The sequence below is a fragment of the Nitrosospira multiformis genome, from assembly GCF_900111585.1.
Taxonomy (GTDB): Bacteria; Pseudomonadota; Gammaproteobacteria; order Burkholderiales; family Nitrosomonadaceae; genus Nitrosospira; species Nitrosospira multiformis_B.
The window spans coordinates 1-56,877 of record NZ_FOHI01000003.1 but is presented as its reverse complement, the minus strand read 5'-3'; the positions used below and the strand labels follow the sequence as shown (position 1 = coordinate 56,877).

Sequence of the window (56,877 nt, the reverse complement as noted above, 5' to 3'; positions counted from 1 at the left end):
GTAGCTCTCGGCGAGGAACAGGGCAACAAACGATAGCTCGATGGTAAGCCGGTTCAGCGGCTGGATCAGCAGGAACGCCACGAGGCTCAAACCCGCTGCAAGCAGGAGCGCCTCCCTGGTGCTCACCGCTCCAACCGCTAGGGGACGATTTCGGGTGCGCTCGACATGTCCATCGAGATCGCGATCGGCATAGTCGTTGACGACACAACCGGCGGAGCGCATCAGCACCGTGCCCAGCACGAATATCAACAGGATATCCAGCCGTGGCACACCTTCCGCTGCCAGCCACAAGCCCCACAACGTGGGCCACAGCAACAGCAGAATGCCGATGGGCTTGTCCAGCCGCATCAGCTTTTCGTAATGCACGAGACGTTGAGTGAGTGTCACGCAAGCTCCAGGATGGAAGGAAGGAATACTTCGGTAACCAATATGGACTGGCCATGCAGCGTGAATAGAGAGCGACGCGCCCACAGATTCCCCGGCTGTCCCCGCAATTTGCGGCAGGCGCGGATGAAAAGCGGGTGAGCCGCAGTCAACTTCTTGAAGCGGAGCGGTGTACGCTTGACGATAGGATTGGTAAATAATACTGTCCCCAGCGACTTGTTGCCAAGTCCAATCAGACTGCGCCATGCACCGCGCAAATCTTTCCGTGCCACCACGGAATGGGCAAAGACGACCGGCGTCTCGCCGCAATATAAATACACTTCCCGCACCAGGGCCAGTTCATCCCGCCGTAAATTCATTACGCCCAGTTCATCGTCGCAGACCGTTGCCAACGACTGGAACACTGGCTTGACGCTGAACTCACCGCAGCAGCGGCGTTGAATAAGCTGGGTAAGAGAGCCACGATTTTGCAACCAGCCCCGGACGCGGGGCGACATGGAGGAGGGTGCAGGATGCCAGTCCGATAGCTGGGCAGGATTCATTCCAGAAGAGCTGAAAAGGGTGAATTATGCCGCATAATCCAGCCCGGCTGAATCCTTAGCCCGGATATTTCACCAAACCGGCCTGAGAATTGTAGAAAGCGGTATGAACACGGGTATTTGATCAACCAAGGCTGAATCCGGTTTATACCATTGGCCTTAACAGCACTGATGGGTTTTGCGGGCATCTTTGCGCCCCTGGTTGATGCAATCCGCTTTCACTCGGACACGAATGCGCCAATAAGGGAACGTAGCGTGCCCATCAATGTCAGCGCCCATATCAGCAATGCGAACCAACCCCAATAGTGCGGAATAACCGCCAGGGATTCATCCTCCGCCGCTTTCGCCAGGGCAAGCGTGCAGGCTGTGTACATTCCCATCGGAAAAACTCTGCTCCATGCCGGAGGATCATAAACCTGATATTGCCGGCCCAATGCCAGCCGGGACCAGGGAAAAACTTTAACGCACAGCGGTACGGGGCCAGTGATTCCGACACGCGTGAATTTACGGATATCCATGATTACCTGATAGGGAATCCACAATGTGCCGACAACCCAGGCGAACAGGGTCATCCATAATGCACACTCCCGTATACCGTTCCATTCGGGGAGGAGGGGCAAATGCGTGACAAAGTCCGCACCTGCCAATGTAGTGATTGCGGCGGCCCCCATGCAGATCCAGTAAGGAGCGTCCCAGTCCGCGAGTTCGAACCGTCTGAAAAACAGGCAATAGGTTACCAGCGACATAATCACCAGGTACAGGAGGAATCCGAAAGTCCAGAACGCACCCACTGCAAAGTAAACGTAACCAGGCGGTGTTGCCATTGCCTCGAGCAGATGAGTCGCAAGCAGGGCAACTGAGACCGTACCCACTGCAACCAGCAGCGTCGCACCGCTCACGATTTCTTGGATGGGTTTCGAGCGCGCGGAGACGAGATTGACGACAACGGAGTAAATACATATGAACCAGCCCATCAACGCCACTAGCCAAAGTGACGCTGCCAGCACAGTGGCATGCTCGAAGACAAACAGTTGCATGCCCACCGTATTGGTTCCCACCACGAACGTCAGAAACAGCCAGGCGCGTCGCAGCGTCAGAAAATCCGCCTTCAGATCCGGCAGGAAAAATGCCATCCTCGCGACGAGGACGATGCACAAGGCCAGATATAAAATCAGATTCAGCACGAAGAGCGCCTTTGCTATGGGGGAAAAACCCATCGCTTCAAAGGCAAGAGATACGATGCCGGTTGCCATCACCATGGCGAAGTAGGCAGGATGAAAATTCCTTACGCCGTTAGTGATGATGGCCCGGTATCGGCTCATGATGGTGCCTGTTCATGAGGCGGGAATGATCAAGGTTTTCGTGAAAGCAGCAGCAATAACATCGGTACGCCCAGCAAAGCGGTCAATACGCCCACAGGCAACTGTTGGGGCGCCCATAGCGTGCGCGCCAGGGTATCCGCCAGCGTGAGAAAGCTTCCCCCCAATAATACCGCCAGAGGCAATAACCAGCGAAAATTACTGACCCCCAGCAGGCGGACCGCATGCGGCACGATCAGGCCCACGAAACCGATGACCCCCGCGAGCATCAGCGCCGCCACGGTGGCGAGCGATGCGCAAAAATAAATTCCTATTTGCAACGGTAGCACAGCTACGCCCAAAGTTCTTGCCTTCATTTGACCCAGTGTCAAAACGTTCAAGCTCCCGGAAAAAAGCAGGCTCACCGCGGATACGAGAATGAGCGTTATCCAGGCAGGCAACGGTTCTTCGGCACGCGAAACATCGCCCATCAACCAGAACAGCATGCCTTTGACATCGCTCGCCGGCGCAAGGGTAAGAATCAACGTGGTGAGCGCCCCGCAACCAGCGGACAACACCACACCGGTCAGAAGCAGCCGGTAAAGATTCCAGTTGCCTGCGCGAAAACTCAGGCCGAATACAATGGCAACGGCCGCCAAAGCTCCCGCCAGGGACGTCAGATTCGTCAGCAAAGTTCCCCACCCGAGGAGCATGGCAAGGAGTGCGCCTACGGCTGCGCCCCCCGAAACCCCCAGGATATACGGATCGGCGAGAGGATTGCGCAATAAAACCTGCAACAGTGCGCCCGCCAGTGCCAGAAGACCGCCGCAGGCAAAGGCGGCCAGTACCCGTGGCAAGCGAAGCTGCCAGATAATCTGATGGGAGATGCTTTCGCTTGAAGACAGCAGCGCCTGAACGACGCCCGAAACCGGAATATGGACGCTGCCGAACAGCAAGCCGGTGAAAAGACTGCCCATGGCCAGCAGACCGAAGAGAACCAGCAGCAAAGGGTATGGATATCTGACGAAGGCTGCGCTTAATGTCATGTTAATGCGCAGACATTCAATGGCCGCGACTGGGAGGAAGCAGCAGCGGACAGCGGAACAACTGTCGCTTTCCGTCGGGTCGTTTCAGCGTAGGCAGCATGGACTGCTCTTTGCCGTCCTCTCGCCCGCCTTAGGCACCCACCTCTGCGCTATCGCAGGCTGATGACGGGCCACCCGTTTTTTTCCGCATGTGCCCTGAGTGTTGCGTCAGGATCAACCGCTACCGGGCGGGTCACTTTTTTAAGCAGCGGCAGATCATTTAAAGAGTCACTGTAAAACCAGCTTTCCAAGAAAGATAACCAGGTCAGGTTATGATGGTCCAGCCAGCTTTCCAGGCGCATGATCTTGCCCTCGCGGAAACAGGGGGGGCCGGAAACCCTGCCCGTGAACTCCCCATCCCTCTGCTCCGGTTCGGTAGCAATGAGATGATTTATGCCGAATGCCCTTGCAATCGGGCCTGTTACAAAACTGTTGGTTGCCGTAATGATGACGCACAAATCACCTCCAAGCATGTGCCGATTGACGAGCTTGCGCGCCTGCAGGGTGATCAGGGGCAGAATCCTTTTTTCCATGAAATCCCTGTGCCAGGCATCCAACTGACTGCGAGGATGACGCGACAGGGGCTTCAACTGAAAATCCAGGAATTCCTGGATATCCAGAGTGCCGGCCTTGTACTGCTCGTAGAATTCGATATTGCGGGCTTCATGGACTTCGCGGTCGAGCACCCCCTGCTCGATGAGGTGCTGTCCCCACTGGAAGTCGCTATCGCCTGCAAGCAGCGTATTATCGAGGTCAAACAAAGCAAGATTCATGAGGTGGTCTGCAATAGCTCGCGTACCAGCGGAATGGTTATTTTCCGGTGGCTCGCCAGCGAATATTTATCCAGGGCGTCAAGCTTCGCCATCAGGGAAGTCAAATCGCGCCGCTCGTGCCGCAGCAGGTAGTCACATACCTCCTGTGGCAAAGCAAGGCCGCGGCTGCTGGCGTGGTTTTTCATGGCTTCCATTTTTTCCTCATCAGTCAATTCGTGAACCTCGTACACCAGACCCCATGCAAGGCGCGTAAGCAGGTCTTCGCGCAGCTTCAGCTGCGCGGGAGCGACAGAACCGCTTACCAGCAGGAACGCTTGCCCTTCGTCACGGATACGATTATAAAGATGAAACAGTCCGATCTGGGCATCGGCGCCAAGGCGATCCACGTCGTCCACCATCACGCAATCGGCCTCGCTGCCATTCGCGAAAGACGTTCTCTCGCCACACGCGAAATAAAGCGTGTTCATGTCATTGCGCTTGCACGCACTGGCTGCACCTTGCAGCAGATGACTTTTTCCGCAACCCGTTCCGCCCCATAGATAAACAAAACGCTCGTGCTCCCGCGCCATTAGAATGTTATCCAGGGTTTGCAACAACTCGGCATTGCGGCCCGACACGAAATTGGACAAGGTCGGTGGCGGAGGGACTATGTCCAGCGGCAATTGCTTCATCAACGAGGGAGCTGTTACTGGATATCAGGATAAGAAACAGGCGATACGGACGCAGACGCAGATCGGGAGTATTGTCCGAAAAACCTATCAAACTCGAACGGTGTTAGGGCTCCGTGTTAGGGTTCCTTAGGCGCCATTTGCGGTAAAATTGCAGCTTCAAACGCCACTCTATCTGTAACAGGACGAGAATTCAACTTGACCACATCCAAGCCCCGCGAAGAAAACCTCGCTCCGCTCTCTTACCATGCTGCCGGCGTCGATATCGACGCGGGCGAACGCCTGGTGGAAAACATCAAGCCCTACGCAAAACGTACCCTGCGAGCCGAAGTGCTGGCTGGCATCGGCGGCTTTGGTGCGCTTTTCGAAATTTCCCGAAAATTCAACAACCCGGTACTGGTAGCGGGTACGGACGGGGTAGGTACCAAGCTGAAGCTCGCGTTCGAATCTGGCAAACACGACACGGTCGGCATCGACCTGGTTGCGATGAGCGTGAACGATATTCTGGTACAGGGAGCAGAACCCCTGTTTTTCCTGGACTATTTCGCGTGTGGAAAGTTGGACGTGGATACCGCCACCCGGGTAGTGAAAGGCATTGCCGCGGGGTGCGAGCAGGCCGGATGTGCCTTGATCGGTGGAGAAACCGCTGAAATGCCAGGCATGTATCCGGAGGGCGAGTATGATCTTGCGGGTTTCGCTGTCGGGGCGGTCGAGAAGGATCGAATCATCACGGGCACAACCATCGAGGCGGGCGATGGAGTGCTGGGGCTTGCTTCCAGCGGCGCCCATTCAAATGGCTACTCCCTGATCCGCAAGATCATCGAAAAAAATAATGCGGATTTGTCTGTCGATTTCCATGGCAAGGCGTTAATAGATGTAATCATGGCGCCTACCCGGATTTATGTGAAGCCTCTGCTCGAACTCATCAAGCATGTACCGGTTAAAGGCATGGCGCATATCACGGGCGGTGGTCTGCTGGAAAATATTCCACGCATCCTGCCTGAAGGCCTTACGGCAATACTGAAAAAAGAAACCTGGGAGATGCCTCCGCTTTTTGACTGGCTGCAGCGGGGAGGCAATGTGGCCGATAGCGAAATGCATCGCGTTTTCAATTGTGGCATAGGCATGGCCGTCATCGTGGCGCCGGAGTATATCGACGCCGCCACGCAGTTGCTGCAATCCATGGGGGAAATCGCATGGCGCATTGGCACCATCCGCGAGCAGCGCGCGAACGAATCCCAGACAATCGTCGAGTGAGCGACGTGAAGCACCGAAGCACAGGCTTGGCCTGAATCCTGCTGCTGACCCATGAAGTCACTCGTAATCCTTATCTCCGGCCGCGGCAGCAATATGCAGGCACTGCTGGAAGCGAATCTTCCCGCCCGGATAGCCGCAGTCATCAGCAACAAGCCGGGGACGCCAGGACTCGAAATCGCACGCAGCCGCGGCTATGAAACCATTGTGCTGGACCAAAGGTCATACCCGGATCGCGAAGCGTTTGACCAGAAACTGGCGGGAGTCATCGATGCCTACGCACCCGACCTCATCGCCCTAGCCGGTTTCATGCGCCTGCTCGGGGGCAGTTTTGTCAGCCGCTATGAAGGCAGGCTGATAAACATTCATCCCTCGCTGCTGCCCGCTTTTCCCGGCCTGCACCCCCACAGGCAGGCGTTGAAGGAAGGTGTGAAGGTGCATGGATGCACAGTGCATTTTGTCACCGCCGAAACAGATCGGGGTCCGATCATTATCCAGGCGGCTGTTCAGGTCATGCCAAGTGATACCGAGGAAACGCTGGCCGCGCGCGTGCTGCAACAGGAACATCGTATTTATCCTGAAGCCGTGCGCTGGTTTATGAAAGACCGGTTGAAGCTCTCAGATAACGGTGTGGAAGTGAGCGATGCCGATTTCGACGATTCTGTTTTATATTCACCGGGACTATCCAAATGAGATTTTTATTTCTAGCCCTGTTGTCAGGAGCAGTTTTTTTTGCTTTTCCCGCTTTTTCCGCTTGCGCTGCCTGCGGCACAGAAGTGCCATCGCGGGTCGATATCAGTTATTCGGTCACATCCGGAAGCCTTGAAGCGGACATGAATGACACACTGAAAATCACTCAGGAAAACGGCGAGCGCCGCTACAGCCTGTACAGCGAGGGCAAGGCCAAAGGTCTGTTGGCCCTGACCCAACCGGACACCCTGGTGCGTGACAGTGAAGGCATCATCACGACGCAGGGGACGTTGCGGCCGGAGCGATTTTCGGATCAGCACGGAAACAAGGTGCCCAAAGTGGCAATTTTCGACTGGGGCAAAAAACTGATCACCCTTCAGCATAAACGCGGGGAAGAGCAAAAAGCGCTGCCTGCCGATGCCCAGGACAAGCTGAGCCTGCTCTACAGCTTCATGTTTACTTCCGCCCCCGGCAAAATGGTAAACCTGCATGAAACCGATGGAAAGCACCTGGATCCGGTGCGCTATGCAGTCAGCAAGGAAACACTGGATACTCCCATGGGCAAGCTCGAAACGATCGTGCTGACGAAGCAGCTGGAAAAAGAAGGGGATCGGGATAAAAAAATCTGGCTTGCCGTCGCTCACCATATGCTGCCGGTCCGCGTCGTGGCTACCGAAAAAATCGGCATCGTGACGGATCAGATGGTGACAAAAATAAGTTATGGAGGGCCGATGAACGGCCTAAAACAGGGCCGACTGCAATAGGCTCGGCTGCGGCAAACCTGTAAAATCACCGGGGACGCCAGAGCGGTTGTGCCGGGCAGCGCGTGCCGCCTGCCCAAATACTCCCTTTGTGCCTGCCTGTCCCACTATAGGGCTGCTTTGTGCCCGCTTCTCCCGAGCAGTATCGATAATTGATGACAATGCGTCTTACCCCTGCTCATCTCGACATGGCAACCGCTGCATTGCGCGCCGTAATTCCACTGCAACATCCGGCTGATTCGTTGCTGCGGCATTTTTTCCAGGACAATCGGAAACTCGGCGTGCACGATCGCGCATTCATCGCTGAAACCGTATTCGGTATTTTGCGCCACCGTTTTTTTCTGGAACGCGTTGTGGAAATTGCCACACCTCGCTCGCTCCTGCTGGCTTATCTGGCCAAATTCTCGGGAATGAACTTGCGCGAGTTGGCGCCCTTGGTGAGTGAAACAGAAGCAAAACGGCTTGCGGAAATGAAAACGGTGTCACTGGAATCGCAGCCACTTGGCGTCCAGGCTGAATTTCCGGAGTGGCTGTTGGAAAAACTGCGGGAATTCATGGACGATGGCGCTATCCTTGACCTGGGCCGCTCGCTGCAAGCACCCGCACCCCTCGATCTGCGTGTGAATACGCAGCTTGCGAGGCGCGAAGAGGTCATCGAGTTGTTGGGAAAAGATGGAATCGAAGGCACGCCGACGCCCTACTCGCCGATCGGCATCCGCCTCCCAGGGAAGCCGGCGATCAACCGCCATGAAGTGTTCATGAGCGGCAAGGTCGAAGTCCAGGATGAAAGCAGCCAGCTGCTGGGTTATCTGCTTGCGCCCAGGCGCCGGGACATGGTAGTGGATTTCTGCGCGGGAGCGGGAGGAAAGTCGCTGATGCTGGGGGCGCTGATGTGTTCGCAAGGGCGCATCTATGCTTTCGATAATTCGGAAAAGCGGCTGAACAATCTCAAGCCCCGCCTCAAACGCTCCGGCTTATCGAACCTCCATCCTCAGCTTATCGCCAATGAAAACGACATAAAGGTGAAACGGCTGGCGGGAAAAATCGATCGGGTGCTGGTGGATGCACCTTGCAGCGGGCTCGGAACCCTGCGGCGAAACCCGGATCTGAAATGGCGCCAGTCGCCGCAAAGCATCGAGGAACTCAAGCGCAAGCAAGCCGCCATTCTGTCATCTGCGGCCAACCTGCTTAAACCGGGTGGCAGACTGGTTTATGCCACTTGCAGCTTTTTACCGGAAGAAAACCAGGAAATCGTTGAGAATTTTATTGCGAATAACCCCCGCTTCAGCCTGCTGAATTGCGCCGAGTTGTTGCACCAGCAAAAAGTCCCGCTCGACACCGGTGTGTTTATGCAACTCCAGCCCAGGCTGTACGGGACGGACGGCTTTTTTGCCGCCGCACTGGAATCAGGAAAGGCTCAAACATGATGTCACCAGGCCGTAGTCCCTCCGTGAAGCAGTATATGGCTGGCTGCCTTGCCGTACTTCTGACAACCTCTGTGGCAGCGTTTGAACCCCCTTCCTATCGCAAGCCACCTCCAGTCCTGTCCGCTTCCGGTACTGTGCAGGTTGCTTTCACGCCGGGCCAGGATGTGGGGAAACTGATCGCGGATGCCATCGATGGTGCCCGTACCCAGGTTCTGGTCCAGGCTTTCAGTTTTACCCATCGCAGAATCGCCGATGCTTTAATCGCAGCCAGGCATCGCGGAGTAGATGTGAAAGTCATTGCGGACAGGGAGCAGACCGAAAAAATTCCGACCAGCCTGATTGCAAGAATGGTGTCACAAGGTGTGCCGGTATTCATGGACTCGAATCATAGCAGTGCCCACAACAAGGTGATGGTGATCGATGCAGGCAGCGCCCAGGCTACGCTGATTACCGGCAGCTTCAATTTCACCCATGCGGCACAGCACAAGAATGCGGAGAACGTGCTCGTGATGCGCGGGAATTCCGCCCTGGTGGACCTTTACCTGGAAAACTGGCTGGATCATTTCAACCATGCGCGGCCTTACCGCTGATTCAAGTGATTCAGGCGTGTAAGCATATGCTTCCCCGAGCCGAAATGGCATGAGGGGAAAGTAATCCACGCGTGCTAGAATCTGGCACCCGCCCATTCATTTGCCCATCCATTTCCGGCGCCGTTCCTCTTCCTGTTTCAACGGATGCACTTCGACATTGAATTCCAGAGCCTGCTGAACAAACTGCTTGTCCATGCGCAGCAAGTCCCCGTCCTGTGGCAGCTTGCTGTGTTGACTGCAAGCATGGGAATGGCATGGTTGTTGCAAAGACAGTTCATGCGGCGCGCTCCGGCGCGCGTGAACGCCGGCGGGAAGTTAACCATCAGCGCACGCAGCCTGAGCCGGCTCCTGTTTCCATTTTTTGCGCTGGTCTTTACTGTCGTCGGCAAGTGGGCGCTGGACTATTGGTATCCGACGCACCTGCTCAATATCATTATCCCGATTCTGTTCGCGCTCGTCCTGATCCGGGCGGGGGTCTACATGCTGCGCAAGGTATTTCGCCGCCAGGAGTGGCTGCGCCCGTGGGAACGATTCATCGGCTGGACGGTGTGGATAGGATTCGCGCTTTATATCACAGGGCTTTTGCCCGAAATTCTGGCCCTTCTCGATGACATTTCACTGCATGTCGGCAAGCAGCGCATTTCGATATTGCTGATCGCGCAGGGTCTCATCGCGTTCACCGTCAGCATGCTCGTGGCTGCATCGCTTGCCAGTTCGGTTGAAACGCGCATCATGATGGCGAGGGCGCTGAATATCAACCAGCGTGTCATCTTGTCGAAGATCAGCCGCACCATTCTGATCGTCATCGGCGTGTTGGTTGCGTTGCCCATGGTCGGCGTGGATATCACGTTTCTATCCGTGTTTGGCGGCGCACTTGGCGTCGGGCTCGGACTGGGGCTGCAAAAAATCGCGAGCAACTACATCAGCGGGTTTATCATCCTGCTGGACCACTCCCTCCATCTCGGCGATATAGTCACGGTGGATAACCGCAAAGGCGAGGTGACCTCGCTCACCACGCGGTATGTGATACTCAAGAGCGAGGAAGGCACCAATATTCTCATCCCCAATGATGTTTTCATTACTTCGGCGGTTATCAACCATCCCTTCTCCGATCGCCGATTGCGCCTTGTCTTTCCGATGCGGATCAGCTACGACAGTCCGATCGAGGCCGCGATGATAATCATGTCGGAAGCGGCAAAGAGGCGGCAGCAGATACTGGCCGAGCCTGTGCCTGTAGTGTATCTCAAGGAATTCATCGATGGCGGGATCGTTCTGGAACTCGTCGCGTGGGTGGAAGAAGCGGAGAAGAATCTGCCTGCACTGCGGTCCGATATCAACCTCGATATCTGGCGAACATTCGGAGAGAACGGAATCAAGCGTTGACTGGAGGACTTTTCAGCCATGTCAGCCACAGCGTTCCGTTTATAGCTTCTGCCTCCTCCTGCCGCCAAATTAGGGAATTGTCCGGAATCCTGACGCGGATGGTAATATTGTTCCGGAAGAAAATCAGTGATATCTGAACTGTTATGGGCGCCTTGATTTTTTATACCGTCATCTATTTCCTTGGCTATTACGCAGCCCACATGTTGAACGAACTGTCGGGCCGGAAGCTGATCGCAAACCGCCGCATGGGGGGTCTGGTTCTCGCTCTCCTGGTTGGAACAGCACATGGTTACAAGATCATCAGCAGCCCACCCCCTCATCATGGAGACGGAGCAGGTTTTGCGCTCGGCCTGTACGTACTCCTGCCTCTGGCCATCATTACGATAGCTGTCCTCTATTTCAACTGGCAGGATCGTCAGGATAACGAACGTTGATTTATTGAGGCGTATGACGATGCTAGCAGATGATGTTATCTACAGGGTGTCTTAGCGTTGAATTCGCTTAGACTCTTCTTGCCCCGCTAAAGGCAAGCTTTTCACTGCTGCTCCTTCAAATCTGCTGATCACGTCTGTAACAAAATGCTCGGAAAAGCCTGCCATAAAAGACCAGAATATCAGTTTTGCATATTCTTTGTGTCCTTCTCCATGTTGCTCGAAGATCGACAGGAAACTTTCGGAGGATGAATTGCTATCAGGCAGAAAAACGGGAAACAGGTCGCCGGATAGCAAACCGGAAAGAAAAAGTATAAAAAGCAAAAAAGCCAACACACCCCCAACCAGGGGAGAAAGAGCAGTGTAAACCCAGGACTCCGCTATCAACTCCAGATCGAACAAAGTCAAATCCTTCAGACGGCGTTGAAGACCGACAAATCCGCCAATCACCCCACTGGCGAATACGAGCAGCGGCACTATATAGATGGACTCCCTCAATAGAGCAGCAGCGGTCAATGAGAGGCCATAAAGAATCACCAGTGCGATGAAAAGACGCCGCGTAACAGAAATCAGCAGTCGAGCAGGAATATTATTTGATTTAACGGCTTCCTTGATAGAGTTATCTGGCTCATCCATATGGTTGGAGTGACCTGCTCCTTGAAATTGATCCTTATTAACTTGATCAAGGAAACAAGTTCGAAAGATTATCGACGTCTGGACCTAGTATCCTGCGGGTTATCCATCAAGACTTCTATAAACAAAAGAGCGCCGGATGTCACGAGATGATGCTCCGACTCCTCCGGGTTTGAATAGACCTTGGCAGCAAGCTTTGGCAGCCGTGAGCCGTCCAGGCGAGGAGGTGTAGAGGCATAACATTTGCGATGTATATGCCCCTGATTGCCCGGGCTTTACGCGGTTTTTTTCTGGATGAACTCGATCTTGTAGCCGTCAGGATCTTCCACGAACGCGATCACGGTGACACCATGTTTCATCGGGCCTGCCTCGCGTGTAACCTTGCCGCCCCGTTTCTTCACTTCCTCACACGCCTGGTAGGCGTTATCGACTTCGATCGCAATATGTCCGTAACCGGCGCCCAGGTCGTATTTGCCAGTATCCCAGTTGTGGGTGAGTTCCAATACCGTTCCCTCAGCCTCATCCTGATAACCGACAAATGCGAGGGTAAACCTGCCCTCCGGATAATCTTTTCGGCGCAACACTTTCATTCCCAGCACGTCCGTATAAAAGGCAATCGACTTTTCCAGATCACCCACGCGCAGCATGGTATGAAGTATGCGCATTCAGATTTCCACCATCTCAAAATCTTCCTTACGCGCTGAACATTCGGGACAGGTCCAGTTCATCGGTACGTCCTCCCACCTTGTTCCGGGCGGAATACCTTCCTGCGGAGACCCTTCGGCCTCGTCATATACATAGCCGCAAATCAGGCACATATAGCAACGGTAGACACGCACTTCGGTCGTTTCGGTGGTAGTCATGATGAGTAAGGGTATTTGGGTTAAAATATCATTTTACGGTATTAGTTCATGTCTCAGCCACCCCCCATCGTACTTTCTTTTGCTGCCAGCGACTCTACCGGGGGCGCCGGTATTCAGGCTGATATCCTCACTCTGGCCAGCATGGGATGCCATCCCCTTTCGGTCGTCACCGCCGTGACGGTGCAGGATACGGCCGGTGTAGATGATGTAATGGCACTGGATGCAGAATGGGTGACGGATCAGGCACGCGCAGTTCTTGAGGACATGCCCGTGCATGTGTTTAAAATGGGTTTGCTGGGCAGTGTGGAAATTATTGCGGCGATTGCCGAAGTGGTTTCGGATTATCCCAACATTCCGGTCGTGCTAGACCCTGTGCTTGCCTCGGGCCGTGGCGATGAACTCGCCAATGAGGAAATGGTCGCTGCCATGCGGGAATTGCTGCTGCCGCAGGCAACCATCATCACGCCCAACAGCCTGGAAGCGCGCCGGCTGGCGCAGGATTATGAGGATGAATCCGATATGCCGGATTTGCACCAGTGCGCAGGGCGATTGCTGCGTCTGGGATGTGAATATGTATTCGTTACCGGCACCCATGAAAATACTTCGCAGGTGGTGAACACCCTATATGGAACGACCGGCATCGTGCGCACGGATGCATGGAATCGCCTGGCTGGCTCGTATCATGGATCAGGTTGCACACTCGCCTCTGCTATCGCCGCCACGCTTGCCAATGGATTGCCTATTGCAGAGGGTGTATATGAAGCGCAGGAATACACCTGGCAATCCCTGAAAGCCGGGTTCAGGCCTGGAATGGGGCAACATCTGCCAGACAGGCTATTCTGGGCGCGTGATGAGAACAGTGTCGAGGAACGAAATCAGGCGATGTAGCGCTGCTCCGCGGCGAGAAATAACCGGTCTATATGCGATCACGCCAGATACAGGAGATACAGCGAGTCTGGTCGCGATGACACGGAGCGCGCTTGCCGGAGGTGCGCGACTGGTTCAATACCGCAGCAAAACGATGAACGAGGAGCTGCGCCGGGAACAGGCGCGCGCGCTCGCTCATCTCTGCCGCCGGTTTGACGTTCCCCTCCTCATCAACGATCATATCGATCTTGCTCTCGAGGTCGGGGCGGATGGAGTACATCTGGGACGGGAAGATGCACCCATTTCTCAAGCCCGGCTTAAACTGGGTCATGAAAAGATCATCGGAATTTCCTGCTACAACGAACTCGAATCTGCCATCGAAGCCGAGTGCAATGGCGCGGATTACGTTGCTTTCGGGGCTTTTTTCAGTTCCGTCACAAAGCCCGATACCGTGCCTGCTTCCGTTGACCTGCTACAGCAGGGAAATCTTGAGATCAGGATTCCCATTGTCGCCATAGGCGGCATCAATAGCGATAATGCCCTGGTACTGATCAGCGCCGGTGCGGATGCTGTAGCGGTCAGCAACGCTCTGTTTGGCGCACGAGATATCCGTTCCGAAGCCGCCAAGTTCTCCGGATTATTCAAGCGTCAGTCGTTTCATCCCTCATTGTCAAGGACCCGTCAATAATGTCACGCAACCAGCAATTGTTCGAGCAGTCGCAAAAATTCATTCCCGGGGGGGTCAACTCGCCGGTTCGCGCCTTCAAATCGGTAGGCGGCACGCCGGTTTTTTTCAGAAAGGGTGAGGGTGCCTATGCATGGGATGCGGATGACAAGTCCTACATAGATTATGTCGGTTCCTGGGGCCCTCTGATTCTCGGGCATGCCCATCCTGAAGTGATTGCTGCGGTCTATGCCGCAGCAAAAAACGGCTTGACTTTTGGAGCGCCCACCGAGGCGGAACTGGAGATCGCGGCACTGCTGTGCCGACTGGTGCCGTCGATCGAGCAGGTCAGGCTGGTAAGCTCCGGGACCGAAGCAACCATGAGCGCCATCCGGCTGGCGCGCGGTTATACCGGTCGGAATCGCATCATCAAGTTTGAAGGCTGTTATCACGGCCATGACGACGCCCTGCTGGTGAAGGCAGGCTCCGGCGCCCTGACTTTCGGCCATCCAAGTTCTGCCGGCGTCCCCGCGGAAACGGCTTCCAGCACGGTTGTGCTCGATTACAATGATCTCGCCGGTGTTGAACAGGCTTTCAATCAGTTCGGCGCCGAAATCGCGGCGGTCATTGTCGAGCCTGTTGCGGGCAACATGAATCTTATCGCGCCTCAGCCGGGCTTCCTGCCGGGTTTACGCGAATTATGCACGCGCCACGGCAGCGTGTTGATCTTCGATGAGGTGATGACAGGCTTTCGCGTTGGACTGGAGTGTGCCCAGGGGCTTTACGGAATAAAACCCGATCTCACCACACTGGGCAAAGTGATCGGCGGCGGTATGCCGATGGCTGCGTTTGGAGGCCTGCGAGAAATCATGCAATGCCTTGCGCCGGTGGGAGCCGTCTACCAGGCGGGTACGCTTTCGGGAAATCCGGTTGCGGTTGCTGCCGGTCTCGCCACATTGAAGCGGGTGCAGGTACCGGGGTTCTACGACAAACTCGCCGCGCGTACCCGTGAACTTACCGAAGGTCTTGCCGCGGCCGCAACAAAACACGGCGTGGTTTTTTGTGCGCAGGCTGTAGGGGGCATGTTCGGGCTCTATTTCCGGGAGAGCGCGCCGAAAAGTTACGCGGAAGTGATGAGCTGTGACCGCGAGGCTTTCAATGGGTTTTTCCACGCCATGCTCGACGAGGGTATTTATTTCGCCCCATCAGCATTTGAAGCCGGATTTGTTTCCGCGGCACACGGTGATGCTGAAATCAGCAAAACGCTAGCCGCCGCTGAAAAAATCTTCGCGCGGGAATAAAAACAGCGGGCAGTTGCCGCTGATAGCGAGGCAGTATCTTCCTCTGAAGATACTGCGCTGCGAACGCAGGCTTAGACCTGACTACTGGAACTGGACCGCATTCCACCCCGATTCCCTTTCCGTGGCCTTGCCGGACTACAGATCGCGCGAACGGACTGCTTCCGCTGACCGTATCTGCGCCCTGTAGCCATCCCGGTCACCCCGATTTTACCAGCAGCGCCCCTCTGCGATAACTTCGGAATCCCCGACTTTTATTACTTGCGAAGACCCGAAATGAACTCGGACACCGCCTCCATTTCTTTTTCGCTCATCCGCGTTGCGATCACGTGCATAACCTTGTTCGCATCGTTTGCCCGCTGCTCGGTCCGGAATGCGCGCAACTGCCCAGCAGAATACTCTGCATGCTGCCCGGCGAGCTGGGGATAAACGGGAGGAATACCGGCACCGTTGGGAGAATGGCAACTGGAGCAGGCGGGAACATTGGTTTCAAGATTTCCGCCCCGATATATTTTTTCCCCCAGCTCGGCGAGTTCCTTGTTGTTGGCCACCCCCGGCTTGGGCTTCTGCTGGGCGTAATAAGCTGAGACATTCCTTACATCCTCGTCGGAAAGCGGCGCAACCATGGCTGACATCACCGCGCTATCGCGCTCTGCCGGCTTGCCGTCCTGCGATTTGAAATTATTGAGCTGCTTGATGATATACTCGGCATGCTGTCCAGCCAGATTCGGATTTGCAGGAATCATACTGTTGCCATCCGCACCATGACAGGCGGCACAAACCTGGGTGGCGATTTGCTGACCTTTAGCCGCATCTCCTGCCGTTTTGACAGCCTGGGGAGGCGTTTCCGCAAAAACATGGCTGGACAGGGCCAATGCAGCCGATGCGGTAATCATCGAAATTAGCTTGATGCCTTGCATTCCTGAGACTCCGAAGAAAGTAATGGGTATTTTGATTTGACTGCGCATTTTAAGGCAAAGGCCGTATAACAACAATATAACAACAATAACCTTATCCGTAATGAAAGCATTATTTTTTCTATTGTTGTTTATCAACCTCGCTTTCGCGCTATATATCCAGCTTGAACCGGATGAAAGCAACAGAGCCTCCCTGCCAACGGAGCTTCAAGCGAAAACCGGACCTTCATCGGAGGCTGCCCCGCCACCCCCATCTGTCTGCCTGGAATGGGAAGCCTTTGCCCAACCGGATATAGCCCATGTCGAAGCAGCCATTTCCCGGCATAATCTCGATGGCAAATTGAAATCCCGAACCATGGGCATGGTGCCCTATTACTGGGTGCACATTCCCCCGCTCATGAACAAGCAACACGCCGAACGGAAGATAGGAGAGCTCAAGCGGCGCGATATTACCACTTACCAGATCGTGGAAGGCGACAGCAAGTGGAACAATGCGATTTCGCTGGGATTTTTTGAAAAAATCGAGGACGCTCGCGCCTCTCTGGCGTCCCTGAGGACGAAACGGGTCGTATCCGCCATTATCGGGGCAAGGAATGTCGAGCAGGTCAAGTTCGTCGCGGAGAACTCCTCCCCGGACCTGGAGGGGCGGCTGGAAAAGTTAAAGGCGGAATTTCCGAATAGCCGTATCACCAGGACCACTTGCGAGCCAAGTGCAGGAACGCATGGCAAGACGAACACAGCAGCGCAATAAAGAATCTGAAAAACCTTGAATGCAGAATATTCCTTTCCCTCTCCGCCTGCTTCTCCCTCCTGCCATGCTCATGGATGTGTGATTTTCAGGGAATTATTCTTCCGCCGCGGTTTTTCTGACCTTGCTGCGGGTCAGCAAGTCTTGCAATAAGATATTTCCATCCTCATCATATAAGCTTTTCATTCACATTATCGGCTCATGGCTCTGGAATCTGTATGACGGTGCATCTCAAATCCCCTGATGAAATAGAGAAAATGCGGGTAGCGGGCAGACTTGCATCGGAAGTGCTGGATTACATCACGCCATTCGTCAAGCCTGGAGTGACGACCGACGAGCTTGACAAGCTGTGTCACGATTACATGGTGAATGTGCAGGATACCATTCCTGCGCCGCTCAATTATGCTCCTCCCGGCTATTCGCCTTATCCGAAATCGATCTGCACCTCGGTCAACCATCAGGTTTGTCATGGTGTACCAGGGCATAAGAGACTCAAATCCGGAGATATCGTCAATATCGATGTAACCGTCATCAAAGACGGGTATCACGGTGATACCAGCCGGATGTATCTCATCGGCGAACCCGGCATCCAGGCGAAACGCCTGTGCAAGGTAACCTATGAAGCAATGTGGCAGGGTATTGAAATCATCAAACCCGGAAAACGCTTGGGGGATATCGGCCACGCGATTCAGCAGTATGCGGAAGACCATGGATACAGCGTGGTGCGGGAATTCTGCGGTCATGGAATCGGAGCAAAATTCCATGAGGAACCCCAGGTGCTTCACTACGGTCGCGCCGGCACAGGGCTCGAACTCAAAGCCGGAATGATCTTCACCGTCGAACCCATGATCAACGCCGGCAAGCCGCAGATTCGCCAGCTGGCCGATGGCTGGACCGTTGTCACAAAGGATCACAGTCTGTCGGCGCAATGGGAGCATACCGTGCTCGTCACGGAAACAGGATACGAAGTGTTGACACAGTCGGGCGGGACTCCGCCGCAGCCCACCCTCCGTTCTTGACGGCAATGAAGGGGCTGAATGCAAAACCTTTCAGCCACGAAGCGGTCCGGCAGAAGCTGCTGAGCGGTCGCGAGTCGTTGCAGCGCCGCTACCACGAGAACAGAAACGGCACAGCCCTGCTGCGGGATCACAGTCGCCTGGTAGACGGTATTCTCCGCCAGGTATGGCATGAAATGAACATACCTGGCTCCATTGCCCTGCTGGCCGTAGGCGGATATGGCCGAAGACAGCTTTTTCCCTATTCCGATATCGATCTGGTGGTATTGCTTCCAGACAAGGGGAATGCTGCCGAGGCGGTGAATAATGGGCTCGAGACCCGCCTCGAGTACTGGGTAGGATTGCTGTGGGACATCGGCCTGGATATCGGTCATAGCGTGCGCACGGTAGCGGAATGTGGCGAAGAGGCAGCCAATGACATTACCGTGCAGACCAGCCTGCTAGAAGCCCGCCTCCTTGTCGGCAGCCCCAATCTGTTCGATCGGTTCCTGCAAGTAATGGAAGCCATGCTTGCACCCCGGAAATTCTTCGTCGACAAACAGTTCGAACAGCAGCAGCGTCATAAGCGATACCAGGACGCCCCCTACAAGCTCGAGCCGAACATAAAGGAGAGTCCCGGCGGCCTGCGCGATCTGCAGAACGTGTTGTGGATCAGCCGTGCTGCCGGATTCGGAAAGACCTGGTCGGAACTGGCGAAAAAAGGCTTCATCACCCGCCGCGAGGCCAGGCTCATCCAGCGTCAGCAGGCGGTGTTGCAAGACCTCCGCATCCGGTTGCACTACCTTGGTGGCAGACGCGAAGACCGCCTGTTATTCGATTACCAGAATCCCCTGGCCGAAGAACTTGGCATCGCTGGGAAGCCACCGCGTCGTCCCGGAGAGATGCTGATGCAACGGTACTACCGTGCCGCGAGATCGGTGACGCAGGTCAATACCATTTTGCTGCTTACCCTGCATGCGGAAATTTTTCCGGATGAGGAGGCGGTAACAACGATCATCAATGAGCGGTTTCAGAAGCGCGGCGACCTGCTGGAGATACGCGACGAGGATATTTTTGAGCGAGATCCGGGCACGATACTGGAAAGTGTTCTGCTACTGCAACAGAACCCCGACCTGAAAGGCCGAAGCTTCGCCACGCTGAGAGCGATGTGGCGCTCGGCGCCGCTCATTACGGCCTCATTTCGCCGCGAGCCACGTCATTGCGCCATGTTCATGGAAATACTGCATCAACCTCGGGGACTGACACGCGAGCTCCGGTTGATGAACCGTTATGGCATTCTGGGGCGCTACATTCCTGCTTTTGGCCGGATTGTCGGCCAGATGCAACATGATCTCTTCCATGTATATACAGTGGATGAGCACATCCTGATGGTCGTGCGAAATCTGCGCCGCTTCATGGCACCGGCATTCGCCTATGAATATCCGCTCTGCAGCAGACTCATCAATGAATTCGAACGGCCTGAATTACTCTATCTTGCCGGACTGTTCCACGACATTGCCAAAGGTCGGCAAGGGGATCATTCCTTGCTCGGCAAGGTCGAGGCGAGGCGCTTCTGTGAACGGCACCGAATACCCGCAGAAGATGCCGAATTGGTCGTCTGGCTAGTGGAAAATCATTTGCGCATGTCCGCCACCGCACAAAAAAAAGACATAGCGGATATGGACGTCATTGCGGACTTCGCCACAAGTATGCGGGATGAGCGCCATCTCATCGCGCTTTATCTGCTCACGGTTGCGGATATCCGGGGCACCAGTCCCAAGGTATGGAACGCATGGAAAGGTAAGCTGCTTGAGGATCTGTTCCATCGCACCCGGCAGTATCTTTGCGGCGAAACGGCGCTCACCGACATTTCGCTGGAAAATCGCAAAAACAAGGTGCTGCAACTGCTGCATCCGGACGATGCAGCAATGCGCGCCTATGAGCGGTTCTGGTCTGGGCTCGATTCCAGCTATCTGATGATGCACGACCCCCGGGAAATTGCCTGGCACACCCAGCACCTGAGCCAGAGGATGAAATCACCGACACCGATAGTCAAAACACGCGCCGCCGAAACCGGGGCAGGGGTAGAGGTACTGGTTTATACGGCCGACCAGAAGGACTTGTTTGCCCGTATCTGCAGCTTTTTCGACCGTATCGATTACAATATTGTCCAGGCAAAAATCCACACGACCTGCGAGGGGTATGCGCTCGACAGTTTTCTGGTACTGGACCCCTTCAATGTTGCAAACCATGATCCGCGGGAGTTTCAGTTCATCGAGCAGGAGCTGACACAGCAATTGGAGCAGCAGGCTTTACTGGCAGCCCCTGTGAAAGGGCGCCTGAGCCGCCACCTCAGGCATTTTCCGATCACGCCGCAAGTCAGCATCGAGCCAGACGACAGTGGCGCCTATTATGTACTGTCCATCACGGCGGGCGACCAGCCCGGATTACTCTCGCGCATTGCGCAAGTGCTTGTGCGGTTTGGGTTGAACGTCCACAGCGCCAGGATAAACACATTGGGCGAGCGTGCCGAGGATACTTTTCTGATTACAGGAAGTATTTTGAGCGACTCCAGATCAGTGATCCAGCTCGAAGCAAACCTGATACAAGTGCTGCACACGTCGCCACAATCGGAGGCCTCCGAAAAAGCCCTCGGAAAACCTTCTGCCGAACACCGGATTACCCCGCGCTGACTCGCGCGGGTTCCTTATCGGATGCGGATGTCTTAGGTTGCAACTCGGCTTCCGAATATCCGAGATGGGCCCGTAACAGGTGTGCAGCTTCCACCATTTGCTTCAAAGCGGTCATGACTTCCCCCCATCCCCGCGTCTTCAACCCGCAATCCGGGTTGACCCATAATTGGTCAGGGTCAATCACCCCGCAGGCTTTCTCCAGCAACTCCAGCATCTCCCGCGAACGGGGAATCCGCGGGGAGTGGATGTCATAAACGCCCGGTCCAATCTCGTTGGGATATTTGAAATGGCCGAACCCGTCCAGTAGCTCCATGCGTGAACGTGACGTTTCGATCGTGATTACATCTGCATCCATATCGGCAATGGCCGGGAGAATGTCATTGAATTCCGAGTAGCACATATGAGTATGTATCTGGCTGTCATCCCTTACGCCCGAGCTGGCGACACGGAAGGCATGCACCGCCCATTCCAGGTATGCATTCCAATCGCGCTTTTTCAAGGGCAGGCCCTCGCGAAAAGCGGGCTCGTCGATCTGGATAATCGCAATGCCCGCCCCCTCCAGATCCACGACCTCGTCCCGAATGGCAAGGGCGAGCTGTAGCGCGGTGACGGAGCGTGGCTGGTCATCACGCACGAACGACCACATCAGCATTGTAACGGGACCCGTCAGCATTCCCTTGACCGGCTTCCCAGTCTGGCTTTGCGCATATCGAATCCAGTCAGTCGTCATGGGTTCGGGACGGTAAATATCCCCGTAGAGAATCGGCGGTTTCACGCAGCGCGAGCCATAGCTTTGCACCCATCCATTCTCCGTGAAGACATAACCCCATAGCTGTTCGCCAAAATACTCGACCATATCGTTGCGCTCGGCCTCACCATGCACCAGTACATCAAGCCCGATTTCTTCCTGTTTTCTGATCGCCAGCCGTATCTCTTCCCGCATCGCTTCAAGATATTGCAAATTGCCGAGCTCTCCTTTCCTGAAAGCCGCGCGCGCTTTACGGATATCTGCTGTCTGAGGAAATGACCCAATGGTTGTGGTAGGCAAAAGCGGAAGCTGTAGCCGCTCCCGTTGCAGTTTCTGCCTGATCTTGAACGGGCTCTTGCGCCGGCCATCCTGTTCAGTCAGGCGATTCAGACGGTCCTGCACCACCGGGTTGTGGATGCGCGATGATTCCCGCCGAGCCTGTCTGGCTGCGGTGGAAGCATCCAGTTGCTGGCGTATCGAATGTTCACCCTGATTCAGCCCTTGCCCCAGGATAGAGACTTCTTTTAATTTCTGTACCGAGAAAGCCAGCCAGTTCCTTATTTCAGGCTCCAGACTGCTTTCCAGTTCCAGATCCACCGGACAATGCAGAAGCGAGCAACTCGGCGCAATCCACAGTCTCTCCCCGAGAAGGGACTGGGCATGCGACAAAACCGAGAAGGTGGGAGCAAGGTCCGCTCGCCAGATATTACGTCCATCGATAATGCCCAAGGACAGCACTTTTCCAGCCGGGTAACCATCCAGAAAAATACCGAGTTGACCAGGGGCCCGGCACAAATCGATATGGAGGCCTTCCACGGGTAACTTCTTCAATCGCTCGGCATGATTGTTCACGCCATCGAAATAAGTCGCTAAAAGAATTTTAGGGAGTCGGGCAAGTGCCGAGCGGCTTTGTGCTTGCCCGTCTGCCGGTTCCCGCAAACCAGCATAAGCCTGATCCAAACCCCGCAGCCAATCCTCGTCCAGGTCGAGGGCCAGTACAGGTTCGTCGATCTGTACCCATTCCACGCCTAGCGATGCAAGCCGGACGAGAATATCGCGATATACCGGCAACAGTTGGGGTAACAAATCCAGGCGGCTGAATTCCTGTTCGTCCTGCCGGAGGACCTCTTTTCCAAGATACAGGTAGGTCAACGGCCCGATCAAGACGGCTTTAGGCTTGATGCCGAGCGCCTGCACTTCGGCAACTTCCCTGAAGAGTTGCTCGGAACCTATACGAAAGCAGGTGTGGGCATCGAATTCCGGGACGATATAGTGATAGTTGGTGTCAAACCATTTGGTCATTTCCATCGCAGGCTGATCGACAGTGCCGCGCGCCATGGCGAAGTACAAGTCCAGCTCTGTTTTACCCTTGTCTGCTCCGAAGCGTGCAGGTATTGCACCCAGCAGTGCGGTCATGTTCAGCATCTGGTCATAAAGGGCGAAATCGCCTACGGGAATGAGATCAATACCCTGCTCGCGCTGCAAAAGCCAGTGCCGCTTCCGCAATTCCGCTGCCGTGGTTTTGAGTTGCTCATCAGCGATATCGCCGTGCCAGTATGCCTCGAGTGCGCGCTTCAGTTCCCGTTGCGCGCCAATACGCGGAAACCCCAGGTTATGTGTCAGTGCCATGGTCATTCTCCTCTATCGTTTGGTCCCACTTCAATTGCAGCTCTGTGGAGTGACTGACGATTTTGTGGCAGACTTGGTTATGAATCAAATGAAATGTTGTAAAATATTAATGAATAGAATTCATAAATCTCTCTGTGACGATGGCTTCCCTCTCCCTGCTTGAACTTCGGCACCTCCGCACCCTCGCAGCCCTGGATGAAACAGGCAGCGTCTCGCGGGCGGCAAAACGCGTGCACCTGACCCAATCGGCGTTGTCGCACCAGATCAAAGTGTTGCAGAACCATTACGGCTTGCCGATATTGCGCCGCCAGGGACAAAGCATCGAACTGACCGAAGCGGGACAGCATCTGGTCACATTGGCGCGCAAGGTACTCGAGGAAATACAGGCTACTGAACGAAATCTTGCCAAAATGTCGGAGCATGCCTCGGGTAGCTTGCGCATCGTGCTGGAGTGCCACACCTGCTTCGACTGGCTGATGCCGCTGATGGACGCATTCCGCCAGAACTGGCCCGAGGTCGAACTCGATCTGGTTTCGGGATTTCACAGCGATCCCGTCCAGCTTCTGGAAGAAGGCAGCGCGGATGTGGTGATCGGATCGGAGCAGATCGAGCGACGCGGCGTCGTTCACCACCCGCTCTTTCGCTTCGAAATTCTTGCAGTGCTGGCGCCGGAACACCCGCTACGCGCGAAGAAAATCCTGCATGCACGCGACTTTGCCGGCGAGACGCTGATTACCTATCCAGTACCGGAGGAGCGTATCGATCTTATTCGCAATGTGCTGAAACCGGCAGGCGTTCAACCCGAGCGGCGCACAGCCGAGCTTACAGTGGCAATTCTGCAATTGGTCGCCAGCCGACGGGGCATTGCCGCGCTACCCAGCTGGGGACTTAAAAACTATGTCGAGCACGATTATGTGATCGCGCGACGAATTGGTTCGCAAGGGCTGTGGAGTGACTTGTACGTATCAACGCTGGCGGAAACCGCCACACGGCCCTATCTGCGCGATTTTCTGGTTACTGCAAGGAATACGTGCTTCGCAACGCTGGATGGAATCATTCCCCTGAAGCCGGCGGATCAATAGGCGCCAAACAGGTAGCAAGCCGAGGGGAAACAGCTGGGGAGAAGAAGTGCAGAAGAGGTATAAAGAGGCGGGATAGGCAGGCGAATACAAGCAGCAGCTGGGGTTGATCGGTAAACTGGCAGGCCCCCGAATGATGAAGGACCTGCCAGACAGAAGTTTCCCTGGAATTTCCTCAGTGCAGCGTGACCGGCTCCTCTTCTTCGCAGGCGAGATCGGCGCAATACTTCTCATAAACGCCGTCCAGGAACCCCCACAGCGCCTCGCATGCGCGCATGGTCGCTGCAAGCACCTCGGCCTGCTTCTCCGGGGAGTCCGCAAACCGCTCGATCAACATCCATTCGGCCTGGGAATGATACACGTCCGCTTCCTCGTGAACGCTGAAGAACTCGTAGCTTGAGGGATCGCTCATTCCGTAATATTTCTCCAGTCCATCAATTTTTACAGAAGCGATGGACGGCACCTGCGATTCAAAGGCATGCAACGCGGCAAGACCTGCGTAGAACGGCTGGTTCAGACAGATGTCGCGGAAGGTGGAAACCAGCCGTGCTGTTCCGGGCAAGGCAGAGGCCCGTGCGAGATCCTTATCGCTCGAACCCAGAGCCAGGGCGAAATTCTTCCACAGGGCCGGATGGTTCTTGTCGCCATGCTCTTCGCTGATGAGGTTGTTGAGCACTTCCTGGCGCACACTGATGTCGCCGCTGTTGTCTTCGCTATGAAAATGCGGCGTATTGAAATGTACTGCGCTCAGATAGGTCGGTTCGGCCAGCACATTGTGAAAATATTGTTCGGCATAACCACGCAGCTGCTCCTTGGTGAGCTTGCCTGCCGTCCAGGCCTGATAAAAAGGATGCTTCAACAAGTGCTTCGCATCAATGATGGAATCGACTTTTTGCTTGAAAGATGAGTGGGTTGTCATGGTTTTCCTCTAAAGCAGAGATGGTAATTCAGAGAATTTCCGGAGTAATCGGTTTGCATATCATCTACAAATAACGCGCGTAAGTCAAATTCGGTTCACTTTCTCGTACTGGAATCCTTCAATTTTTACCGTCTTTTGGCGTCGAAAAGAGCGTAATACTCATCAGCATCGGGGGTAATGACTTTATCAAGGTCTTGGCTCCGTCGCTGTGGCCTCTGGAAATTCTTAAATAAATGCGTGGCGTTCCGATACTCCAGGAGGAATCGAGAGTAAAGTGAATATGAGCGATTAAGAAAAGCTGATACGTCAGCAAAACTGTACCAGGTTAATTTAAGGAACCATATGTAATAACCTGCATTTATTCCCGTCAGCCTATTTGATCTTCAAGAATAAGTACGACTGACGGGACTCATGCTAGATCAGCGCCTTCTCGATGGGTCGGGTGACCGCCGGTGCTGCGGTGAGGGTGCAGCCGGCACTCGCCGAGATCATTGTTGCCACAGCCAGCCACTGCACCAGGGTCAGCTGTTCTCCTAAAATGAGATAGCCAGCGAGTGCGCCAATGGCGGGCGCGCTGCTGATGATGACTCCGAACATGCGGCTGCTTAGCCTCTCCAGTGCCTTCATTTCCAGTATGTAGGGAATTGCGCTCGACAACAATGCCACCACAAGGCCGAGCCATAGTACCGGGCTAACAAGGAGTTTCTCTCCCGCCATCACTACCCCGAAGGGCAGCGTTACTGCGCAGGCAATCGACATCCCCAGTGCCACCGCCGTCTTGCTTCCCAGTTCGGACGCCCGTTTTCCAAACAGGATATAGAGCGCCCAGCACCCGGCGGCGCCGAAGGCAAAAGCGATTCCGAAGGGATCCAGTCGTGCCTGGCTGCCGGGCCAGGGCATCAGCATCAGTAAGCTCGCCACAGCAAGCGCGAACCAGAAAAAATCCCGGATCGAACGCGAAGTCAGCAAGACAACCGAAAGGGGGCCGCTAATCTCGATCGCGATGGCTACTCCAATGGGAAGGCGCTCGATTGCCAGGTAGATAAGGAGGTTCATACTTCCTAGGGCAAGTCCGTAGAGTGCGAGGAAGGTGATTTGCCGTTTCGTCAAGGCAATCCTCCAGGGCCGTGAGATCGCCAGCAGGATCAAAGCCGAAATACCCGTCCTGAGCGCCGCAACCCCCTCGGGTCCAACCAGCGGAAAGAGGCTCTTTCCCAAAGCCGCTCCCAGATTGGTGGACAACTGAGCCACGACTATCGCCAGACCCGCAAAAGCTACTTTTTGATCCATCATTGCTGCCAATGTTTCCCCGGAGCATACGCGTCTTATGTTGAACTGTGCCAAGATTGTCAGACCTCGGCCTCCCGCTTTCCATTTGGGGGTTGAAGAAAGCAAAGGCGGAACTGACGTTGAGCGTATTGAGCTATCCCCTCGGCGCCTCATCAACATTCAGAGCGCACAAATGCTCAACACCTTGCGCTAATCTTGAAATGAGGAGATGTTTTTGAGAGATCCCTTAAATCTGGATGTCATCGAGGAATCGATGCATGACATATGCGTCAACATATCCTAGACTCTTATGCAAGAAAGCTTTAGGCAGTATTCCGACGATGGAAAATCCCAGCTTTTGCCACAACGAGACCGCTGCTTCGTTGGTGCTCACGACAAAATTGAACTGCATGGCCAGATAACCGGCTTTCTTTGCCTCACGCAGGCAATGCAGCCCCATCTCTCTTCCCACGCCTTTGCCACTGCAGCGCGGGTTTACCATGAAAGAGGCATTGGCAACATGCGATCCAAGGCCTCGCTGATTGGCAACGAACTTGTACATCCCGATGACTTGTCCATCATTTTCGGCCACATACGAAGTAATCCCTGGTGCAAACCAGTACGCAAACGCATCGGGATAACTGGTTTCTTCTGCAAAGACATAAGTTGTTCCGGGCGCTATTACGGCCTGGAAGATCGGCCACATGGCGACAAAATCAGATTCAACAGCTTGACGAATGTTCATCTTTCAAAGAAAACCTGATTGTAGGGGTTTGCAATTATCCGATAAGACTTGCAATCAAGGTATCACGATAGCGCCAAAAGACATACGAGATAGGGGGGATTCGCCGCCTATTCTCGAGTGTTTATCCCAGCTAACCCTCTTCCCGGTTATCCCCGGGCGGGCTTCCGAATGGCCGCCAGAACTCGTTGCTGGTACAATCCTGATGAGCTATCAGGTGCAGGAGTCGTACCAGGATTTCGCGCCTTTCACTCAGGCCACGCGCCTTCATTTTGCAAGCCTTTTATCGGGCTGAAGATTTATTCAACGCTTTTCTTAGCTGAAACGCGGCTTTATTTTCTCAAGCAGGGTTGCCATGGATGAGCAATCGAGCCTGCTGGCGCTGTTCACCAGCAGCTTTCTTGCTGCCACGTTACTTCCGGGCGGCTCGGAAGCAGTACTATTTGGCGTGCTGACAGCCTACCCCGAGCTTTATTGGTCTGCTCTAGGACTTGCTTCAATTGGCAACACCATGGGGGGCATGAGTTCCTATGCGATAGGCCTCTTGCTGCCCGATGAGAAGACTCTGCTTAAAAGATTGGGGGGGAGCACGCGGGGTTTGATCTGGGTGCGCAAATATGGCAGCCCGGTCCTGCTGCTCGCCTGGGTGCCTATCATTGGGGATGTGCTATGCGTGGCAGCGGGATGGCTTCGGATTAACTGGATATCGACCATGCTGTTCATGGCCGTGGGAAAGTTCGCCCGGTACTGGGCCATCGCGGCTGCGATCAGCCTATAGGCAATCTATGAACGAGCTATGGTCGCTTCAGTCCCGCTTCCTGAGGTCCAAGCTTCATTGATGGACTCAGGGGACGGCCATTGGACAGCATTCCCCTCGCCGATATCAATCAATGATCAATTTACCTGGATTTACTTTGCTTCGGCACTTTCCAGCAGCTTCTGCAGCTCACCGCTCTGGTACATTTCGGAAACAATGTCCGAGCCGCCGATAAACTCTCCATTAACATAGAGCTGCGGAATGGTAGGCCAGTTTGAGTAATCCTTGATGCCCTGGCGGAATTCCGGTTCGGCGAGCACATCCACTGCGAAAAGATCATCCACGCCGCAAGCGTTGAGGACTTTTACCGCGTGGGCCGAAAAACCGCATTGCGGGGCTGCGGGCGAACCTTTCATGTAGAGCACCACGGGATGCGTGGTGACTTGTTGCTTGATGATTTCCTGCGTATCCATATCTGACTCCTCAAAAAAACGTTAGCTCTGCAAATCGGATTATCGAGGGAAAGCCCTCCAAGAGCAGGCAATTCTTCAATATATCGTATTATTATCGCATTTTAGCAGCTTCTTCCCGGAAACTCCTAAACCATCCACCGCTTACCCGCATTATTCCAGCGAGATCGGGATGGGAGAACACCTCTGTGAAACCTGCTTCCCTCAGGAGGCGTCTACAGGCTTCCGCCTGATCGTAACCGTGCTCCAGCAGCAGTGAGCCCTCGGGCACCAGATGAGCGGGAGCGGAACCAATGATCAGCCGGATGCAACCAAGACCTTCTCCTTGGGCTACGAGTGCGATCTGCGGCTCGAAGCGCAGGTCGCCCTGGGCCAAATGAGGGTCGTCCCCCGCTACATAAGGCGGGTTGGATACGATCAGATCGAAGCTTTCGCCAATCACCCCCTCAAACCAGTCTGCCTCGATAACGCGCACATTCCTCAGCTTGAATCGCGCGGCGTTGGCGTTGGCAACGACGACCGCGGCGGCTGAAACATCGACTGCGGTAACCTCTGCCAGCGGTCGATGCTTGGCCAGGGTCAGCGCGATAGCGCCGCTGCCCGTCCCCAGATCAAGTATCCTGCAGGGGCGCTGCGGAGGAATCCGCGCCAGCGCGAGATCGATCAATAATTCGGTTTCGGGTCGGGGAACAAGTACCGCAGGCGTGACGTTGAACTCCAGACTGTAGAACTCGCGCCTGCCCGTCAGATAAGCAACCGGTTCGCCCAGGGCGCGCCTGTCTGTCAGCAGGTAAAACGCTTGCGTCTGCTCAGTGGTCAGTTTCTGCTCGGGATGAGCAAGAAGGTAAGCAGGATTTACGTTGAGCACGTACTGCAATAGCATCCGCGCGTCGATATCGGCAATGTTCCGGCGGGATTGCCTCAGCGCTTCGAAAATTGTGAGGGACGACACCGGAACGGGGAATCTACTCCGCCATTGCCGCCAACTGCTCGGCCTGATGCTCGGCCAGCAACGCGGAGCAAAGCTCGTTCAAATCCCCATCCATGATCTGTTCGATCTTGTACAGCGTCAGATTGATGCGGTGATCCGTTATCCGCCCTTGGGGAAAATTGTAAGTGCGGATACGTCCTGAACGATCACCCGTACCTACCAGGGACTTGCGCGTTGCCGCCTGTTTGCTTTGCTGCTCCTGCATCTGCTTGTCGCGGATGCGCGCAGCCAGCACGCTCATCGCCTGCGCCTTGTTTTTATGTTGGGAACGGCCATCCTGGCATTCGACCACGATTCCCGTCGGCAGGTGAGTGATGCGCACGGCAGAATCAGTCTTGTTGATATGCTGCCCCCCCGCTCCGGAAGCGCGAAAAGTATCGATTCTCAGCTCGGCAGGATTGAGCGCGACATCCTCGATCTCGTCTGCCTCTGGCATCACCGCGACGGTGCAGGCGGAAGTATGGATGCGTCCCTGCGTCTCGGTCGCTGGCACGCGCTGCACCCGGTGCCCACCCGATTCAAACTTGAGTTTGGAATAGGCACCTTCACCGCTGATTTTGGCAATGATTTCCTTATACCCGCCGACGTCGGAGGGGCTTTGCGAAATGATTTCCACCTGCCAGCGCTGGCGTTCAGCAAAGCGGGCATACATGCGAAACAGGTCCGCCGCAAACAGCGCGGATTCGTCTCCCCCGGTACCGGCCCGGATCTCCAGAAAAATATTGCGCTCATCGTTCGGGTCTTTGGGCAGCAATTGCTTCTGCAATTCCGCGCCATAACGTATCAGCCTCTCTTTGGCATCCCTTATCTCGGCATCGGCAAACTCGCGCATTTCCGCCTCAGCAGCCATTTCCTGCGCGGTATGAATATCCTGCTCGCTTTGCAGATAAGCGTGATACAAGTCGACCACGGGCGCAATCTCCGCACGTTCGCGCGCCAGCTTGCGGTAGTGATCGAGATTGACCGTGATGCTTTCGCTGCTCAGCAGACGATTCAACTCCTCCAGGCGCACGCTGAGTTGCGTGAGCTTGGCAGCTATACTTTTGTTCATTCTGAGGGATGAAGGTGATACAGGCGGCTGATCAGGTCGACTAGATCGTCACGCTCGTCCTCAGCGGCATGGTTGAGCGCGTAGGAGGGTAAATGGAGAAACTTGTTGGTAAGCCCGTTGCTCAGGGATTCGATAATTTTCTGCGGATCCTCCCCTTTGGCCAGCAGTTTTTTTGCCCGTTCCAGTTCATGGCGTCGGTAACGCTCCGCCTGGTCGCGCAAGGCGCGTATGGTGGGCACAACGTGGCGCGATTCCAACCAGTGCATGAAATTGACCACATTCGAGTCGATAATAGCCTCTGCCTGCGCCACCGCTCCCTGCCGGGAATCGAGGCCTTCCTTCACGATATCGGCAAGATCATCCACCGAATAGAGGAACACGTCATCCAGTTCCGCCACCTCGGGCTCCACGTCCCGCGGCACGGCCAGATCCACCATGAAAATCGGCCGGTGCTTGCGTGCCTTGATCGCCCGCTCCAGCATGCCCTTGCCAAGAATGGGGAGCGTGCTCGCGGTACAGGTGACGACAATATCATGAAGCGCCAACTGGTCGGGAAGTTCGTTCAGGGTGATGACTTGTCCGTTCAACCGATGCGCCAGGGCCTGCGCCCGCTCGACAGTCCGGTTGGCGACGGTAATGCGTTTCGGATGACGGGCAGCGAAATGGCTCGCACATAGCTCGATCATCTCGCCCGCACCGATGAATAACACGCGCTGCTCGCCGATGTCCCCGAAAATGCGCTCCGCCAGCCGGGTGGAGGCCGCCGCCATGGAAACGGAATTTGTCCCGATTTCGGTGGAGCTGCGAACCTCCTTCGCAACAAAAAAGGTCCGCTGGAACAGCTTGTGCAATAGCATGCCGAGCGTGCCTGCATGCTCAGCCGATTTCACTGCATCCTTCAACTGGCCAAGTATCTGCGGTTCGCCCAGCACCATGGAATCCAGTCCGCTGGCAACGCGGAAAGCGTGCTTTACAGCCTTTTCCTTCGGCAACCTGTAGAGATACGGCTCAAGCTCACGAGTCGGCAACCGGTGAAAATCCGCCAGCCAGTGGGTGGCTTCGTCCGGCTTATCGGTACTGCAATAGACCTCGGTGCGATTGCAGGTGGAAACAATCGCCGCCTCTCTCACCGGACGATGGCTTACCAGATCGTGCAGCGCATGCTCCATCGCGTCCGCGGGGAACGACACCTGCTCGCGCACATCGAGCGGCGCGGTCTGATGGTTGATGCCAAAGGCAAATAACTGCGTCGAAGACACGTTAGCTCAGTACCGGCTGAATTTTAAAATTTCGTGATTATAGTATTACAAGCATTTGAATACCAACAATTGGAAGAGTTTCGGATCCAGAAAAAAATATGGGAACAGTGTCAAGTGGGATCACCACCTGCATCAGAGGGAAACTTCAGGATTGATCAAGAGGGCAGAGCTGCAAGCTTTTTCAATGCTGTTACTCCGCCACCCTCAGAGCGGGCATCATTCGCAACCTGAGAATCCTTTCCCGGTTACTTCCCGGTTCTCCGGCTCGAGTTGTCAAAGCATCTTGAGTGAAACTTTTTAAATGTGGCATACCGAACAGTATAAGCTGCTAAAAGACGTTAATCTGATTTCCAATGCCGTAACGATTTACTTACTGAATAACGGCAAATCCTCTTCAATTTAGAAAAAGGAGATCGAATTATGAATAAGGATCAAGTGAAAGGAACCGCGAAGGACATCGTAGGAAAAGTTCAGGAAGAGGCCGGAAGGGCAGCAGGAAGTAAAGAACATGAGGCTAAGGGCCTTGGCAAACAAGTTGCCGGCAAGGCACAGAAAAAATATGGAGATGCCAAGGAAGCCGTGAAGGATGCGGCGGACAAGCTTTAAATTAACTTCCAAACATCCCCTCCCGCTCGACCAAAAACCCGCAAAGCGGGTTTTTGGTTATTTGCTTCAGCCTGCAAGCCTTCTTTTTTCTGAAGAAAACCTACATCACTTCCAGAGTTGTTGGCTTATTGGCTTCAATGTCTCCAATAAAAATGAATCGACATATCTCAGGGGATCAGGGCAGAATGCCCCATCCACTTCGCTCGTTTTTCACTTTCCTGCTGGCGCCTCTTGATAGAGGTCATAGATACTGCCGAGCGGTCCTATACACATTATAAATTCTGTAACAAACCGTCCATACAATCGGTGCTTGCATTCACTTTAAGGAGTCCCGATAAATGGCCAAATATGTTCCCTATGTAAGAACCGAACAAGGTTACATAGAGCGAAGCTCTTACGCTATTTTCAACTCCCCGGATGGTAATTCCAGCAGTTGCCTGGCTCCCTATATACATGAAGAACAACTTGTCGGATGGCCTGAATCGAAGGTGTACTGGGCTGCTAAAGTTGGACCAAGCGTGGGCCTGGCTCCACTCGATCTCTGTCCGGATTACATTGCCGGCCGATAATAGGTCCACAATAAAACCGAAGCGATGGCATGTCAGCAGTACGTGAAGCGGAGTTGTTTATTCCTTCGAAGATAGCTTTTCGCTGAGCTCTTCAAGAAAACCTTGCTGCCCAGGACGGATGCGCCGCTTTCCTTCGGGAATGTCAAACCACTCCGCCCGATCCACCTCCGGGAACTCCCGGATTCTGCCGGAGCCTTTCGGCCATTCCATGCTGAAGGCATTTGAGATCAACCCGGAAGGGTCCCAATCGCTTTCCGTAGCCCAGGCATCCACCCGCTTTCCGCTCGGTTGCTTGCGCGACGTGAGCGGAAGGAAGGGCCCTGATGGACGATGCCCGGTTTCCTCAAAAAACTCTCTTAACGCAGCCTGAAGCGGTTCTTCATCCTCCTCGTATTCGCCCTTTGCAATCGACCACGCGCCGAGATCCTTATTTTTCCAGAACGGACCTCCAGGGTGGACAAGCAGAACCTCCATCCGGCCATTCCGTCTGCGATAGGGCAGAATACCCGCGCTTTTCTTACTCATGCTGATGATGGTCCGACTGCCCGCTACAGGATCAATCCGAAGAGCGTCTTGAAGTGGCTTAAAGTAGTTAAGCGAAAAACATGCCGCCTATGCCAAGGGTCCAAAGAAGTGCGATCAATCGTTCTTTCCTTGGAAGAAGAAGCGGCTATATATAAATTTAACCGTTGCTCCCACGCCGTACCTCGTTGTCCCGCTTCTGGAAATTAACAGAAAGCAGGGCAACTTAGGTCGCTAGTTCATGGTTCATGGTTGACGCTGGTTCTCGTCTTTATCGTTCTTCTCCTTTGCCGTGCAATCATCCATTTCGTAATACAAGCCAATCTCTGGTAGTTTCAAGACGAATTTATGCTTGCCGTTCGCTGATTTCACAAATGGCTGGTTTTGAACGAAATCGATTCTCTCGACTGCGAGACTCTTTTGGATACGCTCCTTATAGGGCGCCCAGTCTGTATCCATGTCATGAGTATGGAGATTGACAACAAGCGTGTGCCCGTCATAGGCGACTTGAAAAGCTGTAATTGTCTGAACTTCCCGAAACAGGTGAGTAAAAAACTCGGAATGGACAGTATTGCCCGCCTGATCAGAAATAACGTCATTCGATCGCCCTATTACGGCCGCAATCAGAGGAAATCCTCTGCCGCACGAACAGGGTTCATCCGCCATCGTTATCAAGTCGCCCGTATCATACCTGGGCAGAAAAAGTGCTTCATTTGATATATCGGTGGAAACGAGACGCCGGTCTTCCAGCACTTCAAAGTAGCAGCGGTCAGTAATCAAATGAAACCCTTTCCTCTGCTCGCATTCATAGGCCGATATTCCCGCATCGTGACATCCATATTGACTGAAGCAGGGAACGCCAAATGCGCGTTCAATAGTCTCGCGCATGCCGGGAGTCAGATTTTCGGCAGTAGTTACTATTCCTCTCAGAGAAAAGCTCGGGCGGTCAGGCATTGAAAGCAAATATTCAGCGAGTTCCTGAACGGCTGATGCATAGCCATATAAAAGACGGTATTTACCTCGTGCTATCTCTCTGGCATAAATATCCAACATCTTCGCACTCATTTCGAACGCTGAGAAAAGGCGCGCGTTCATTATTCCATAATAGATACTCTGCTTGATTCCGGAGGTAAAAAGAGATGAGCCTGCCAGGATAGCCACGGGCTCCCCCAGATGATATCCAGCGGTTTGCCAACTCAGCAGGATACCGGCCCAGAGATAAGATTGGGATTTGACTCCAGTGACGTAAACAAAAGGCTCTCCCGTTGAACCCCCTGTTTTCTTGCGAAAAATCTTCCCTCCATAGCTTCTGTTCAAAAGGGATTCTCTATTTTCGTTTATGAATCTTTTGTCGATGACAGGAAATTCTGTAATAGATTTATGTTTCCTGTAATAAGGCACCTCCCTCATCGAATCGAGGTATGCTTCCAGCATTTTCTTTTGACGAAACCTGATAACCTCCTGCGATTCAAACTGGACTCCCTCCAGTTCTTTTAACAGCATTAAGGATTGCGTACCTCTCATTAGATCGAGCAGTTGGAAGCGCGCCCTGCCAAACCACTTCTGAACAAGAGTATAGTCAAAGCCTACCATCGTCGTTTCCTGCTCTACCGAAACGAGGCATAACTGATGCCTCGCATTGCACACCCGTAGAATCTTCTCCTTTCCATGCTCCTCCTAACCATTGTCATTGGTTCTATATCATACATCGGCCTGCTCTATCTAAATAGATGCGAATCGCCTCCCATCCCCTCCGGTTTCGTGGAGGTTCTGCTTTATGCTAAAAGCCAGGGGGAAGCAACTGAAGAAATGTCTTACAAATCCGCCGGTTCCTTTGATGATATTGATATCAAAAAAAAGAGCGTCCGCTCGGGACGCTCAAATGTGAATAGTTTTTCTCGTTCCTAGGATTTTGCCGAGTTGAAGTTGCCCAGGAGAATCAGGTCGCCCGGCACGCCACAACTGCTGAACGAGATGTAGTTGTTCGATGGGAACAACAGGTTTTTCAGCGCGAATACCGAAATGGAATCGAACTGGATGGACAGCTTTTCCGCAATCTGCGTCGGCACCTGGCTCTGTATTTGCTGATTGACCTGCGCGGCCAGATCGTCAGAGCCGCTAGGTCCTCCTCCCGACAAGTGACCACTGACCACAACTCCCTGACCGGAAGTCTTGATCTCGATGGTCTGGTTGCGCCCGCTTCCACCCACACTCAGCGGCAACGCAGCTTTCACCTCGATTGTCACGTCCGTTGCCAGCCTGGAATCGCTGCAGCGGGGGTCGCAATTCCACAAGCAGGGATAGTACGACGTGCAGGCACGCTGGTTGTATTGCAGGGATTGCCCGCGCGACCCGCTGTAATACATTTGCCCGTTTGGCTGCACGACAATGGCGGTGTCCGCCAGCGACCAGGAGACGTCGTTTCCGCCCGGAATCGAGTAGGTATACTGGGTGATCGATCCACTGCCATGACCGCTGCTGGTGGACGAGGTGTGGTTGAGTTTGCTCAAGTCCACGCTGCCGGTGACGCTGGCACTGGTGAATTTAGCCGACCACGCCTTGGCTGAACTGCCTGGATCGACCCCTTGCAGCGCCCAGCCATTGTTTCTCAAGCTTTGGGGAAGCACATCCTTGAATATCAGCGCCGAGCGGACGATCATGCTGTTACTCTGACCCTGCGGAATCGGCTCAGGGATATTGTTCAGAAAAGCCTGGGAGTAATTCAGCGCCGCCCGTCCTCCGGTCATAATGAAGAGCTGTAGCATCTCGTTATTGCCGGGTGTCTGAAGCGGCTTGAAGATAAAATCGCTTGGCTTGAGTGACTCCAGTGTGGGAATAGCGGTCAGGTCGAGCTGATTGATCAGGTAGACCACAGGGTTATTGACGAAGTATTCCTTCACCGCCTTGTTGAATTCCACCTTCGTTGCGTCGCTCAGATCGATGTTGCTGATCGAGAACGTTCCCTCCTTCATGTCGAGCTGCACTTTCAAGACGTTGTGATTGCTGTTGTCAATCTTGACCGTTCCTGCCACCTTGGCCAGTTGAATCACCGCCGTCAGAGTTTCGCCGCCGATCGATTGGGGGGCATCGCACTGTTCAGGGAATGAACCCACTTTCGAACAGCGCTGCACTGAGCCGTTCAAAACCTCCATTCTCAGCATCGCTGTATTGTTGTTATTGATGCTGAAATTTAGAAGGGGGTAGCCGTATTCGATGGTAAAGCGATTGATCACGGTCACATCGCCCGGGTATTTCTCCGAGGTGTTGACAACGATTCTGTTTTTGTAGGTCGTGTCCTTTTTCAGGGCTTCGTACTGGTCCTTCAGCGCTCTGTTGATCTCTTCCAGATTCATGTTGAACACTACATCCCAGCCGTTGGTGCAGCTTCCCTGAGCATACATCTGCTTCAGCAACGTATCTGCGGAGGGCAAGGTTGGAGCTGGAGCTGCAGCAAGCAGCGGGCGGAAACCTTCAGCTGCCGGGGCCGCAAGCACCGGGGGCAAACCTGATGCGAGCAGGCGGTTCAAGGCGCGGCGCTGCATGACTTTCTGCGCATCCGCAATTCTTGCTTCCAGCACGAAGGACAACCGGATCGTCAAACTATCGCCATCGAACCGCAGGCCCTTGTTCGTGCTCGTGTTCGGCAGCGAAATCTCCCAGATGGAAAAGGGCGTCACCCGGCTTACACCTTCAGACCAGGATTGCCCCCCGTCGGAAAACCTGGGCGAGTTGTCCTGGGCGTTATAGTTGTATATGCGCTCGCGCCATGGCGTGCGGAATGTCAGTGGATCGCGATGAAGGTTGCGGTCATGAAAGGGGGTTCCGCTATAAGCCAGGCGCAGCAGATAAGTACCACTTTCAGTCGACCTGACACCTTCCACGGAAGCAACCACGGAAACGATCCTGGCGTTGACGTATTGGTAGAATGCCGGCGCATCCAGGAAAATGGTGGTGCGAAAGATATTGCCGCCAGTCAATTCCTCTGGCTTCACCCCTTCGATAACATATTCGATCGGCCTGGTTCGTGTGACCTGATACTGGGCGAGCAGGGATTTGGCTTCCAGCGTGGCGGCTTTCTGCTGAACCACCGCGGCACTGAATTTCAGCAGACTGTACGCCAGCACGGGTGTGGCGGGCTGAAGGTTGGCGTATTGAAGCGCCAGGTCCTGCATCAGGAATGCCTTGGCAAGAATTGTGAGCATCTGGTTCTGGATGAATGTCAGGTGCCCGGTCAACGCCACCAGATCGATTGCGGAACGGTCCAGATCCTTCACCTGGGCAGGATGCAGCTTCTGCTGCAATTCCTCCAGCCGTTTTGCCTGACGGCTGTTGATCTCTTTCTGCTTCTGATTGGTATAGATGTCTCGTTGCAGGGCGTGTAATGCGGATTCAGCGCTGGTTACAGCCTTGCCGCGCAGCACCATCGTGGCAAAAGCCGCTTGCAGCCTTGCCTTTTCCGGTTTGATGTCCGGCCCAGATGCCATGATCTGGTTGAACTGGATCGACATTTCGTCCCAGGAAAGCATCGATGGATTGCCGAACTGCGCATCATCCAGATCATCCAGCGCGTGCTGGGCGTTTTCCAGAGCATTGGCACCGGTACTCGCGCCGGTATAGAGCTTGGACAGGGCGTTGAGCACATTCAGCGTCTTCTGGATGCGTTGCACGGTGAGGCCAAGATCTTTCACTGCGGAGATGGAGGATGCCGGAATGGCGATGGAAGTGCCAAGGCTGAACAGATTGGTGGCCACTTCCAGGCCGAACTTGATCGCTTCCATGGTTTGCCACTGCTGCACCGCGGATTTATATTTCTGTACCGCCAGGTTCACTTCTCCCTGGGCTTCGAACAGTGAGGCGCGTAGGTCGTTGATCTTGTTCTGCTGCTGGTCGGCCTCGGTCTTGCTCTGGGCAATCAGCGAATCGTAGAATCCTTCCAGGTCTCTCTGCTGTTCGGCATTCGCCTTGATCACATCGCTGACCAGTTCACCCGACTTGATGATGTTCTCATTGAGCGTCCTGCCGACATCGATCACCCTTTCTTCCAGGCGCCGAGTGGCCATGCGCTGTTCGTTTTGCGCCACCTGCAGCTGTATCCTGTCCAGATAGCTGAGTATGCTTTGCACATACTGCTCGTAGTCTGTGTAAGGCAGAATCGGAACGAAACTGCCATATTCCGGATTGATGGCGTAGCTGGCGAGATCCATCGCACGGATGCGCAAGGCGATCAGCTCTTCGCTACCGCTTGCGCCTGATAGAAATTCCGCCAGCCAGTTCAGATAATCGCGCACGAACTGCTGGAGACAACCATTGGCTTTGCCCGACTGGTCACTGATGACCGCCTCGGCAAATGTCATGGAAAACTGAAGACTGTTCACAAGCAAAGGTACCGCCTCAGCGGGAGGCACAACACGCACGTCATCCGCGACAAAAGGCACTGCCTCCGGACCTTCGCCTTCCAGGTCGAACCTGAGCCCATCCACGATGACACTGTAGCGTGAACCGGAACGGTTTCTGATTGCCAAGGCACCCAGAAACTCATCACATCCCAACTGCAGGGATTCAAATGCTTCATCCGCCAGGGAGATCGCCCTGGGTTGGCCTTGCACCCGCATATCCAGCACCTGCCCGAACAGTCGCACTTTTTTTCCGGGCACCTCGGTGGTTTTATTGCTGCTCACGGACAATACGTTGGCAAGAAGGATGAAATCCTGCACCTCTTCGGCAGCCACGAGTTGCATGTCTGCGAGATCCAGACGTGCCTTATACGCATTGACAGTGGGATTGGCAAGGAATGACACGACCCCGGCGGTATCCTGTGGCAGCATGCGGACGAAATCCCGCTGGTCATAAATGGAAAAATTAGGCTGTATCGTCGTACGGTACTTCTGCGCCATCGCGCCTTTGAAGATGCGCTGCCAGATCAGCCCGCGCTTCTGCTCGATCATCACGCTCAGGCTGGCAAGCCGCACACCTATCACCGTCTGCTGGGCGAATTCCTGCTGGAGATCGGCAAACGACAAAAGGGAGTTGACGTTGAACAGCGAGAACACGCTGTTCTTTTTTGACCACAGCTTATCCAGCCAATCGCCCCGCTCCAGGGTCGAATTGAAGACAGCGGAATTACTCAGGCAAATGATATTTCCATACTCTTCCACATAGCCGAAGATACCGGCCGCGCGGTCGGTCGTAAACTGGACAAAATTTTGCGAACCATGACCCGATAGCGGATTGCTGCCGTCCGCATAAGCCGACTTGATCCGCGCAAACTGTTCCGGCTGATAGGCAAACACCTGAAGGATGGTATCGCCCAGCTCCACACCGGAAACATAATGGGTGCCAAATTCGCGGAAAGAATCGAGGACCTTGTTGGCATCATCCTTTGTTAGTTGATCGCCGTAATCCTGCAGCCGGCTGCGCCCGGCATGCCGCAACCTGGTCGAAGCCGAAGTGAAGGCAGAGGTGAGCCCATACTCGGGATCGGGCTGACGGGGACGCGCGTGTACCAGAATGCCGCCCACCTCCGACGCATGGTTATCCGCTCCATCCACCCTTACCAGTTTGACCAGCGCATAACCTAATCCCGGCTTCGTCAAATCCACCCCGATGGTTTTTGAAAGTATTTCCAGGGAAGCCCGGCTGCCAACAGCACCCGCGAGCAAGGCGCCCGGCCCAAAGGAAGGAGCATCGATGTCGCTGGAAGGCTTGACGACCTCATACGGAATCAGCTCATCCAGCAACTCCAGGGCCGTTTCATGCAACGTAATCGCAGGGTAAGACCACGAGCCCCGGTGCTCGACCGGCCCCACGGGCTTTAAATCCATCGCCTGATGTTCGGCGGAATAGAGGATGTTGAGCAACCTCTTCTGCGGCTGCCAGTTCGGGTTAAGACCACGAACGAGATTGGTGGAAAAACCAATGCTGAAGTCCCGATTATTATTCATGATTTATGCATATCCCTGAAAGATTGGCGATGAGGATCAAACAGGTGATTCCTGCTTGAAGAGGAAGAGGCTGGTACGGCTGAGCCAAAAGGATATACAGACCGTTAGCGCTTCAAGACTCGGGAATAGGGGCAGATTGGCGCTCTATTCGAGATTTTGCCGATTTGGTTTTTTAATGGCGGACTTTGGGGGGAAGTTGATCTATGAAGACGTTCATACCAACAGGTAATGATGCGGGGTCGAGTATACGTGGAGGTCTTTCTCGGATTCTACATCCTCGCCAGAACTCGACTGGGCAGTGGCTGACCTGTTCGAGAAAGGTAACAACGCCAACACACTCGCTGCCGATATGGTCCAGAAGGACAAAATCATTCTGGCCCGAGACGTGGAACTAGCGTGCGATCAAGCGGCAGCCGGCCTTCCGGAAGCAAGCCGGCGAAAAACGGTCGAGCAGCATCCTCGTCGAAGGACTCTGCTCATCTTGCAAGGAGAATCTCCCGAGCGGGAAATTTAGGTGAAGCTAAACCAGGATAACTCCACTCACCCAGAACGGGTGATGCTAGCGCAGCAAAATGGGGCACTGCTATCAGGCCCAAGTGCTTCATCGATTGGATCGAAACGAAGGTAGTGGCACGAAGGTTCCATCGGTTAGAACTTCTCTACGCTCATCAACCTGATATTCAGGATCTTCGCACGGCTTCTCATAAACGATGCGGTAAGTATCGCCAACCTCCTCCTTGAGCCAACGCGCCAGTTTCAGACCGCATGCGTGGAACGCGGCCCAGTCCCAGCCGTTGGCATCGGGGGTTATCTGAGTAAAACGTTGTCTGGTCGAATTCGATGGCCCAGTCTGCAAATTTCCGCCATAGCCCCTCTGACATCGGAAAAGACTCGCGCCAACAGACGCCATCGCAAATATTGGTGCCGACCCGGCGCGTCCGGGGTCATCGACGAGCCACAGGAACGGCGCATTGCCATAGCCCACCATTACAGTAAGGATGGGAACGAACGATGCGTTACTGCCGGCCGTCATGGCGAATCATTCCTCCTGGGCGAGCCATGCATGGTTCAGCACCCGATCTTTGGTCTGGATGTAGTCATCTTCGGGATCGTCATCGCGTCCCATGTCCCAATGCTCCGGATCAAATTCCGTTGTGAAGAAGCGGCGCAACTCGGCTTTCAACGCGGCAGCCAGGGTGGCGCGCGCCGTGATGCCCTCCAGCAAGACCTCGTCCGAGTATTTCCGGGTCACCCGCAGCAAGACGCGCTCTGGGTTCTCAGGGCGCAGCACCGTCAGCACGGCTTCTTGCCCTTCCTCGTCGATTTCGATCTGAACCGGCAGGTCTCCTTCGTCGATTTCCCGGCCCCACGCTATCAACTCGTTGAATGGGTCAAATACATCTGACAGGTAAATCGTTGCCGTGACAGCATCGAGTGTCAGGTGCAGCTTCGCCCATCCATATTCCTGCATCTCCAGCTGAATGCTGATCCTGGCATCGGGCAAGCCGGGGCGAATCACGAACCACTTGAATGGCTCCCCCGCTGGCGTGATCAAGCCTGCACGCGCCCACCGGTCAGTGCTGTAGGAATGCAGCGCTCCCGTGTTGCCGGAGACGAAAAACGGCGTGAGTGCCGACCATGCGCCGAGGCGGTCCGATCCGCGCTGGTCGTGATACCACTCCATAAGTTCACCATAGGTACTCCAGTGGAAGCGTGCCATACCTGTGACACGAATGATTCCCGCCGGATTGTCGATAACTTCTGTGACGTAGTCGAACGACTCATGGAGCCTCCGGAAGAGGCCGGGGCCGGGCTTGAACGCAAAGAAACCATCCAGACTTTCCTTGTCGGCAATCATCAGATCACCTCTAAACGCTTCATGGAGCTTCGCCTGAACTGCGCGCCGTTTGTCCGACAGCGTGAGGTGCTCCTGGTCTCCAATCAGCACTGGAATTTCCTGAAGCGCTGCGCGCGCCTTTTCGTCGCGGCACAAACGCAAGGGAAGGATCAGACCGACGCGTGGTGCGATGCCCGGGCGATCCCCACTCGTGCGTGCGCCGACGGCGAAGAGGCCCGGCACAATATCCGTCATTCTGGCGCGCAGGTCTCGTCCCGACGCACCATACTGCGCGATATACAGAAACGGCAGTAGCGCATCGAGACGACCAAGCAGTTGACCGCAATTGCGAGGAATCTCCCGTGCTGGCAAGCGCCCCTGCTCATCGCTCTTACTCCAAGCTAGCGTCATTGTTCGCATATCCCCTCACGTTCGATCTCATCTAGTGTCAGCCAGCCGCCCCTACGACAAAGCTTGACGGAAACATCTGAACCGAAGCGGCTTGGAGCGTCCTGGCGGTCTCGACTTACTCTTTGTTTGTGCGCTTTGCGGACTTCGGGCGAAAACGGGAGGTCCCTCTGGCAGAGAGGAAAGGCCGAGGCGCCTTTCCGGTCAGATGGGGTGACCAGCGAAATCCACAGGATTCCGCAGGGGTCCGTGAGAACACGGGAGTTAGCACAAATGGATAGTATAAAACCACCAACTGAGAGTGGTGGGGGTTGGAATTTTGGTGGCAAGGGCGGAATCGAACCACCGACACAAGGATTTTCAGTATTCGAGTCATACTACCTAATTGCTTCTATATTATTCTCAATACTTTGATGTTCAAGGTTTTTCTGGTCCTTCGTCCTCGCCGTTGTCGCCGAGACCCTTCATCCAAGCCTTAGCTTGATCTGGCTTGATCTTCTTTGCGAGGTCAAGAGCGTCGAAGGCGATGGCCCGCGCCATGTCGGTCTTCCCGAGTACGGCGAAGACCATGCCTGGTGCGCAGCGAGGCGAGCATTGATGTTCTCTATTCCGCGTTGATTCTTTAAAGGCGTCGACTATAGTAAAACTTGGTACGGAACATCATCGTAGACGGGTTAATCTTTTTGGTACCAAATCGATTTTTTATTCACCTGAACAGATAGAGGAGAAAAATGAAAACAAGAAGGTTAATTCAAACTACACAATTGGTAAGCTTTTTCGGGCTTTCCGCTATGTTGTCAATAGCTGCAGCTGATCCACCTGTAGCACATCAATCTAAAACCCAGAATATTCCCGGTGTGATAGGACCCCCAACACCACCCCCAACAGGCACACGCAAACAACCTCCTCCTCCTAAAATTCTTAATTGCGCCCAAGATTGCGATGCTTGTACGAGGGAAGGCCTTCGTTGCACAAGCAGCCTTGAGTGTATGGAGAAATATCCGGCCACCCCGATCCTGTGCTTGATTCCGCAAAGATGATCTCCCACCACGAACGAGAAATCGCGGAACTGAGCGTTGACCGTGAATTGGCAGTCGAGTATCTAAAGGCAGCGATGGAATCGCTCGATAATTCCACCGCTCTGGGTTGCCCTCATCTAAGAGTTTTGCGGCGATAGCCGCCATCATTTTTTCTGCCGCTACCCTAAGTACGTCAACTTTATTGTTATTGTTCATTGCGTTTTCTCCTATATGTGTACCGTACCCTTGACATATAGCCGAACGGTTAAGTATGGGGGGACGTGGGATGGCCAGTGTGCGGGGCGGTGCGCCTAACCTTCAACTTGATTTCGACACGTGCGCCGAGGCGATTAATAATTCCAACCAGGCGATCCACTGTGAAGCGTCCGAGATCCGCGTTGCGGATGCGGGAGAAATCTGCCGCTGCAATGCCGGTGCGTGCATGGGCTGCCCGCACGGTCATCCCTTCATGATCTAGCGTTTTAATAATCTCAGCTGCCAGCAGTGCCTTTAGTTGCTTCACATCGGCATCCACCTGATCAAGATCGCGGAAGACATTTCCGCTGCCCCGGATCACTTCCAGTTCATGCATCATCGCAACATCTCCTTCAACCGTTTTACTCGTTCCACAACCAAGTCAATCTCGTGCTTCGGAGTCTTGATCCCTTGGGTGGATTTCTTCTTAAAAGCGTGCACGACCCATAATTCCACGCCAATCTGCACCGCATACACTACCCGATATGCATTGCCCCGATAGGGCAACGCAATTTCCATAACACCAGATCCCAAGCCCTTCAGTGGTTTGGTAATGTCAGCCTTGCCGCCATCTGCCGCTATGCTTAACGCCGTCAGGCAGATCGTTTTTGCCCCTTCCGGGAAACTCTCAAATTCCTTGCGAGCAGCAGCTACCCAGGAAATAGGCCGTGTTGTTCTTGTCACTTCTGACCTCCATGCTTATGTTGTCATATATGACAACATAAGGCAATCCTCAATTTATCCTACCTGCTCGATAGGCTTACGTTTTCATCGTGCTTTTTAATTCTTTTGTTGTCTTTTATGTACTTTACATGCCTTGACAAGTTATTTATACTGCCTGCTCCAATCTCAATAATGAAAAAATAACGGAGAAGCGAAGCATGAAATCCTGTATATCAATTCCAATTCAAACAGATCAATTTCTGGAGCTGGCAAACTTTCTGCAGAGCAATAATGACCCGCGGGATCCGGTGGAAGTGGTTTCCACTGCCATTCAATACTGGCTGGATAATGCCGATTGGAAACCTGAGCTGCTGGAAGAAGTTAGCAGCACCATCCGCGGCTACCAATGGAAAAACCTGTTTCTGCCGCAGGGGACTCAAATTCGAATGCAGTACAAGGACACCTACTTCTACGCAGGGGTTGAAGATGACAAAATCGTCTATCACGGAAAGCCGATTTCCCCAGGGAGCCTGGCTAATACAATCGCGGGCACTAGCCGTAATGCATGGCGCGATCTCTGGATAAAGCGTCCTGAAGATAAAGAATGGAAGCGTGCGGATGAATGCCGGAGCAAGGAGGGAGGCGGTACAGAAGCTTATTCAAGAACTCGACGATGAGTTCGGAAAGTCTCAAACCGAGCGCAAGCGTCAACAGTCATGACCAGGAGCTCCCACGCAGCGGTACGCGCTCAGCAACGCTGTATCCCACCGCTCATCGAGCAGTGGCTGGATCAGTTTGGCGAGGAAAAATATGATGGAAATGGGGGCATACTGCTGTATTTCAGCCGCGCCAGCATTCGCGCTATGGAACGAGCATTCGGTCGAGCTCCGGTACGCAAGATGACCGAGTATCTCGACGCCTATAAGGTAGAAAGTAGCCATGATGGACGCGTTCTCACTATTGGGCATCGGACCAAACGTTTGAAATGCAGGTGATCACCCTACTCAAAATCCCAACAGCTCATCTGGACCATAGATAACTTGCTCTGCCCACAGGAAGAACGGCAAAGGGCCGAGATTGGCTTGAGGACAGTGGCGCGTTTAATTCGCGCCGAACGCAAGCCAAGGCGACCCTTGGAGACTGATTGTACATCACACCGTCAGCTCGGATTCAGTTATTCAACGCCTATGGGTGCAAGCAATTCTTTCATGTTGTTGTTTGGACCTGGACGATTGAGTGCCTGCCAACCTTCCACCAGGTGAAGACTTCGGATGGCAAGGAGCGTGACTGGGCAATGTGCGCCGCTTCCTCTACTGGCGTATCAGGGTCCATCCAGCGCCACGCGTCCTCCGGCTCCAGCACGACGGGCCTGCGATCATGGATGTCCACCATGCCGCTGCCCGAGTCTTCAGTGACGATGACGAACCCGACTTCAACACTCTGCTGGATGCCCGGCCTGAAGTTGGTGATCCCCGCCATGAAGATGGGTTTTTTGTCCCGACGAGAGATATACCAGGGCTGCTTCCTACCCTGCTCGAGCGTCCACTCGAACCGGCCACCCCCGGGAATGATGACTCGCCCCTGACGGAACATGTGGCGGAAGTAGCTTCCGGTTAGCGCTTTTTCCACCCTGGCATTGATCCAGGGCCGCTTCCTGTCTTGCGCCTCCTTCGGCGTGCGATATTCCATGTTTGGCGTTTTGTGCCCCACGTTACACGTGCTATTTACGGCTTTTTGGCTCGCCGAGCGTGTAACTGCATTTATTTTGAAAGGAGGAAGCGGCTCATGTAGGCGCCAAAGGCTCAATGGCCTTTCAGTTGCATTTATGTCCAGCTTTCCACCGCACTCATCAATAGCAAAAAAGGTCAGCGCATATAAGGTCGGACGCTTAAGATCACCGGCACGGGACATAATAATAAACTCCTTTTCCAGGAGCTCACGTCGGGCTTTGTTCAACGTGTCGCGCGACTTCCAGTTGCGCTTTTCCATGAGAGTCCACGTCATACACAAATCGCCGTTATTGGAACCTTTAAATTGCGCCAATAAGTCGCAAAGTAACCTAACGGCATGTGTGGATAAACTTATGTAGCTCTGACTTGACAACACACAATGAGGTAAGGCTGCATACCCACCCTCCCTGGCGAACTATGTGGAATGGGCTATCGAGCAATCTCTTTCCACAGTGTATCTGGAAGAGCCAAAAGAGCATAAGAGGGGCAAAACAGTCAGTGATGCGGGGTTGGATCTATGGGGTCTCACAGAAGCGGACAGGGTCTTTAGGTTAGCAATATGGTTTCCTAATTTGCTGACCTATGACGAACAACTGATCTGGGGCGTTATCTGTACTTATCAGCAAGATGTGAAGGAGCTTAACGAACCCGTTCGTTTAAAGAATGACAATCAATACTCTATAGAACTTATTCGGAAATGCTGGGATGAGATTAAAGCTTACGCGCTGGGCTCCGGTTCGAAGGATGAACTTGACTCAGCCGTTTACAAGAACCTCACCCTTAACAAATGAGGGGATTTTATGGCCAAAAACTATAACAAGCTTTCCCGTCAGGCAATGCGTAAGCTGAAGCCAGGTGAAAAAATTACCGAGCACGGTATAACCTTTCACCGGGACAAAAACAATGATGGCGTATTTACCGTTAATGTGATGGTGGACGGCCAACGGATTCACCGTGTAATCGGACGTGAATCGGATAGCACTACCCGCACGCAGGCAGAAGAATTTATCGAAAAGGCGCGACAGGACGCCAAATCCGGCAGGCTCAATTTGCCAAAACGTCGAAAAATTGTTCTTGGGTTTGAGGAAGCGGCGGAGAGATACTTAGCCAAACTGGAACAAGAAGGGGGAAAAGACCTTTTGATGAAGCGGCGGCGCCTGTCGTTGCATGTAGTTCCGTTTTTTAGAGGCTTCCCACTTTCAAAAATCACTTCTTTTGACATCGAGCGGTATAAAAAACATCGGCTTCTTGAAGTCGCTATGTGTGGCGGGGTGAAGCAAAAACCTAAAGACGCGACCAAGCTAAAAACCACGAGCCCAGGTACGGTAAACCGGGAGTTGGCTGTGATTTCGCATTTATGTAATAAGGCAGTCGAATGGGGATGGATTGATCGGCGGCCAGCTGTTATCAAGCGATGCCGGGAGGAACAAAGCAGAATTACATACCTCCCGGTTGAGCAGATTAAACGACTAATTGAATGTGCCAAGCAAGACCAGAATCCTCAGATATACCCCTTTATAGTTATTGGCCTAGGGACTTCTATGCGTCGAATGGAAATTTTGGAAATTAGGCGCGAGAACGTTAATTTAAAGCAACGAACAATTTACATTCCAAACGCGAAGGGGGAGCACGTGAGCAGCCTATTACCCGGCAACTGGCAGAATTTCTAGAGGGTTACATGACTGGATTGCAGAAAGGTACTCCATGGTTGTTTCCTTCTCCAAGCGCAAAAGAAGGACACACGATGGATATTCGCAAACCGTTTCGTCGTGTAGTTTCCGCCGCCGGAATGGATCCTGACGAAGTTGTGCGGCACACGCTACGCCATACCGCTATCACACACTTGGTCCAGGCTGGAGTGGACCTGCCTACGGTAAAAAGGATTTCAGGTCACAAGACCCTAATAATGGTTGAACGTTATGCCCACCAGAACGGCGAACATATCAAGACAGCGATGGATAAACTTGAGGATCGATATCTGAAGATTAAGTAGTAATTCTCGTCACAATTACACAAGAATTACACAAAGCAAAAGGTTTTTCAGATCTTGAATCTGCTAACCCTCTGAATTAATGGTGGCCAAGGGCGGAATCGAACCACCGACACAAGGATTTTCAGTCCTCTGCTCTACCGACTGAGCTACTTGGCCTATTAAAACGATTATCCTGTAACAGTCGATTCAGGTACAGGTTTTTAATCGGCGAGATTGTAGCATAGTGCCAACTCTGTTGGAATCCAGCGTACAAGATTAAAAACTGGAGCAACCGTAGAAAGGTATTCTCTTGCCGAACTACGTTCCTGTTTCACCTCTTGACCGTCTCTTGCAAACACGAAATACAATCAGGGATGGTCGGTTGCAGCAGAGTATCCAGTCTCTTAAAAACAGTAGAATTTCTTGCTCCCGCACCTCGGAGCATTAACCGCCTGAAATCTGCTGTCTGAAACTCGTCCAAACAGGCTACAATTCAGCATTTTAGCAGCAATAGATGCGCATTTCCCACGGCACTCCCGTTCAGGCTGATGCGCCGGTTGCGCTCACCATCGGCAATTTCGATGGGGTGCATCTGGGGCACCAGGCGATGCTTGCGCGCCTGAAAAAGGCAGCTGACCGGCTTGGTCTCGAATCCTGTGTCATGATTTTCGAACCGCATCCGCGCGAGTTTTTCGCTCCGGATAAGGCGCCTACGCGGCTCACCAGCCTGCGGGAAAAGCTGGAGTTGCTGGCGGCAGCCGGGGTGGAGCGGGTGCATATTTGCCGCTTCGATTTCGATTTTGCCAGAATCCAGGCGGAGGATTTTATTGTCCGCATCCTTCAGCATGGTCTGGCTGCGCGCTGGGTTCTGGTGGGAGACGACTTTCGCTTCGGTGCCCGCCGTGCCGGTGATTATGAGATGCTCAAGGCATTTTCGGCAGAGTGTGGTTTCGAGGTGGAAGAAATGCCGGGCTTTACCGTAAACGGCCTGCGCGTTTCAAGCACGGCCGTTCGCGAAGCATTGGCGGCGGGTGATCTTGAGCTGGTCAAATGTCTGCTGGGGCGTTTCTACAGTATTAGCGGGCGCGTGGTGGATGGCGACAAGCTGGGCAAGAAAATCGGATTTCCTACAGCGAATATTCAGCTCAAACATAATCGCCCGCCCCTGGCGGGAATCTTTGCCGTTGAAGTCGAAATGGAAGCTTCGGGGAACGAGACGCCCTCGTCATTGGAAGTGCCTTCATTGGATACACTGCGGGGGGTTGCAAGCCTCGGCGTGCGTCCCACTGTGCATGAGCATGGCAAGCCGGTGCTGGAGGTTCACCTGTTCGATTTCGACCAGGAAATTTATGGCCGCCATTTGCGGGTGCATTTTCTTCACAAGCTGCGTGATGAGGAAAAATATTCCGACCTCGAGGCGCTGACCAGACAGATTGGCCGGGATATAGACAATGCAAATAAATACTTCTCCTCGTTATCCGAGCCGCCCGCTCTTTCTGAAAAGAAGCTTGTGCAAAGATAAGGCTGCCATTCGCTACTTTTTCGATATTTCATGACCGACTATAAAAAAACGCTGAACCTGCCCGATACGCCTTTCCCGATGCGCGGCGATCTCGCGAAGCGAGAGCCTGTAATGCTTAAAGCATGGGAAGAAAAGAATCTTTATCAGAGAATCCGGGAAGTCTGCAAAGGCCGCCCCAAGTTCGTGCTGCATGATGGACCGCCGTATGCCAACGGAGATATACACATCGGCCATGCAGTCAACAAGATACTGAAAGACATCATCGTCAAGTCGAAGACCTTGGCTGGCTTCGATGCGCCCTATGTGCCGGGCTGGGATTGCCATGGCTTGCCAATCGAGCATCAGATCGAAAAGAAGTATGGCAAGAATTTGGCGGGGGACAAGGTGCGCGAGCTATGCCGCGCTTTTGCGAAGGAGCAGGTTGCGCGGCAGAAAGCCGATTTCATCCGCCTCGGTGTCCTGGGCGATTGGGATAACCCTTACCTCACCATGAATTATTGCACGGAGGCAGGCATTATCCGTGCGCTGGGCAAAATCCATGAAAACGGCTATCTCTACCAGGGGCAAAAGCCGGTCAACTGGTGTATCGATTGCGGCTCGGCATTGGCCGAAGCGGAAGTCGAATATGAGGACAAGACCTCGGCTGCGATAGACGTGAAATTCAAGGTGGCTGATCCGGCTGCATTCTGGCAAAAAGTCTCGAAGCCATCGGAGGGTTTGCTGCCTCCGGTTATCCATGATGACAAACCCGTTTATGTCGTTATCTGGACGACTACCCCATGGACCTTGCCGGCTAACCAGGCGGTGAGTTTGAATCCTGGTGAAGAATACGTTGCAATCGACACCGGAAGTGAGTTCTTACTTCTGGCCGATGCCCTTGTTGACAGTGCTTTGCTGCGCTACGGAATCGCAAAAGCTGGCGTGCGTATTGCGGCCAGATGTACGGGTGCTGCCTTAGAACACATGCTGCTGCAGCATCCGTTTTACCCCCGGCAGGTGCCCATCATTCTGGGAGAACATGTCACCATGGATGCGGGAACAGGTGCGGTGCATACCGCTCCTGCGCATGGGGTGGACGATTATGTGGTGGGCCAGAAGTACGGCTTGCCGGTGGATAACCCGGTGGGGGATGACGGACACTTCTTCGATTCTGTATCGCTCGTCGGCGGGCTTTCCGTATGGAAGGCGAACGAGGTGGTGATACAGACATTGGAGAAGAACGGGCTTTTGTTGAAAAACGAAAAGCTTCAACACAGCTACCCGCACTGCTGGCGGCATCGAACACCGATCATCTTCCGCGCGACACCGCAGTGGTTTATATCCATGGACAAGGAAGTCTCGCGTAAGAATCATAGTGAAGTTGCGCGATCGCTGCGCGAATCGGCGACAGCCGCAGTAGAGGCCACCGCCTTTTACCCGTCCTGGGGAAGAGCCCGGCTGGAAGCGATGGTGAACAACCGACCGGACTGGTGCATTTCGCGCCAACGCAACTGGGGTGTGCCGATGGCGCTTTTCGTCAACAAGGAAACCCATGAACTGCACCCGCGCACGAGCGAACTGCTGGAGCAGGTTGCTCAACGGGTGGAGCAGGAAGGGATTGAAGCATGGTTTCGCCTGGATGCGAAGGAACTCCTGGGAGAGGAAGCGAAAGATTACAAGAAGCTTACGGATACGCTGGATGTGTGGTTTGATTCGGGTACGACGCACGATACGGTTCTGAAGCCTGACCCGCAATTGAGGTATCCGGCCGACCTTTACCTGGAGGGGTCGGACCAGCACCGCGGCTGGTTCCAGTCCTCCTTGCTCACCGGTTGCGCGATTGACGGGCGCGCCCCTTATGATGCCCTGCTCACGCATGGCTTCGTGGTGGACGGGCACGGCCATAAGATGAGCAAATCCAGAGGAAATGTGATTGCGCCGCAGAAGGTGATGGATACGTCGGGGGCGGATATCCTGCGATTATGGGTGGGGTCTACGGATTATTCGGGAGAGCTTTCGATATCGGATGAAATCCTGAAGCGGGTGGTGGAGAGTTATCGGCGGATACGCAATACGCTGCGTTTTCTGCTTGCCAATCTTGCAGATTTTGATTCATCAACCGATGCCGTGCCCATTGAGCAATGGCTGGAAATAGACCGTTACATGCTGGCCTTCACGAGAAGGCTTCAGGATGAAGTGGTGGAAGACTACCGCAACTTTGACTTTCATTTGATCGTGCATCGCTTGCATAACTTCTGTTCCGAGGACCTCGGCGGTTTTTATCTCGACGTCCTCAAGGACAGGCTATATACAGCCAGCGCCAACGGTCTCCCGCGTCGTTCCGCCCAAAGCGCGCTTTATCACATTGCCCATAGCCTGGTCCGCTTGTTTGCGCCCATCCTCAGCTTTACTTCCGAAGAGGTATGGCAATATCTCCACGGTGATTCGGAGAACAGCATTTTCCTGCATACGTGGCACGAGCTACCGCCGCAGCCGGATGAGGAAGCGCTCGTGACGCGCTGGAGCAGGATACGCGAATTGCGCTCGCAGGTTCAAAAAGCCCTGGAGGAGTCGCGCGCCTCGGGGAAGATCGGTTCTTCGCTTGCAGCCGAGGTGCAGATTCGAGTTGCTGGAGATGATTTTTCTCTGCTGGAGTCGTTAGGCGATGATCTCCGGCTTGTCATGATCACCTCGGCGGCGCAGGCCGTTCACATTGAGAAACTGGAGGGCGAAAGCATTGCTGTAACACCCAGCGCCCATCCAAAATGCGAACGGTGCTGGCATTATCGGGAGGATGTAGGTGTGGACAGGGAGCACCCGACCATTTGCGGGCGATGCGTATCCAACCTGTATGGGGCGGGCGAGGTCAGACGATATGCTTGAACAAGTTGCTTGTGGGGACAGGCTTATATGAAGCTGTGGGTAAGCCTGGTTATTGCGCTGATTGTAGTGGTGCTCGATTTCGTCACGAAGCGCTGGGTAGAGGGCGTATTGGATTATGGTGAACATGTGCCGCTGACCAGTTTTTTCAATCTGGTGCTGGCATATAACGCGGGAGCCGCGTTCAGTTTCTTGAGTGAGGCGGGAGGATGGCAGCGCTGGTTTTTCACAACCGTTTCCGCAGGCGCCTCTATATTAATCGTTTTTTTGCTGCGCAAACATGCCGCTGACAGGCTATTCTGCATTGCCTTGAGCCTCATCCTCGGTGGAGCCCTGGGAAACTTGTGGGACCGCGCCACCCTGGGTCATGTCGTCGACTTTCTGGATTTCCATGTAGCAGGGTATCACTGGCCCGCCTTCAACGTGGCGGATTCAGCGATTTCGCTGGGGGCAATATTGCTGGTGATAGACGGTTTTCGGCAAAAAGACGCTGATACCGTAAAGAGCAGGTGATTTCGGCGCAAGAAGACGTTTCAGACGGTCGTCTTGCCCGGTTGCCACATCACGTCTTCCACACCTTGTTGGCGATTCAGGTACCGGCATAGCACAAACAGGAAATCCGAGAGCCGGTTTAGATACTGAAGATGTACAGGAATTAACGTTTCTGCCTGGTAGAGCTCTACCAGCCGCCTTTCGGCGCGTCGGCAAACTGCCCGGGCAACATGGCATAATGAAGCGGCGCGGGTGCCACCGGGAAGTATGAATTCCCTGAGCGCCGGTAACGCGTCGTTGTAATGGTCCAGTTGCGCCTCCAGGCGGTTGGCCTGTTCGACATTAATAGTGACCCGTCCTGGAATGCACAGATCCCCACCCAGATCGAACAGGTCGTGCTGGATATCTTCCAGTTTTATCCTGGTTTCGCCATCCAGCGGTTCCGCAAGCAACAGGCCAATGAAACTGTTGAGCTCGTCAACCGTGCCCATGGCTTCGATACGCAAGCTCTGCTTGGAAGAGCGGGTACCGTCCCCCAGCCCCGTAGTCCCGTCATCACCGGTCCGCGTATAAATCCTAGTCAATCGCTTTCCCATACGGATTGTCTGATCAACTTGCGAGGTGATTTCCATTAACCGGGCAATCTGGGTTCACCCTTCCTGCTCCTCCTTGCTTTGACTGCGTGGGGGCATGAATAACGCGGCAACGGGTTTTTTTTGCTGCTTATGGCCGAAATAGTCAAACCGTTTTTCCGGCAGGGATGTTTCGGACTTGGCACTGGTTCTGTCCGAAGACTCTTCGGAAAATGTGGCCGGTGTATAGGGTTGAGTAAAGAGCGGGTCCTCTGGCAACTTGCCAGTTTTGCGGGAGCCTGCATACTCCTTGGAACTCCTGCCAGTTTTACCCTTGGTCCCATTAAGCGACATAATTGAATTTGCCTGCTCCAGTTTCCGCGGTTGCAATCCGCGAGGCTGCGATCCGGCAGATTTCTTCTCCGTCGATTGATTGGATCTATGGTCGATTCTTCCGTGCGATGTGGCAGCTTCCCCTTGAGCAACTGTGGCTTCTGGCTCGAAACCTGGAACCACTTTCGATTCCACCTTCAACTTGAGCAATTTCTCGATGCCTTTGAGTAATTCCGCCTCATCCTCGCATACGAGTGATATGGCATCGCCCCTGGTTCCAGCGCGGCCCGTGCGGCCAATGCGATGTACGTAATCCTCAGGATTTGTCGGCAATTCGAAATTGACCACGTGCGGCAGCTCTTCGATGTCCAATCCTCTGGCAGCAACGTCGGTCGCTACCAGGACACAGACCTCGCCCTGTTTGAATTTTGTTAGCGCTTCAGTACGCTGCGGTTGGGTTTTGTCCCCATGAATCGCCGTTGCACTGATGTGGTCCCGTTCCAGTTGATGAGCCAGCCGGCTCGCTCCATGCTTGGTTCGCGCGAATACCAGAACCTGTTTCAGGTCTTGCGATTTGATGAGGTGCGCCAACAATTCACGCTTACGCTCGCGAACTACAGGATGTACAACATGAGTTATCAATTCGGTAATAGTGTTGCGCTTTGCGACTTCGATCAGCACCGGCTCTCTCAGAAGCTTCCCCGCAAGTTTCTTGATCTCATCGGAAAATGTGGCCGAAAACATCAGGCTCTGGCGTTCGGACGGCAGCAATGCAAGAATGCGCTTGATATCCGGCAAAAAACCCATGTCGAGCATCCGGTCCGCTTCATCCAGTATGAGAATCTCTACCTTGGATAAGTTGATTGCCTTCTGCTGAACATGATCCAGGAGTCGTCCCGGCGTAGCCACCAGAATTTCTACTCCCGCCCGCAACTCTCGAGCTTGCGGTTCCATATCCACCCCGCCGTAAACTGCGGCATATCTCAGTGGAAGATACTTGCCATACGTTTTTACGCTCTCGTGCACCTGGATAGCGAGTTCGCGCGTGGGAACGAGAATCAGCGTACGGATGGGATGTCGGGCGGGAGAGGCGCTGGTGTTAGCGCCGGATTGCAGGAGATTTAACATTGGCAATGTAAAACTCGCAGTCTTGCCGGTACCTGTCTGTGCTGCGCCCATGATATCCCTGCCTTCGAGGATAGGGGGAATTGCCTGGGTCTGAATCGGAGTTGGGTCGGTATAGCCTTGATCTGCTATGGCACGCAGAATCTCGGGCGTTAAATTAAGTTCGGTAAACGACATATTCAATACTTCGAGACCGCATGACAAGAGATGTCGACGCGGGCGGAAGAGGATAATTTATAAATAAGGAAATGGTGTACAACAATGGTTGTAGAAGATGAAAAGACATAACGCTATGTAGAGCGTTAAACAGCATTGGTCTATTTATGACGAGTCGAATTTATTAAGAGGTGTATCAGTATTAACGTCGGCCAATACTCTAAAGTTTAGACTATCTGCGAATTATAAAATTCATTCATTCTTAATCATTTCTTGCTTGCTGGCGAATACTTTCGGGTTTGGTTCCTTTGATCCATTCACCGCTTTTCGTGAAAACACGCAATAATATTGGTGCGCCGCCAATCGCTACCGCATCAACGAGGCAATACCAGGCCGCTACACCGCTTGGCGGATTTCCCTGGGATAAGCTGAGGACAGGCTCTATCGTAGCCCACTTCCATGTTCCGGCTGCGGTGCCAATCAACTCCAGCCAGGTGGTAATAAAAAAGGCTGCCAGATAAACCATTGGGGAGCGGCCTTTGAACAGATATATCAGAAACACGCAAAATAGCAGTGCCCCTACCTGATCTCCCTGCTCAGGGTATCCGCTGATCCCCCAGAGCGACCAGATACCGCAAGTCAGGACCACGAAAGCCGCTATTTTCCGAGAATACTTCAGGAAGAGGCCGGAGCGGGCCAGGGCGACTGCGGTAAGATAAACCATGCCATGCCCGGGAGGCACGTAGGCGGGCACATTTCCAAAACGATAAGTGTAGCCCTGCATATAAATGGAAGCAAAATGCTCACCCGCAGTAGCGAAAGCGACCGCAATGATCACTTGCATCCGCACTTCTTTATTTTCGCCAATCAACAGTCCGAACAGAAACGTCCAGGCGATCAATCCCATGAAGTTTTGCTGCGAGAGACTGCCAGTTGCATCCAGATTCAGGCTGATCGCTACACAAAGAAAAGTGAGTGTGGCGATAAAGTAATCGCGCATTCTGTGCGCATAGGGAGTATCTGGTTTGGGAAAGTTACGTAACATTTCTTGAATCTAGTGTTGGAGACAGCTGTCCAGAGTCCGTGGGTAATTTAACCGGCACGAGGCTTAACAACTATAAAGTGTGAACCATACCATACATCCAGGATTTCTTTTTCGCGTTTCTGCGCGGAGATAGGCAAGAATACGAAATCAAGATCTCCATGAAATAAAACCACTGTTTCCGGTTGTTACCGAAAACAGTGGTTGAACAGGAAAATTATTCGTATTGTTGTCAGGCGTCTTGAAGGAATAAGGGTAACAACCGCCAGCGAATTGGCTGATTATTACTCCTCGTCTTCCTCTTCCTCGTCGTCATCATCCTTTTTTTCGGGCTTGAGCACCATCTTGCCCTGCTTGATGCTCTCGTTCAGGTCGGTTT

The 56,877-nt window shown here is 53.8% G+C and carries 57 protein-coding genes and 1 tRNA gene (1 of these 58 only partly in view); 26 read left to right on the top strand and 32 right to left on the bottom strand.

The annotated features are described in order from the left end of the window. From ubiA to hda, 6 genes are all read right to left on the bottom strand, one after another. Positions 1 to 387 carry the 5' end (the start) of a 4-hydroxybenzoate octaprenyltransferase gene (ubiA, locus tag BMW46_RS05705; RefSeq protein WP_074705899.1) on the bottom strand. Its footprint begins 486 nt before the window's first position, so only the first 387 of its 873 coding nucleotides appear in the window; it begins with the start codon at positions 385 to 387; the stop codon falls past the left edge of the window. Continuing rightward, a complete protein-coding gene (locus tag BMW46_RS05700; protein ID WP_074705896.1) occupies positions 384 to 926 on the bottom strand; it encodes a chorismate--pyruvate lyase family protein in 543 nt (180 codons plus the stop codon). The genes ubiA and BMW46_RS05700 overlap by 4 nt, the downstream gene beginning before the upstream one ends. 215 nt (positions 927 to 1,141) lie before the next feature. After that, the gene (locus BMW46_RS05695; protein ID WP_074705894.1) at positions 1,142 to 2,245 is read right to left on the bottom strand and encodes a tellurite resistance/C4-dicarboxylate transporter family protein; all 1,104 of its coding nucleotides are present in this window, start codon (positions 2,243 to 2,245) and stop codon (positions 1,142 to 1,144) included. Between the two features lie 29 nt (positions 2,246 to 2,274). Continuing rightward, on the bottom strand, positions 2,275 to 3,267 hold the full coding sequence (locus tag BMW46_RS05690) for a FecCD family ABC transporter permease (RefSeq protein ID WP_074705892.1): 993 nt from the start codon (positions 3,265 to 3,267) through the stop codon (positions 2,275 to 2,277). A gap of 149 nt (positions 3,268 to 3,416) precedes the next feature. After that, positions 3,417 to 4,079 carry a histidinol-phosphatase gene (locus BMW46_RS05685; protein WP_074705890.1) on the bottom strand — a complete coding sequence of 221 codons (663 nt, stop codon included), beginning with the start codon at positions 4,077 to 4,079 and terminating at the stop codon, positions 3,417 to 3,419. Beyond that, positions 4,076 to 4,750: a DnaA regulatory inactivator Hda gene (gene hda, locus BMW46_RS05680; protein ID WP_074705887.1), complete on the bottom strand. Its 675-nt coding sequence runs from the start codon at positions 4,748 to 4,750 to the stop codon at positions 4,076 to 4,078. Before hda ends, BMW46_RS05685 begins: the two co-directional genes overlap by 4 nt. Before the next feature lie 195 nt (positions 4,751 to 4,945). Here hda and purM point away from each other — a divergent pair, with 195 nt between their 5' ends. The 7 genes from purM to BMW46_RS05645 all read left to right on the top strand — a co-directional run bounded on the left by purM (position 4,946) and on the right by BMW46_RS05645 (position 11,286). Then, positions 4,946 to 6,004: a phosphoribosylformylglycinamidine cyclo-ligase gene (purM, locus tag BMW46_RS05675; RefSeq protein WP_074705884.1), complete on the top strand. Its 1,059-nt coding sequence runs from the start codon at positions 4,946 to 4,948 to the stop codon at positions 6,002 to 6,004. Between the two features lie 51 nt (positions 6,005 to 6,055). Further along, positions 6,056 to 6,694, top strand: a complete 639-nt coding sequence (gene purN, locus BMW46_RS05670) for a phosphoribosylglycinamide formyltransferase (RefSeq protein ID WP_074705882.1) — start codon at positions 6,056 to 6,058, stop codon at positions 6,692 to 6,694. Continuing rightward, positions 6,691 to 7,455: a DUF3108 domain-containing protein gene (locus tag BMW46_RS05665; RefSeq protein ID WP_074705879.1), complete on the top strand. Its 765-nt coding sequence runs from the start codon at positions 6,691 to 6,693 to the stop codon at positions 7,453 to 7,455. Before purN ends, BMW46_RS05665 begins: the two co-directional genes overlap by 4 nt. A 158-nt stretch (positions 7,456 to 7,613) precedes the next feature. Next, complete coding sequence (locus BMW46_RS05660; protein ID WP_074706569.1) at positions 7,614 to 8,879, top strand: RsmB/NOP family class I SAM-dependent RNA methyltransferase; 1,266 nt, start codon at positions 7,614 to 7,616, stop codon at positions 8,877 to 8,879. Continuing rightward, a complete protein-coding gene (locus BMW46_RS05655) occupies positions 8,876 to 9,469 on the top strand; it encodes a phospholipase D family nuclease (protein ID WP_074705876.1) in 594 nt (197 codons plus the stop codon). The genes BMW46_RS05660 and BMW46_RS05655 overlap by 4 nt, the downstream gene beginning before the upstream one ends. Before the next feature lie 144 nt (positions 9,470 to 9,613). Continuing rightward, positions 9,614 to 10,852: a mechanosensitive ion channel family protein gene (locus tag BMW46_RS05650; protein WP_074705874.1), complete on the top strand. Its 1,239-nt coding sequence runs from the start codon at positions 9,614 to 9,616 to the stop codon at positions 10,850 to 10,852. Between the two features lie 143 nt (positions 10,853 to 10,995). Then, positions 10,996 to 11,286 (top strand): hypothetical protein, encoded by a 291-nt coding sequence (locus tag BMW46_RS05645; RefSeq protein WP_074705871.1) that lies wholly within the window; start codon positions 10,996 to 10,998, stop codon positions 11,284 to 11,286. Positions 11,287 to 11,337: 51 nt separating this feature from the next. On the opposite strand, the gene BMW46_RS05640 is transcribed toward BMW46_RS05645, so the two are convergent. The 3 genes from BMW46_RS05640 to BMW46_RS05630 form a co-directional block, all read right to left on the bottom strand. Beyond that, complete coding sequence (locus BMW46_RS05640) at positions 11,338 to 11,919, bottom strand: hypothetical protein (protein ID WP_081355693.1); 582 nt, start codon at positions 11,917 to 11,919, stop codon at positions 11,338 to 11,340. A 272-nt stretch (positions 11,920 to 12,191) separates the two neighbouring features. Beyond that, positions 12,192 to 12,581 (bottom strand): lactoylglutathione lyase, encoded by a 390-nt coding sequence (gloA, locus tag BMW46_RS05635; protein ID WP_074705869.1) that lies wholly within the window; start codon positions 12,579 to 12,581, stop codon positions 12,192 to 12,194. Further along, positions 12,582 to 12,779: a rubredoxin gene (locus BMW46_RS05630; protein WP_011381910.1), complete on the bottom strand. Its 198-nt coding sequence runs from the start codon at positions 12,777 to 12,779 to the stop codon at positions 12,582 to 12,584. Between the two features lie 48 nt (positions 12,780 to 12,827). Here BMW46_RS05630 and thiD point away from each other — a divergent pair, with 48 nt between their 5' ends. From thiD to hemL, 3 genes are read left to right on the top strand one after another with little or no spacing between them, the layout of a single operon-like run. Then, positions 12,828 to 13,667, top strand: coding sequence for a bifunctional hydroxymethylpyrimidine kinase/phosphomethylpyrimidine kinase (thiD, locus tag BMW46_RS05625; protein WP_074705866.1), 840 nt, complete (start codon positions 12,828 to 12,830; stop codon positions 13,665 to 13,667). Continuing rightward, on the top strand, positions 13,630 to 14,334 hold the full coding sequence (gene thiE, locus BMW46_RS05620; protein WP_074705864.1) for a thiamine phosphate synthase: 705 nt from the start codon (positions 13,630 to 13,632) through the stop codon (positions 14,332 to 14,334). The genes thiD and thiE overlap by 38 nt, the downstream gene beginning before the upstream one ends. Next, a complete protein-coding gene (gene hemL, locus BMW46_RS05615; RefSeq protein WP_143121413.1) occupies positions 14,331 to 15,611 on the top strand; it encodes a glutamate-1-semialdehyde 2,1-aminomutase in 1,281 nt (426 codons plus the stop codon). Before thiE ends, hemL begins: the two co-directional genes overlap by 4 nt. 254 nt (positions 15,612 to 15,865) lie before the next feature. Here the strand turns inward: hemL and BMW46_RS05610 are convergent, their stop codons facing one another. Next, positions 15,866 to 16,528 carry a c-type cytochrome gene (locus BMW46_RS05610; RefSeq protein WP_074705859.1) on the bottom strand — a complete coding sequence of 221 codons (663 nt, stop codon included), beginning with the start codon at positions 16,526 to 16,528 and terminating at the stop codon, positions 15,866 to 15,868. 100 nt (positions 16,529 to 16,628) lie between these two features. Between BMW46_RS05610 and BMW46_RS05605 the strand changes: the two genes are divergently transcribed. From BMW46_RS05605 to BMW46_RS05595, 3 genes are all read left to right on the top strand, one after another. Continuing rightward, the gene (locus tag BMW46_RS05605) at positions 16,629 to 17,276 is read left to right on the top strand and encodes a hypothetical protein (RefSeq protein ID WP_074705856.1); all 648 of its coding nucleotides are present in this window, start codon (positions 16,629 to 16,631) and stop codon (positions 17,274 to 17,276) included. Between the two features lie 215 nt (positions 17,277 to 17,491). After that, entirely contained in the window at positions 17,492 to 18,292 is an 801-nt protein-coding gene (map, locus tag BMW46_RS05600; RefSeq protein ID WP_074705853.1) for a type I methionyl aminopeptidase, read from the top strand. 5 nt (positions 18,293 to 18,297) lie between these two features. Next, positions 18,298 to 20,961 (top strand): [protein-PII] uridylyltransferase, encoded by a 2,664-nt coding sequence (locus tag BMW46_RS05595; protein ID WP_074705849.1) that lies wholly within the window; start codon positions 18,298 to 18,300, stop codon positions 20,959 to 20,961. Here BMW46_RS05595 and metE read toward each other — a convergent pair. Continuing rightward, complete coding sequence (gene metE / locus BMW46_RS05590) at positions 20,948 to 23,338, bottom strand: 5-methyltetrahydropteroyltriglutamate--homocysteine S-methyltransferase (RefSeq protein WP_074705846.1); 2,391 nt, start codon at positions 23,336 to 23,338, stop codon at positions 20,948 to 20,950. The two genes, BMW46_RS05595 and metE, sit on opposite strands and share 14 nt — an antisense overlap. Positions 23,339 to 23,478: 140 nt before the next feature. Between metE and BMW46_RS05585 the strand changes: the two genes are divergently transcribed. Further along, on the top strand, positions 23,479 to 24,420 hold the full coding sequence (locus tag BMW46_RS05585) for a LysR family transcriptional regulator (RefSeq protein ID WP_218141759.1): 942 nt from the start codon (positions 23,479 to 23,481) through the stop codon (positions 24,418 to 24,420). 172 nt (positions 24,421 to 24,592) lie between these two features. Here the strand turns inward: BMW46_RS05585 and BMW46_RS05580 are convergent, their stop codons facing one another. From BMW46_RS05580 to BMW46_RS15545, 4 genes are all read right to left on the bottom strand, one after another. After that, entirely contained in the window at positions 24,593 to 25,336 is a 744-nt protein-coding gene (locus BMW46_RS05580) for a 4-aminobenzoate synthase (protein WP_074705844.1), read from the bottom strand. Positions 25,337 to 25,750: 414 nt separating this feature from the next. After that, positions 25,751 to 26,629, bottom strand: a complete 879-nt coding sequence (locus tag BMW46_RS05575; RefSeq protein ID WP_256376968.1) for an EamA family transporter — start codon at positions 26,627 to 26,629, stop codon at positions 25,751 to 25,753. 223 nt (positions 26,630 to 26,852) lie between these two features. Beyond that, on the bottom strand, positions 26,853 to 27,350 hold the full coding sequence (locus BMW46_RS05570; protein ID WP_074705839.1) for a GNAT family N-acetyltransferase: 498 nt from the start codon (positions 27,348 to 27,350) through the stop codon (positions 26,853 to 26,855). Between the two features lie 130 nt (positions 27,351 to 27,480). Further along, positions 27,481 to 27,618 (bottom strand): hypothetical protein, encoded by a 138-nt coding sequence (locus tag BMW46_RS15545; protein WP_218141758.1) that lies wholly within the window; start codon positions 27,616 to 27,618, stop codon positions 27,481 to 27,483. Positions 27,619 to 27,702: 84 nt separating this feature from the next. Here BMW46_RS15545 and BMW46_RS05560 point away from each other — a divergent pair, with 84 nt between their 5' ends. Then, positions 27,703 to 28,125, top strand: coding sequence for a YqaA family protein (locus BMW46_RS05560; RefSeq protein ID WP_074705835.1), 423 nt, complete (start codon positions 27,703 to 27,705; stop codon positions 28,123 to 28,125). A gap of 131 nt (positions 28,126 to 28,256) precedes the next feature. Here BMW46_RS05560 and grxD read toward each other — a convergent pair whose 3' ends face one another. From grxD to hemA, 4 genes are all read right to left on the bottom strand, one after another. Continuing rightward, positions 28,257 to 28,577, bottom strand: a complete 321-nt coding sequence (grxD, locus tag BMW46_RS05555) for a Grx4 family monothiol glutaredoxin (protein ID WP_074705832.1) — start codon at positions 28,575 to 28,577, stop codon at positions 28,257 to 28,259. 91 nt (positions 28,578 to 28,668) lie between these two features. Then, positions 28,669 to 29,526 carry a peptide chain release factor N(5)-glutamine methyltransferase gene (gene prmC, locus BMW46_RS05550; protein WP_074705830.1) on the bottom strand — a complete coding sequence of 286 codons (858 nt, stop codon included), beginning with the start codon at positions 29,524 to 29,526 and terminating at the stop codon, positions 28,669 to 28,671. Between the two features lie 13 nt (positions 29,527 to 29,539). Next, complete coding sequence (gene prfA / locus BMW46_RS05545) at positions 29,540 to 30,616, bottom strand: peptide chain release factor 1 (RefSeq protein ID WP_074705827.1); 1,077 nt, start codon at positions 30,614 to 30,616, stop codon at positions 29,540 to 29,542. Then, on the bottom strand, positions 30,613 to 31,875 hold the full coding sequence (gene hemA / locus BMW46_RS05540; protein WP_074705824.1) for a glutamyl-tRNA reductase: 1,263 nt from the start codon (positions 31,873 to 31,875) through the stop codon (positions 30,613 to 30,615). The genes prfA and hemA overlap by 4 nt, the downstream gene beginning before the upstream one ends. 420 nt (positions 31,876 to 32,295) lie before the next feature. Between hemA and BMW46_RS05535 the strand changes: the two genes are divergently transcribed. Further along, positions 32,296 to 32,481, top strand: coding sequence for a CsbD family protein (locus BMW46_RS05535; protein WP_074705822.1), 186 nt, complete (start codon positions 32,296 to 32,298; stop codon positions 32,479 to 32,481). A 626-nt stretch (positions 32,482 to 33,107) separates the two neighbouring features. Here BMW46_RS05535 and BMW46_RS05525 read toward each other — a convergent pair. From BMW46_RS05525 to BMW46_RS05510, 3 genes are all read right to left on the bottom strand, one after another. Beyond that, positions 33,108 to 33,575 (bottom strand): NUDIX hydrolase, encoded by a 468-nt coding sequence (locus tag BMW46_RS05525; RefSeq protein ID WP_074705810.1) that lies wholly within the window; start codon positions 33,573 to 33,575, stop codon positions 33,108 to 33,110. Positions 33,576 to 33,818: 243 nt separating this feature from the next. Next, entirely contained in the window at positions 33,819 to 35,165 is a 1,347-nt protein-coding gene (locus BMW46_RS05520; RefSeq protein WP_074705805.1) for a phenylacetate--CoA ligase family protein, read from the bottom strand. A 311-nt stretch (positions 35,166 to 35,476) separates the two neighbouring features. Next, positions 35,477 to 40,513: a hypothetical protein gene (locus BMW46_RS05510; RefSeq protein ID WP_074705799.1), complete on the bottom strand. Its 5,037-nt coding sequence runs from the start codon at positions 40,511 to 40,513 to the stop codon at positions 35,477 to 35,479. Positions 40,514 to 40,811: 298 nt separating this feature from the next. Here BMW46_RS05510 and BMW46_RS15330 point away from each other — a divergent pair, with 298 nt between their 5' ends. After that, complete coding sequence (locus BMW46_RS15330; RefSeq protein ID WP_177171040.1) at positions 40,812 to 41,027, top strand: hypothetical protein; 216 nt, start codon at positions 40,812 to 40,814, stop codon at positions 41,025 to 41,027. Between the two features lie 87 nt (positions 41,028 to 41,114). Here BMW46_RS15330 and BMW46_RS05505 read toward each other — a convergent pair whose 3' ends face one another. The 3 genes from BMW46_RS05505 to BMW46_RS15770 all read right to left on the bottom strand — a co-directional run bounded on the left by BMW46_RS05505 (position 41,115) and on the right by BMW46_RS15770 (position 43,298). Beyond that, positions 41,115 to 41,546, bottom strand: a complete 432-nt coding sequence (locus BMW46_RS05505; RefSeq protein ID WP_074705797.1) for a hypothetical protein — start codon at positions 41,544 to 41,546, stop codon at positions 41,115 to 41,117. 6 nt (positions 41,547 to 41,552) lie between these two features. Then, entirely contained in the window at positions 41,553 to 42,761 is a 1,209-nt protein-coding gene (locus BMW46_RS05500) for a hypothetical protein (RefSeq protein ID WP_074705795.1), read from the bottom strand. 414 nt (positions 42,762 to 43,175) lie between these two features. Then, positions 43,176 to 43,298: a hypothetical protein gene (locus BMW46_RS15770; protein WP_256376967.1), complete on the bottom strand. Its 123-nt coding sequence runs from the start codon at positions 43,296 to 43,298 to the stop codon at positions 43,176 to 43,178. A gap of 445 nt (positions 43,299 to 43,743) precedes the next feature. Here BMW46_RS15770 and BMW46_RS15765 point away from each other — a divergent pair, with 445 nt between their 5' ends. Continuing rightward, on the top strand, positions 43,744 to 43,935 hold the full coding sequence (locus BMW46_RS15765; RefSeq protein ID WP_256376966.1) for a hypothetical protein: 192 nt from the start codon (positions 43,744 to 43,746) through the stop codon (positions 43,933 to 43,935). A 107-nt stretch (positions 43,936 to 44,042) separates the two neighbouring features. Here BMW46_RS15765 and BMW46_RS05490 read toward each other — a convergent pair whose 3' ends face one another. After that, the gene (locus BMW46_RS05490) at positions 44,043 to 44,372 is read right to left on the bottom strand and encodes a helix-turn-helix domain-containing protein (RefSeq protein ID WP_074705792.1); all 330 of its coding nucleotides are present in this window, start codon (positions 44,370 to 44,372) and stop codon (positions 44,043 to 44,045) included. Beyond that, the gene (locus tag BMW46_RS05485) at positions 44,369 to 44,716 is read right to left on the bottom strand and encodes a type II toxin-antitoxin system RelE/ParE family toxin (RefSeq protein ID WP_074705789.1); all 348 of its coding nucleotides are present in this window, start codon (positions 44,714 to 44,716) and stop codon (positions 44,369 to 44,371) included. The genes BMW46_RS05490 and BMW46_RS05485 overlap by 4 nt, the downstream gene beginning before the upstream one ends. A 197-nt stretch (positions 44,717 to 44,913) precedes the next feature. On the opposite strand from BMW46_RS05485, the gene BMW46_RS05480 reads away from it, so the two are divergent. After that, entirely contained in the window at positions 44,914 to 45,372 is a 459-nt protein-coding gene (locus BMW46_RS05480) for a hypothetical protein (protein ID WP_074705772.1), read from the top strand. Between the two features lie 39 nt (positions 45,373 to 45,411). Further along, a complete protein-coding gene (locus BMW46_RS05475) occupies positions 45,412 to 45,690 on the top strand; it encodes a hypothetical protein (protein ID WP_074705769.1) in 279 nt (92 codons plus the stop codon). A 211-nt stretch (positions 45,691 to 45,901) separates the two neighbouring features. Here BMW46_RS05475 and BMW46_RS15760 read toward each other — a convergent pair whose 3' ends face one another. Continuing rightward, a complete protein-coding gene (locus BMW46_RS15760; RefSeq protein ID WP_143121411.1) occupies positions 45,902 to 46,699 on the bottom strand; it encodes an SOS response-associated peptidase in 798 nt (265 codons plus the stop codon). A gap of 145 nt (positions 46,700 to 46,844) precedes the next feature. Between BMW46_RS15760 and BMW46_RS05460 the strand changes: the two genes are divergently transcribed. Genes BMW46_RS05460 through BMW46_RS15540 form a run of 3 tightly spaced genes read left to right on the top strand, consistent with a single transcriptional unit; the run spans position 46,845 to position 48,418 of the window. Beyond that, positions 46,845 to 47,216, top strand: a complete 372-nt coding sequence (locus BMW46_RS05460; protein ID WP_074705767.1) for a hypothetical protein — start codon at positions 46,845 to 46,847, stop codon at positions 47,214 to 47,216. A 9-nt stretch (positions 47,217 to 47,225) separates the two neighbouring features. Then, positions 47,226 to 48,095, top strand: a complete 870-nt coding sequence (locus BMW46_RS05455; RefSeq protein WP_218141757.1) for a tyrosine-type recombinase/integrase — start codon at positions 47,226 to 47,228, stop codon at positions 48,093 to 48,095. Next, on the top strand, positions 48,068 to 48,418 hold the full coding sequence (locus BMW46_RS15540; protein WP_218141766.1) for a tyrosine-type recombinase/integrase: 351 nt from the start codon (positions 48,068 to 48,070) through the stop codon (positions 48,416 to 48,418). The genes BMW46_RS05455 and BMW46_RS15540 overlap by 28 nt, the downstream gene beginning before the upstream one ends. Positions 48,419 to 48,498: 80 nt before the next feature. On the opposite strand, the gene BMW46_RS05450 is transcribed toward BMW46_RS15540, so the two are convergent. Next, positions 48,499 to 48,574 (bottom strand) — tRNA-Phe (locus BMW46_RS05450). Positions 48,575 to 48,911: 337 nt separating this feature from the next. On the opposite strand from BMW46_RS05450, the gene BMW46_RS05445 reads away from it, so the two are divergent. From BMW46_RS05445 to lspA, 3 genes are read left to right on the top strand one after another with little or no spacing between them, the layout of a single operon-like run. Beyond that, on the top strand, positions 48,912 to 49,919 hold the full coding sequence (locus BMW46_RS05445) for a bifunctional riboflavin kinase/FAD synthetase (RefSeq protein ID WP_074705765.1): 1,008 nt from the start codon (positions 48,912 to 48,914) through the stop codon (positions 49,917 to 49,919). 30 nt (positions 49,920 to 49,949) lie between these two features. Further along, entirely contained in the window at positions 49,950 to 52,781 is a 2,832-nt protein-coding gene (gene ileS / locus BMW46_RS05440; RefSeq protein WP_074705763.1) for an isoleucine--tRNA ligase, read from the top strand. Between the two features lie 27 nt (positions 52,782 to 52,808). Further along, positions 52,809 to 53,291, top strand: a complete 483-nt coding sequence (gene lspA, locus BMW46_RS05435; RefSeq protein ID WP_074705761.1) for a signal peptidase II — start codon at positions 52,809 to 52,811, stop codon at positions 53,289 to 53,291. Between the two features lie 20 nt (positions 53,292 to 53,311). On the opposite strand, the gene BMW46_RS05430 is transcribed toward lspA, so the two are convergent. The 3 genes from BMW46_RS05430 to BMW46_RS05420 form a co-directional block, all read right to left on the bottom strand. Continuing rightward, positions 53,312 to 53,866 (bottom strand): cob(I)yrinic acid a,c-diamide adenosyltransferase, encoded by a 555-nt coding sequence (locus BMW46_RS05430; RefSeq protein WP_074706561.1) that lies wholly within the window; start codon positions 53,864 to 53,866, stop codon positions 53,312 to 53,314. 54 nt (positions 53,867 to 53,920) lie between these two features. Continuing rightward, positions 53,921 to 55,477 (bottom strand): DEAD/DEAH box helicase, encoded by a 1,557-nt coding sequence (locus tag BMW46_RS05425; RefSeq protein ID WP_074705759.1) that lies wholly within the window; start codon positions 55,475 to 55,477, stop codon positions 53,921 to 53,923. Between the two features lie 241 nt (positions 55,478 to 55,718). Continuing rightward, positions 55,719 to 56,501: a hypothetical protein gene (locus BMW46_RS05420; RefSeq protein ID WP_074705757.1), complete on the bottom strand. Its 783-nt coding sequence runs from the start codon at positions 56,499 to 56,501 to the stop codon at positions 55,719 to 55,721. Positions 56,502 to 56,877 lie beyond the last annotated feature (376 nt).

Coding starts and splice junctions, on each gene's coding strand:
- BMW46_RS05685 (WP_074705890.1), bottom strand. CDS start 4,079: ATGAATCTTGCTTTGTTTGACCTCGATAATACGCTGCTTGCAGGCGAT.
- BMW46_RS05660 (WP_074706569.1), top strand. CDS start 7,614: ATGCGTCTTACCCCTGCTCATCTCGACATGGCAACCGCTGCATTGCGC.
- BMW46_RS05570 (WP_074705839.1), bottom strand. CDS start 27,350: ATGAACATTCGTCAAGCTGTTGAATCTGATTTTGTCGCCATGTGGCCG.
- BMW46_RS05560 (WP_074705835.1), top strand. CDS start 27,703: ATGGATGAGCAATCGAGCCTGCTGGCGCTGTTCACCAGCAGCTTTCTT.
- BMW46_RS05585 (WP_218141759.1), top strand. CDS start 23,479: ATGGCTTCCCTCTCCCTGCTTGAACTTCGGCACCTCCGCACCCTCGCA.
- BMW46_RS05425 (WP_074705759.1), bottom strand. CDS start 55,477: ATGTCGTTTACCGAACTTAATTTAACGCCCGAGATTCTGCGTGCCATA.
- BMW46_RS05655 (WP_074705876.1), top strand. CDS start 8,876: ATGATGTCACCAGGCCGTAGTCCCTCCGTGAAGCAGTATATGGCTGGC.
- BMW46_RS05480 (WP_074705772.1), top strand. CDS start 44,914: ATGAAATCCTGTATATCAATTCCAATTCAAACAGATCAATTTCTGGAG.
- BMW46_RS05575 (WP_256376968.1), bottom strand. CDS start 26,629: ATGATGGATCAAAAAGTAGCTTTTGCGGGTCTGGCGATAGTCGTGGCT.
- BMW46_RS05505 (WP_074705797.1), bottom strand. CDS start 41,546: ATGACGGCCGGCAGTAACGCATCGTTCGTTCCCATCCTTACTGTAATG.
- BMW46_RS05455 (WP_218141757.1), top strand. CDS start 47,226: ATGGCCAAAAACTATAACAAGCTTTCCCGTCAGGCAATGCGTAAGCTG.
- BMW46_RS05640 (WP_081355693.1), bottom strand. CDS start 11,919: ATGGATGAGCCAGATAACTCTATCAAGGAAGCCGTTAAATCAAATAAT.
- BMW46_RS05700 (WP_074705896.1), bottom strand. CDS start 926: ATGAATCCTGCCCAGCTATCGGACTGGCATCCTGCACCCTCCTCCATG.
- BMW46_RS15760 (WP_143121411.1), bottom strand. CDS start 46,699: ATGACGTGGACTCTCATGGAAAAGCGCAACTGGAAGTCGCGCGACACG.
- prfA (WP_074705827.1), bottom strand. CDS start 30,616: ATGAACAAAAGTATAGCTGCCAAGCTCACGCAACTCAGCGTGCGCCTG.
- ileS (WP_074705763.1), top strand. CDS start 49,950: ATGACCGACTATAAAAAAACGCTGAACCTGCCCGATACGCCTTTCCCG.
- grxD (WP_074705832.1), bottom strand. CDS start 28,577: ATGGATACGCAGGAAATCATCAAGCAACAAGTCACCACGCATCCCGTG.
- BMW46_RS05490 (WP_074705792.1), bottom strand. CDS start 44,372: ATGATGCATGAACTGGAAGTGATCCGGGGCAGCGGAAATGTCTTCCGC.
- BMW46_RS05520 (WP_074705805.1), bottom strand. CDS start 35,165: ATGGTAGGCTTTGACTATACTCTTGTTCAGAAGTGGTTTGGCAGGGCG.
- BMW46_RS05430 (WP_074706561.1), bottom strand. CDS start 53,866: ATGGGAAAGCGATTGACTAGGATTTATACGCGGACCGGTGATGACGGG.
- BMW46_RS05650 (WP_074705874.1), top strand. CDS start 9,614: ATGCACTTCGACATTGAATTCCAGAGCCTGCTGAACAAACTGCTTGTC.
- thiE (WP_074705864.1), top strand. CDS start 13,630: ATGAGAACAGTGTCGAGGAACGAAATCAGGCGATGTAGCGCTGCTCCG.
- thiD (WP_074705866.1), top strand. CDS start 12,828: ATGTCTCAGCCACCCCCCATCGTACTTTCTTTTGCTGCCAGCGACTCT.
- metE (WP_074705846.1), bottom strand. CDS start 23,338: ATGGCACTGACACATAACCTGGGGTTTCCGCGTATTGGCGCGCAACGG.
- purN (WP_074705882.1), top strand. CDS start 6,056: ATGAAGTCACTCGTAATCCTTATCTCCGGCCGCGGCAGCAATATGCAG.
- BMW46_RS05510 (WP_074705799.1), bottom strand. CDS start 40,513: ATGAATAATAATCGGGACTTCAGCATTGGTTTTTCCACCAATCTCGTT.
- BMW46_RS05595 (WP_074705849.1), top strand. CDS start 18,298: ATGAAGGGGCTGAATGCAAAACCTTTCAGCCACGAAGCGGTCCGGCAG.
- BMW46_RS05695 (WP_074705894.1), bottom strand. CDS start 2,245: ATGAGCCGATACCGGGCCATCATCACTAACGGCGTAAGGAATTTTCAT.
- BMW46_RS05630 (WP_011381910.1), bottom strand. CDS start 12,779: ATGACTACCACCGAAACGACCGAAGTGCGTGTCTACCGTTGCTATATG.
- BMW46_RS15770 (WP_256376967.1), bottom strand. CDS start 43,298: ATGGCGCGGGCCATCGCCTTCGACGCTCTTGACCTCGCAAAGAAGATC.
- BMW46_RS05445 (WP_074705765.1), top strand. CDS start 48,912: ATGCGCATTTCCCACGGCACTCCCGTTCAGGCTGATGCGCCGGTTGCG.
- hda (WP_074705887.1), bottom strand. CDS start 4,750: ATGAAGCAATTGCCGCTGGACATAGTCCCTCCGCCACCGACCTTGTCC.
- BMW46_RS05500 (WP_074705795.1), bottom strand. CDS start 42,761: ATGACGCTAGCTTGGAGTAAGAGCGATGAGCAGGGGCGCTTGCCAGCA.
- BMW46_RS05645 (WP_074705871.1), top strand. CDS start 10,996: ATGGGCGCCTTGATTTTTTATACCGTCATCTATTTCCTTGGCTATTAC.
- BMW46_RS05525 (WP_074705810.1), bottom strand. CDS start 33,575: ATGAGTAAGAAAAGCGCGGGTATTCTGCCCTATCGCAGACGGAATGGC.
- BMW46_RS05535 (WP_074705822.1), top strand. CDS start 32,296: ATGAATAAGGATCAAGTGAAAGGAACCGCGAAGGACATCGTAGGAAAA.
- BMW46_RS15545 (WP_218141758.1), bottom strand. CDS start 27,618: ATGAAGGCGCGTGGCCTGAGTGAAAGGCGCGAAATCCTGGTACGACTC.
- BMW46_RS05690 (WP_074705892.1), bottom strand. CDS start 3,267: ATGACATTAAGCGCAGCCTTCGTCAGATATCCATACCCTTTGCTGCTG.
- BMW46_RS05580 (WP_074705844.1), bottom strand. CDS start 25,336: ATGACAACCCACTCATCTTTCAAGCAAAAAGTCGATTCCATCATTGAT.
- BMW46_RS05475 (WP_074705769.1), top strand. CDS start 45,412: ATGACCAGGAGCTCCCACGCAGCGGTACGCGCTCAGCAACGCTGTATC.
- lspA (WP_074705761.1), top strand. CDS start 52,809: ATGAAGCTGTGGGTAAGCCTGGTTATTGCGCTGATTGTAGTGGTGCTC.
- BMW46_RS05605 (WP_074705856.1), top strand. CDS start 16,629: ATGAAAGCATTATTTTTTCTATTGTTGTTTATCAACCTCGCTTTCGCG.
- BMW46_RS05420 (WP_074705757.1), bottom strand. CDS start 56,501: ATGTTACGTAACTTTCCCAAACCAGATACTCCCTATGCGCACAGAATG.
- map (WP_074705853.1), top strand. CDS start 17,492: ATGACGGTGCATCTCAAATCCCCTGATGAAATAGAGAAAATGCGGGTA.
- gloA (WP_074705869.1), bottom strand. CDS start 12,581: ATGCGCATACTTCATACCATGCTGCGCGTGGGTGATCTGGAAAAGTCG.
- BMW46_RS05610 (WP_074705859.1), bottom strand. CDS start 16,528: ATGCAAGGCATCAAGCTAATTTCGATGATTACCGCATCGGCTGCATTG.
- BMW46_RS05665 (WP_074705879.1), top strand. CDS start 6,691: ATGAGATTTTTATTTCTAGCCCTGTTGTCAGGAGCAGTTTTTTTTGCT.